57 protein-coding genes and 1 pseudogene (1 of these 58 running past the window's edge) are annotated in these 57671 nt (G+C 41.6%); 31 read left to right on the top strand and 27 right to left on the bottom strand.

Going from position 1 to position 57671, the window contains the following annotated elements; genetic code table 11:
* From putA to rpoS, 10 genes are all read left to right on the top strand, one after another.
* A protein-coding gene (gene putA, locus ACYVIL_RS07885; protein WP_460312112.1) for a bifunctional proline dehydrogenase/L-glutamate gamma-semialdehyde dehydrogenase PutA crosses the window boundary here: on the top strand, positions 1-96 show its 3' portion. The gene continues 3705 nt to the left of window position 1, outside the view; 96 of the gene's 3801 nt are visible here — the last part of the coding sequence; its start codon lies off the left edge, out of view; the stop codon is at positions 94-96.
* 216 nt (positions 97-312) lie between these two features.
* Positions 313-600, top strand: coding sequence for a cell division protein FtsB (ftsB, locus tag ACYVIL_RS07880; RefSeq protein WP_303471365.1), 288 nt, complete (start codon positions 313-315; stop codon positions 598-600).
* 108 nt (positions 601-708) lie between these two features.
* On the top strand, positions 709-1407 hold the full coding sequence (gene ispD / locus ACYVIL_RS07875; protein ID WP_303471367.1) for a 2-C-methyl-D-erythritol 4-phosphate cytidylyltransferase: 699 nt from the start codon (positions 709-711) through the stop codon (positions 1405-1407).
* A 2-nt stretch (positions 1408-1409) separates the two neighbouring features.
* Positions 1410-1889 carry a 2-C-methyl-D-erythritol 2,4-cyclodiphosphate synthase gene (gene ispF / locus ACYVIL_RS07870; RefSeq protein ID WP_460312111.1) on the top strand — a complete coding sequence of 160 codons (480 nt, stop codon included), beginning with the start codon at positions 1410-1412 and terminating at the stop codon, positions 1887-1889.
* Entirely contained in the window at positions 1886-2935 is a 1050-nt protein-coding gene (truD, locus tag ACYVIL_RS07865) for a tRNA pseudouridine(13) synthase TruD (protein WP_460312110.1), read from the top strand. Before ispF ends, truD begins: the two co-directional genes overlap by 4 nt.
* Positions 2913-3665, top strand: a complete 753-nt coding sequence (surE, locus tag ACYVIL_RS07860) for a 5'/3'-nucleotidase SurE (RefSeq protein WP_303471374.1) — start codon at positions 2913-2915, stop codon at positions 3663-3665. The genes truD and surE overlap by 23 nt, the downstream gene beginning before the upstream one ends.
* Before the next feature lie 26 nt (positions 3666-3691).
* Complete coding sequence (locus ACYVIL_RS07855) at positions 3692-4330, top strand: protein-L-isoaspartate(D-aspartate) O-methyltransferase (RefSeq protein ID WP_303471377.1); 639 nt, start codon at positions 3692-3694, stop codon at positions 4328-4330.
* A gap of 24 nt (positions 4331-4354) precedes the next feature.
* Positions 4355-5296 (top strand): polyprenyl-phosphate transporter, encoded by a 942-nt coding sequence (locus tag ACYVIL_RS07850; protein WP_460312109.1) that lies wholly within the window; start codon positions 4355-4357, stop codon positions 5294-5296.
* 74 nt (positions 5297-5370) lie between these two features.
* Positions 5371-6171 carry a peptidoglycan DD-metalloendopeptidase family protein gene (locus tag ACYVIL_RS07845; RefSeq protein ID WP_460312108.1) on the top strand — a complete coding sequence of 267 codons (801 nt, stop codon included), beginning with the start codon at positions 5371-5373 and terminating at the stop codon, positions 6169-6171.
* A 72-nt stretch (positions 6172-6243) separates the two neighbouring features.
* Complete coding sequence (rpoS, locus tag ACYVIL_RS07840; protein ID WP_460312107.1) at positions 6244-7230, top strand: RNA polymerase sigma factor RpoS; 987 nt, start codon at positions 6244-6246, stop codon at positions 7228-7230.
* A 45-nt stretch (positions 7231-7275) separates the two neighbouring features.
* Here the strand turns inward: rpoS and ACYVIL_RS07835 are convergent, their stop codons facing one another.
* Complete coding sequence (locus ACYVIL_RS07835; protein WP_303471419.1) at positions 7276-7761, bottom strand: gluconokinase; 486 nt, start codon at positions 7759-7761, stop codon at positions 7276-7278.
* Between the two features lie 191 nt (positions 7762-7952).
* On the bottom strand, positions 7953-8447 hold the full coding sequence (tpx, locus tag ACYVIL_RS07830) for a thiol peroxidase (protein ID WP_303471421.1): 495 nt from the start codon (positions 8445-8447) through the stop codon (positions 7953-7955).
* A gap of 201 nt (positions 8448-8648) precedes the next feature.
* Between tpx and ACYVIL_RS07825 the strand changes: the two genes are divergently transcribed.
* The gene (locus tag ACYVIL_RS07825; RefSeq protein WP_460312106.1) at positions 8649-9167 is read left to right on the top strand and encodes a hypothetical protein; all 519 of its coding nucleotides are present in this window, start codon (positions 8649-8651) and stop codon (positions 9165-9167) included.
* Positions 9168-9255: 88 nt separating this feature from the next.
* On the top strand, positions 9256-9831 hold the full coding sequence (locus tag ACYVIL_RS07820; RefSeq protein ID WP_303471424.1) for a TetR/AcrR family transcriptional regulator: 576 nt from the start codon (positions 9256-9258) through the stop codon (positions 9829-9831).
* Positions 9832-9873: 42 nt separating this feature from the next.
* On the opposite strand, the gene ACYVIL_RS07815 is transcribed toward ACYVIL_RS07820, so the two are convergent.
* The 6 genes from ACYVIL_RS07815 to rplU all read right to left on the bottom strand — a co-directional run bounded on the left by ACYVIL_RS07815 (position 9874) and on the right by rplU (position 14430).
* On the bottom strand, positions 9874-10974 hold the full coding sequence (locus tag ACYVIL_RS07815; protein WP_460312105.1) for a hypothetical protein: 1101 nt from the start codon (positions 10972-10974) through the stop codon (positions 9874-9876).
* Positions 10975-11046: 72 nt separating this feature from the next.
* A complete protein-coding gene (gene efpL / locus ACYVIL_RS07810; protein WP_303471426.1) occupies positions 11047-11613 on the bottom strand; it encodes an elongation factor P-like protein EfpL in 567 nt (188 codons plus the stop codon).
* A gap of 131 nt (positions 11614-11744) precedes the next feature.
* Positions 11745-12239, bottom strand: a complete 495-nt coding sequence (folA, locus tag ACYVIL_RS07805; RefSeq protein ID WP_460312104.1) for a type 3 dihydrofolate reductase — start codon at positions 12237-12239, stop codon at positions 11745-11747.
* A 317-nt stretch (positions 12240-12556) separates the two neighbouring features.
* Positions 12557-13726 carry an Obg family GTPase CgtA gene (gene cgtA, locus ACYVIL_RS07800; protein WP_303471428.1) on the bottom strand — a complete coding sequence of 390 codons (1170 nt, stop codon included), beginning with the start codon at positions 13724-13726 and terminating at the stop codon, positions 12557-12559.
* A gap of 119 nt (positions 13727-13845) precedes the next feature.
* Positions 13846-14103 (bottom strand): 50S ribosomal protein L27, encoded by a 258-nt coding sequence (gene rpmA, locus ACYVIL_RS07795; protein WP_216049065.1) that lies wholly within the window; start codon positions 14101-14103, stop codon positions 13846-13848.
* A 15-nt stretch (positions 14104-14118) separates the two neighbouring features.
* Positions 14119-14430 (bottom strand): 50S ribosomal protein L21, encoded by a 312-nt coding sequence (rplU, locus tag ACYVIL_RS07790; protein ID WP_303471432.1) that lies wholly within the window; start codon positions 14428-14430, stop codon positions 14119-14121.
* Between the two features lie 224 nt (positions 14431-14654).
* Here rplU and ispB point away from each other — a divergent pair, with 224 nt between their 5' ends.
* The gene (ispB, locus tag ACYVIL_RS07785; RefSeq protein WP_303471435.1) at positions 14655-15626 is read left to right on the top strand and encodes an octaprenyl diphosphate synthase; all 972 of its coding nucleotides are present in this window, start codon (positions 14655-14657) and stop codon (positions 15624-15626) included.
* A gap of 40 nt (positions 15627-15666) precedes the next feature.
* On the opposite strand, the gene pepQ is transcribed toward ispB, so the two are convergent.
* Entirely contained in the window at positions 15667-16986 is a 1320-nt protein-coding gene (gene pepQ, locus ACYVIL_RS07780) for a Xaa-Pro dipeptidase (RefSeq protein WP_303471436.1), read from the bottom strand.
* A gap of 119 nt (positions 16987-17105) precedes the next feature.
* On the bottom strand, positions 17106-19031 hold the full coding sequence (locus ACYVIL_RS07775; protein ID WP_460312103.1) for a lytic transglycosylase domain-containing protein: 1926 nt from the start codon (positions 19029-19031) through the stop codon (positions 17106-17108).
* Positions 19032-19380: 349 nt separating this feature from the next.
* On the opposite strand from ACYVIL_RS07775, the gene fadB reads away from it, so the two are divergent.
* Positions 19381-21540, top strand: coding sequence for a fatty acid oxidation complex subunit alpha FadB (gene fadB, locus ACYVIL_RS07770; protein ID WP_460312102.1), 2160 nt, complete (start codon positions 19381-19383; stop codon positions 21538-21540).
* Between the two features lie 21 nt (positions 21541-21561).
* Entirely contained in the window at positions 21562-22722 is a 1161-nt protein-coding gene (gene fadA / locus ACYVIL_RS07765) for an acetyl-CoA C-acyltransferase FadA (RefSeq protein ID WP_460312101.1), read from the top strand.
* A 116-nt stretch (positions 22723-22838) separates the two neighbouring features.
* Here the strand turns inward: fadA and ACYVIL_RS07760 are convergent, their stop codons facing one another.
* Positions 22839-23534: an esterase/lipase family protein gene (locus ACYVIL_RS07760; RefSeq protein WP_460312100.1), complete on the bottom strand. Its 696-nt coding sequence runs from the start codon at positions 23532-23534 to the stop codon at positions 22839-22841.
* Between the two features lie 288 nt (positions 23535-23822).
* Here ACYVIL_RS07760 and ACYVIL_RS07755 point away from each other — a divergent pair, with 288 nt between their 5' ends.
* The 4 genes from ACYVIL_RS07755 to ACYVIL_RS07740 all read left to right on the top strand — a co-directional run bounded on the left by ACYVIL_RS07755 (position 23823) and on the right by ACYVIL_RS07740 (position 25552).
* Positions 23823-23951 carry a hypothetical protein gene (locus tag ACYVIL_RS07755; protein WP_460312099.1) on the top strand — a complete coding sequence of 43 codons (129 nt, stop codon included), beginning with the start codon at positions 23823-23825 and terminating at the stop codon, positions 23949-23951.
* Positions 23952-24009: 58 nt separating this feature from the next.
* On the top strand, positions 24010-24234 hold the full coding sequence (locus ACYVIL_RS07750) for a hypothetical protein (RefSeq protein ID WP_460312098.1): 225 nt from the start codon (positions 24010-24012) through the stop codon (positions 24232-24234).
* Positions 24231-24431 (top strand): helix-turn-helix transcriptional regulator, encoded by a 201-nt coding sequence (locus ACYVIL_RS07745; protein ID WP_303471448.1) that lies wholly within the window; start codon positions 24231-24233, stop codon positions 24429-24431. The genes ACYVIL_RS07750 and ACYVIL_RS07745 overlap by 4 nt, the downstream gene beginning before the upstream one ends.
* A gap of 476 nt (positions 24432-24907) precedes the next feature.
* Entirely contained in the window at positions 24908-25552 is a 645-nt protein-coding gene (locus ACYVIL_RS07740) for a YitT family protein (protein ID WP_460312097.1), read from the top strand.
* 34 nt (positions 25553-25586) lie between these two features.
* Here the strand turns inward: ACYVIL_RS07740 and ACYVIL_RS07735 are convergent, their stop codons facing one another.
* The 12 genes from ACYVIL_RS07735 to rimK form a co-directional block, all read right to left on the bottom strand.
* Positions 25587-26549, bottom strand: coding sequence for a hypothetical protein (locus ACYVIL_RS07735; protein WP_460312096.1), 963 nt, complete (start codon positions 26547-26549; stop codon positions 25587-25589).
* A complete protein-coding gene (locus tag ACYVIL_RS07730; protein WP_303471455.1) occupies positions 26521-26949 on the bottom strand; it encodes a VOC family protein in 429 nt (142 codons plus the stop codon). Before ACYVIL_RS07730 ends, ACYVIL_RS07735 begins: the two co-directional genes overlap by 29 nt.
* On the bottom strand, positions 26949-28358 hold the full coding sequence (locus ACYVIL_RS07725) for an aldehyde dehydrogenase family protein (RefSeq protein WP_460312095.1): 1410 nt from the start codon (positions 28356-28358) through the stop codon (positions 26949-26951). The genes ACYVIL_RS07730 and ACYVIL_RS07725 overlap by 1 nt, the downstream gene beginning before the upstream one ends.
* Before the next feature lie 143 nt (positions 28359-28501).
* Positions 28502-29800, bottom strand: a complete 1299-nt coding sequence (locus tag ACYVIL_RS07720) for an adenylosuccinate synthase (RefSeq protein WP_460312094.1) — start codon at positions 29798-29800, stop codon at positions 28502-28504.
* 164 nt (positions 29801-29964) lie between these two features.
* Positions 29965-30156 (bottom strand): DUF2065 domain-containing protein, encoded by a 192-nt coding sequence (locus ACYVIL_RS07715; RefSeq protein WP_303471461.1) that lies wholly within the window; start codon positions 30154-30156, stop codon positions 29965-29967.
* 174 nt (positions 30157-30330) lie between these two features.
* Positions 30331-31068 carry a response regulator transcription factor gene (locus ACYVIL_RS07710; RefSeq protein ID WP_303471462.1) on the bottom strand — a complete coding sequence of 246 codons (738 nt, stop codon included), beginning with the start codon at positions 31066-31068 and terminating at the stop codon, positions 30331-30333.
* A 71-nt stretch (positions 31069-31139) separates the two neighbouring features.
* Positions 31140-31853 carry a spondin domain-containing protein gene (locus tag ACYVIL_RS07705; RefSeq protein WP_460312093.1) on the bottom strand — a complete coding sequence of 238 codons (714 nt, stop codon included), beginning with the start codon at positions 31851-31853 and terminating at the stop codon, positions 31140-31142.
* Positions 31854-31862: 9 nt separating this feature from the next.
* Positions 31863-32498 carry a spondin domain-containing protein gene (locus tag ACYVIL_RS07700; RefSeq protein ID WP_460312159.1) on the bottom strand — a complete coding sequence of 212 codons (636 nt, stop codon included), beginning with the start codon at positions 32496-32498 and terminating at the stop codon, positions 31863-31865.
* A 197-nt stretch (positions 32499-32695) separates the two neighbouring features.
* A complete protein-coding gene (locus ACYVIL_RS07695; RefSeq protein ID WP_460312092.1) occupies positions 32696-35020 on the bottom strand; it encodes an EAL domain-containing protein in 2325 nt (774 codons plus the stop codon).
* A 177-nt stretch (positions 35021-35197) separates the two neighbouring features.
* The gene (locus ACYVIL_RS07690) at positions 35198-35650 is read right to left on the bottom strand and encodes an ATP-dependent zinc protease family protein (RefSeq protein ID WP_460312091.1); all 453 of its coding nucleotides are present in this window, start codon (positions 35648-35650) and stop codon (positions 35198-35200) included.
* 15 nt (positions 35651-35665) lie between these two features.
* Entirely contained in the window at positions 35666-36694 is a 1029-nt protein-coding gene (locus ACYVIL_RS07685; RefSeq protein WP_303471475.1) for a succinylglutamate desuccinylase/aspartoacylase family protein, read from the bottom strand.
* Positions 36694-37599, bottom strand: a complete 906-nt coding sequence (gene rimK / locus ACYVIL_RS07680) for a 30S ribosomal protein S6--L-glutamate ligase (protein WP_303471478.1) — start codon at positions 37597-37599, stop codon at positions 36694-36696. Before rimK ends, ACYVIL_RS07685 begins: the two co-directional genes overlap by 1 nt.
* A 287-nt stretch (positions 37600-37886) precedes the next feature.
* Here rimK and ACYVIL_RS07675 point away from each other — a divergent pair, with 287 nt between their 5' ends.
* Complete coding sequence (locus ACYVIL_RS07675; protein ID WP_303471480.1) at positions 37887-38717, top strand: mechanosensitive ion channel family protein; 831 nt, start codon at positions 37887-37889, stop codon at positions 38715-38717.
* An 82-nt stretch (positions 38718-38799) separates the two neighbouring features.
* On the opposite strand, the gene ACYVIL_RS07670 is transcribed toward ACYVIL_RS07675, so the two are convergent.
* Positions 38800-39312, bottom strand: coding sequence for a hypothetical protein (locus ACYVIL_RS07670; protein WP_460312090.1), 513 nt, complete (start codon positions 39310-39312; stop codon positions 38800-38802).
* Positions 39313-39664: 352 nt separating this feature from the next.
* Here ACYVIL_RS07670 and ACYVIL_RS07665 point away from each other — a divergent pair, with 352 nt between their 5' ends.
* The 4 genes from ACYVIL_RS07665 (at position 39665) to tamB (ending at position 47633) form a co-directional block, all read left to right on the top strand.
* Positions 39665-40654 carry a zinc transporter ZntB gene (locus ACYVIL_RS07665; RefSeq protein WP_460312089.1) on the top strand — a complete coding sequence of 330 codons (990 nt, stop codon included), beginning with the start codon at positions 39665-39667 and terminating at the stop codon, positions 40652-40654.
* A 17-nt stretch (positions 40655-40671) separates the two neighbouring features.
* A complete protein-coding gene (locus ACYVIL_RS07660) occupies positions 40672-42009 on the top strand; it encodes a magnesium transporter (RefSeq protein ID WP_303471485.1) in 1338 nt (445 codons plus the stop codon).
* Between the two features lie 210 nt (positions 42010-42219).
* Positions 42220-43890: an autotransporter assembly complex protein TamA gene (locus ACYVIL_RS07655; protein ID WP_460312088.1), complete on the top strand. Its 1671-nt coding sequence runs from the start codon at positions 42220-42222 to the stop codon at positions 43888-43890.
* On the top strand, positions 43887-47633 hold the full coding sequence (gene tamB / locus ACYVIL_RS07650; RefSeq protein WP_460312087.1) for an autotransporter assembly complex protein TamB: 3747 nt from the start codon (positions 43887-43889) through the stop codon (positions 47631-47633). The genes ACYVIL_RS07655 and tamB overlap by 4 nt, the downstream gene beginning before the upstream one ends.
* Before the next feature lie 169 nt (positions 47634-47802).
* Here the strand turns inward: tamB and ACYVIL_RS07645 are convergent, their stop codons facing one another.
* Positions 47803-48279, bottom strand: coding sequence for a MarR family winged helix-turn-helix transcriptional regulator (locus tag ACYVIL_RS07645; RefSeq protein ID WP_303471493.1), 477 nt, complete (start codon positions 48277-48279; stop codon positions 47803-47805).
* Positions 48280-48606: 327 nt separating this feature from the next.
* Between ACYVIL_RS07645 and proB the strand changes: the two genes are divergently transcribed.
* On the top strand, positions 48607-49710 hold the full coding sequence (proB, locus tag ACYVIL_RS07640; protein ID WP_303471496.1) for a glutamate 5-kinase: 1104 nt from the start codon (positions 48607-48609) through the stop codon (positions 49708-49710).
* Complete coding sequence (locus ACYVIL_RS07635; RefSeq protein ID WP_303471498.1) at positions 49707-50954, top strand: glutamate-5-semialdehyde dehydrogenase; 1248 nt, start codon at positions 49707-49709, stop codon at positions 50952-50954. Before proB ends, ACYVIL_RS07635 begins: the two co-directional genes overlap by 4 nt.
* Positions 50955-51075: 121 nt before the next feature.
* On the opposite strand, the gene ACYVIL_RS07630 is transcribed toward ACYVIL_RS07635, so the two are convergent.
* Entirely contained in the window at positions 51076-51486 is a 411-nt protein-coding gene (locus ACYVIL_RS07630; RefSeq protein WP_303471500.1) for a DUF2177 family protein, read from the bottom strand.
* A gap of 250 nt (positions 51487-51736) precedes the next feature.
* Between ACYVIL_RS07630 and ACYVIL_RS07625 the strand changes: the two genes are divergently transcribed.
* The 5 genes from ACYVIL_RS07625 to ACYVIL_RS07605 all read left to right on the top strand — a co-directional run bounded on the left by ACYVIL_RS07625 (position 51737) and on the right by ACYVIL_RS07605 (position 57080).
* On the top strand, positions 51737-52171 hold the full coding sequence (locus tag ACYVIL_RS07625) for a hemerythrin domain-containing protein (RefSeq protein WP_303471502.1): 435 nt from the start codon (positions 51737-51739) through the stop codon (positions 52169-52171).
* Positions 52172-52489: 318 nt separating this feature from the next.
* Positions 52490-53458: a phospholipase A gene (locus ACYVIL_RS07620; protein WP_460312086.1), complete on the top strand. Its 969-nt coding sequence runs from the start codon at positions 52490-52492 to the stop codon at positions 53456-53458.
* A gap of 201 nt (positions 53459-53659) precedes the next feature.
* The gene (locus ACYVIL_RS07615; protein ID WP_460312085.1) at positions 53660-55282 is read left to right on the top strand and encodes a diacylglycerol kinase family protein; all 1623 of its coding nucleotides are present in this window, start codon (positions 53660-53662) and stop codon (positions 55280-55282) included.
* A 317-nt stretch (positions 55283-55599) separates the two neighbouring features.
* On the top strand, positions 55600-56082 hold the full coding sequence (locus ACYVIL_RS07610) for a hypothetical protein (RefSeq protein ID WP_460312084.1): 483 nt from the start codon (positions 55600-55602) through the stop codon (positions 56080-56082).
* A gap of 20 nt (positions 56083-56102) precedes the next feature.
* The gene (locus ACYVIL_RS07605; protein ID WP_460312083.1) at positions 56103-57080 is read left to right on the top strand and encodes a mechanosensitive ion channel family protein; all 978 of its coding nucleotides are present in this window, start codon (positions 56103-56105) and stop codon (positions 57078-57080) included.
* 501 nt (positions 57081-57581) lie between these two features.
* Here ACYVIL_RS07605 and ACYVIL_RS07600 read toward each other — a convergent pair.
* Positions 57582-57671 (bottom strand): annotated as a pseudogene (locus tag ACYVIL_RS07600) (IS5/IS1182 family transposase); the annotation flags it as partial.

Below are 57671 nucleotides of genomic sequence, written 5' to 3'. Positions count from 1 at the left end.
ATTCAACGCTTATTAACGGAAAAAACCATTAGTATTGATACCACAGCATCGGGTGGAAATACCAAGTTAATGACCTTAGAAGAGGCAGACGATTAGTTCCATGAGCTAACTCAATTATTCCATTTGTAACAGTACCGGAACCTGTGGGCATAGTCTTACAGGTTTCGAGTTTAAAAGTTTAGACAAATAGATTATTGGGTGAAGAAGAGCTTGCACGCAATCCGCGGCCATTGAGTTGTCGGTTAGTACTGGCTTTGACTGTGGATTCTCGGCATAATATTGTGATTGAAACCGTGGTGAGGGCAGACGAATATGAAATGGATCACATTAATTCTCGTGAGTTTATGCTTCTTGCTGCAATACCGTCTTTGGTTCGGCAAAAACAGTATTCCTGACTATATTGAAATTAAACACCTAGTTGAAGAACAAAAAGCGAGAAATGCGGATTTAATTCAACGCAATAATTTGCTTTTAGCCGATATTCACGACCTAAAAACAGGCGTGGAGGCTATGGAAGAGCGGGCGAGAAATGAGCTTGGATTAATTAAGCAAGGGGAAACCTTTTACCGCATACTGCCAGCACAAGATGAGCCACGTTAATCCGCTGCCCACGATAACAATTTATTGAATATAGACGTTGTTGATTTGAACGTTAAAGAATAGCCTTCAAATTCACGCCAAAAATAACAGCAAACGACCTAGGAATCCATGACTCAAGATACGCAAAGCTTTACCGTCATAGTACCTGCAGCAGGGGTTGGTAAGCGAATGAACGCTGATAGACCTAAGCAGTATCTGAAAATTGGTGATAAAACGGTGTTGGAACACACCGTTGAAAAGCTAATTACGCACCCCAAAATCTCCCATATTGTTATTGCACTTGATCCACAAGATCCATATTTTGAATCTCTGCCATTAAGTCAGGAGAAGTGGATAACCCGAGTAGATGGAGGCTCGCAAAGAGCAGATTCAGTGCTTGCCGGATTAGATACGGTCACCGATTCACATTGGGTTGCCGTCCATGATGCTGCCCGCCCCTGTGTCAACCATCACGATTTGGATCAGTTGTTTAGCTTATGCCATAAGAATAATGGTGGCGGCATACTAGCTATGACCGTTAAAGATACCATGAAGCGTGCTCAGCAAAACACATTGAACCGTGTTGCCAACACCGTTGATAGGGAAGGACTCTGGCATGCCTTAACCCCCCAACTTTTCCCCCTTGAACAGCTCAGAAGCGCACTGCACAAAGCGTTAGCGCAAGGGGTCACTATTACCGACGAAGCGTCGGCAATGGAATGGGCCGGGTGGCCGGTGAATTTAGTGGAAGGTAGTGAACGCAACATTAAGATTACCCGTCCCAATGATTTACCATTGGCGACCTTTTACTTATCTCAGGAAGAATAACAATGCGAATTGGTCATGGTTACGATGTACATAAGTTTGGTGGTGAAGGCCCCATAGTGATATGTGGTGCGCAGATAGAGTATGAATTGGGTTTAATTGCCCATTCAGATGGCGACGTTGCGTTACATGCCTTATGTGACGCATTGCTAGGAGCTTGTGCCTTAGGTGATATTGGTAAGCACTTTCCTGATACAGACTCTGCTTATGCAGGGGCAGATAGCCGACAGTTACTGAAACATGTATACCATTTAGTCCGTCAAAAAGGTTATCAATTAGCTAACTTAGATATGACCATTGTTGCCCAAGCGCCCAAAATGGCTCCGCATATTTCCATCATGAGGCAAAATATCTGTGACGATTTGCAAGTTGATATTGAGCAGGTGAATGTCAAAGCCACGACCACTGAAAAACTGGGCTTTGCCGGTCGAAAAGAAGGGATTGCATGCCATGCAGTCGTGTTACTTCAAGAAGCGAATTCATGATAGCGCTGAGCACCGAACATTGGCTTCACCAACAACCTGCACCCACCTCAACAGGTACGATTAAATCGAGTTATGCAGATTTCATCGTACGTGAAGAGTTAGGATACGAACTTACGGGTGAAGGCGAGCATATTCATTTGTGGATACAAAAAGAAGGGTTGAATACCGCTTTTGTGGCTGAACACTTAGCTAAGTTTTGTGGACTACCATTACGCGCGATTACCTATGCTGGTCGTAAAGATAAATACGCCTTAACTCAACAATGGTTTGGTGTGCATGCTCCGGGAAAACAAACCTTCGAATGGCAAAATTTACGCCTAGATGGCTTAAACATATTGGAATCTAAACGACACAATAAAAAACTGCGAGTAGGCGCTTTAAAAGGGAATCGCTTTGAGTTGGTTGTACGTGGCGTATCAGATACCTCGCAGTTAGAGCAAAGGCTAGAGTATATTCAACAAAATGGTGTGCCAAATTACTTTGGGGCTCAACGTTTTGGTGAGTCTCGTCATCATCAAAGTGGTGGAAATTTATTGCTGGCGCAAACTATGTTAAATGGTGAAACCATTCGAAACCGCAATAAACGCTCTATGGCAATTTCAGCGTTACGTTCCTGGTTATTTAACGAATTTATCCATCAACGCCTTCAGCAACAAAACTACTCAACACCTCTTTCTGGCGAAGCCTGTATCTTAACTGGCAGCAATAGTTTTTTCATTGCCTCGCAAATTGATGCTGAAACTCAGTTACGCTTAACAAAAAATGATATCGTATTGTCAGCGCCTATGTGGGGAGCCGGCGATTTGGCCACACAAGGCGAAGTTAAAGAGTTGGAACAACAAATCGCAAAACAACACCTTAATGTGTGTCAATTACTAGAATCTTTAGGCCTAAAACAGGAGCGTCGCGCTATTTGCTTGAAACCACAAAACTTACAGTGGCAAATAAGTTCTGATACGCTAAATATACAATTTTCGTTGCCTGCAGGATGCTTTGCAACGTCAGTATTAAGAGAGTTAATTAATGCAAATACTGCTGAGCAATGATGACGGTTTTTTTGCCGAAGGGCTAGCAACCTTGTACAGCCACTTATGTGAACTTTATGATGTGACCGTAATTGCCCCTGAAGAAAACTGCAGCGCATTTAGTAATGCACTGTCCATACGTAAACCCTTGCGAATAGAAAAACAGAACAACGGATTTTACGCCGTCAATGGTACGCCATCAGATTGCGTCCATTTAGGTATAAATCAATTTTTAGATAACGATCCAACACTAGTGGTTTCTGGGATTAATCACGGCCCCAATTTAGGTGACGATGTTATCTATTCAGGTACAGTTGCAGCAGCAACAGAAGGCCGTTTCATGGGGTTACCGGCTATTGCAGTGTCATTAGCAAGTCATGATGGTAAACATTTTGAAACAGCCGCTAAAGTCGTGGTAGAGATTCTTCAGCGCTTACATAAACACCCTTTACCTGCAGATCAAATTCTCAATATTAATGTACCCGATATTCCCTACCAAGATTTAAAAGGTATCGAAGTGACCCGTCAAGGCCGTCGCCATCGAGCGGAAAGCATGGTAAAAGATAAAGACCCTCAGGGTCAGGATGTGTATTGGTATGGCGCAATCGGCCAAGAGCAAGATGCGGGACCAGGAACAGATTTTTACGCTGTGGCTCAAAACCGCTGTTCCGTCACGCCATTAAGTGTTGATATGACGGCTTATAATAGCCTAAATGACATGAAAGAATGGTTAAATATAGAAATCACATAACAATAAGATGAAGTACAAGGAATCACATGAAACGCGCCACTAGAAAAGGTCAAACTTTAGCTCAATTGATACATGCTGAAGGTATACAGGAACAGCGAGTATTAGGGGCTGTGGCCGCTACTCCTCGAGAGTTGTTTCTGCCAGATGTATTGCATCATAAAGCTTACGAAAACACGGCACTACCTATTGGCCAAGGGCAAACCATTTCCCAACCCTATATTGTCGCTAAGATGACCGAACTTTTACTCAATTCTGATGCTCCAAACCACTCTGTTTTAGAAATTGGTACAGGATCTGGATATCAAACGGCGATTTTGGCTCAACTATTTGATAACGTATTTAGTGTTGAGCGTATTAAAGCGTTGCAGTTCCAAGCGAAACGCAGAATGAACCAACTTGATCTGCATAACGTATCCATGAAGCATGGTGATGGCTGGAAAGGTTGGGCGAATAAAGGGCCATTTGACGGTATTATAGTCACCGCGGCGGCCAGCCACATGCCCACAGATCTATATCAGCAACTGAATGACGGGGGTATGTTGGTCATTCCGGTGGGCACTGATGAGCAAAAGCTCCATGTCGTTGTGCGCAACCAAGACGAGTTTAATACCACAATAGTAGAAGCCGTGCGTTTTGTTCCTTTGGTGGCAGGCGATATCATTTAAAGGCTTTAATTACAGGAAGTAAAAGTGAAACCAATTAAAAGAAACACCAAGCAATTTGTTAGCCTAGGGATTAAAGGAGCCTTGATGGGGGCAGCAGATGCCATTCCTGGCGTATCTGGCGGGACTATTGCTTTTATGACAGGTATTTATGAAGAACTCATATATTCCCTTAAGCAATGTGGTCCTGAAACCTTAAGCGTACTATTTAAGCAAGGTATTTTAGCTGCATGGAAACATATCAATGGTGCTTTTCTGGCTTGCGTATTTGCAGGAATCCTAGTCAGCGTAATTAGTGTTTCTCACATTGTTATATTTTTGCTCGACAGCTACCCCAGTTTACTCTGGTCGTTTTTCTTTGGTTTAATATTGGCTGCAGTTTGGTCTGTGGTGCGGCATATCGAAAAATGGCATCCGAGTATAATAGCGGCCTTTCTGTTGGGCGCGCTTTCGGCTTTTTATATCACCACTATTACTCCCACACATGTTGAAGCCACAAATATCATGATCTTCGTGTCGGGTATGATCGCAATATGCGCGATGATCCTTCCGGGCATTTCAGGCAGCTTCATCTTACTATTATTAGGTATGTATATGCCGATATTAAGTGCCGTAAAATCATTTCAGTTAGCAACTTTAACCTTATTTGCTTCAGGCTGTGTAGTGGGGTTACTTTCATTTTCGCGCATATTGCACTGGATGTTCGAAAAACATAAAACCATGACGTTAGCCTTACTGGGTGGCTTTATGTTGGGATCTTTAAATAAAGTCTGGCCATGGAAACTGGTTGTGGAAAGCGTGGTAAACCGTCATGGAAAAGTCATTCCGTTAGTTGAAAATAATGTTTTACCGGCTACATACGAAGCAGCCAGCGGATTGTCAGCCCAACTCTTACCCGCCATCGCCTTGATGTTTATTGGCGTGATGATGGTGTTTCTTTTAGAAAAGTTAGGCACTACACCGGATTAAAACAGATGCAAACGCTGACGAGGTTATGGACTAATACGATAAAACACAGTTTAATCTCGAAGCGAGGCTTGATATTGCTGTTAGTTTTAACCAGTATTTTTGTGGCTGCCTGTTCCAGTCGCTCTACCCCAGCCCCAGTAATCGAACTATATCAAGGTAGAGACTACCGCGACTTTCCAAAAGACCAATTCAAAGGCGATAAGTACATCGTCCAAAAAGGTGATACCTTATTTTCAATTGCTTGGTTTTCTGGCAATGATTATCGCGACATTGCCTCCATTAACAAAATCAAAAAGCCTTATTCCATATATCCAGGGCAAGAATTAGTCTTGAAATCAGCATCTAAACAGGTTAAAAACAGGATAAATAACCCACCTGGTCAGACCAGAAAAACAAAAACAAACAGGACAGTTGACCCGCCGCAAAAGCAAGCGTATGGTGAAAGTAACAAAGATGTTAACAAGCCTTACAAGCGGTCAGAAACCATTGAATTCCCTAGTAGAATAGAAAAATGGATATGGCCTGCAAAAGGACAATTAGCAACTAAGTTTTCTCTTTCAGAGCAAGGTAGCCGAGGTATTGAAATCAGTGGCTCGAGAGGCGACAAAGTCGTTGCTGCCGCTGGTGGTAAGGTTGTTTATACAGGCAATGCTTTGAGAGGTTATGGTCAGTTGATCATAATTAAGCACTCTGAATCGTTTTTGAGTGCTTATGCGCATAACGATACTGTGTTTGTTAAAGAGCAGCAGTGGGTTGCAGCGGGGCAAAAAATAGCCTCGATGGGTAGTACAGGTACCGACAAAATTAAGCTTCGTTTTGAAGTTAGGTACAGGGGTAAATCAGTTGATCCTTTAAAGTATCTACCTAGCAAATAATAACAATAAATAATAATTAGAAAGGCCTACAGGAGAAAAGTGGACTAAATAAAAATCTTTTAGGAGAATTATATGGGTGACAAAAATACCATCGTTGTAAATTTGGCTGAGCCGGTTGTAAACGAAAAAGAAATCGACTCTGAGTTAGCAAAAATTGAAGCCGATGATGAGAAAGATCCCATGGAAGAAATACTAGCAGGCCAAGATGAAATTCAAAAAAACTTGGATGCTACGCAGTTGTATTTAGGTGAAATAGGTTTTTCACCTTTGTTGTCTGCAGAAGAAGAAGTATATTTTGCAAGACGCGCTTTAAAGGGGGACGAAGCATCCCGCAAACGGATGATCGTTAGTAACTTGCGTTTGGTGGTCAAAATAGCACGACGTTACAATAATCGTGGATTGGCTTTATTAGACTTGATAGAGGAAGGAAATTTAGGCTTAATTCGAGCCGTTGAAAAGTATGACCCTGAGCGGGGATTTCGCTTCTCAACATACGCTACTTGGTGGATAAGACAAACCATCGAAAGAGCAATAATGAATCAAACCCGTACTATTCGATTACCAATCCACGTGGTGAAAGAATTGAACGTGTACCTTAGGGCTTCTCGTGAACTCGCCCAAAAACTAGACCACGAGCCTACCGCAGAAGAGATTGCAGGTTCCCTCGACAGACCCGTAGAAGACGTCACTAAGATGTTGCGATTAAACGAGAGGATAACATCTGTAGATACCCCCATCGGAAGTGAAAATGATAAGGCACTGTTGGATATCATCGCGGACGAAAAAGGTTATGGCCCAGAAGAAGATCTACAGGATAAAGATATAAAATGTAGCATCGTTCGCTGGTTAGAAGAACTCAACCCAAAACAACGGGAAGTGTTGGCTCGCCGCTTTGGCTTAATGGGTTACGAACCATCTACCCTCGAAGATGTTGGATCTGAAATTGGCCTCACCAGAGAAAGAGTTAGACAGATCCAAGTAGAAGCCTTGCGGCGGTTACGAGATATGTTAGGTCATCAAGGGTTAAACCTAGAAGCGCTGTTTAATAAAGAAGACTGACCGCTTAATAGGATCATCAAGAAGACGTCAATTGTGACGTCTTTTTTATTTTTGCAAACGTTGCGAAAGGCTAGCGACGATTTCATCCGGTCTTTGCGTTATATCAACCCAATAACCGTAGTCAGGTAATTCAAAGGTTTCTAGTTGTGAGTCGAGTAGATTGGGGTCGAAAAAATGCCCGCGCCTATCCTTAAGTCGCTCAAGGAGCAGTGCTCGTGGACCATTAAGTACTATCCACTTGACCTCTCCACTACATTTCCCTTGTAAGGTTTGCCGATACGACTCTTTCAAGCCGGAACAGGCTAGTACTGCGCCACCTTTGTTTTCCCAATTTGCTAGATTTAACGATAGATTTTCGAGCCAAGGCTGGCGATCACTATCATTAAGTGGGCTTCCATTTTTCATCTTCTGAAGATTAGATTGGGGATGAAAATCATCTGCATCGAAAAAAGGCAGATCTAACTCCAGGGCCAATTGATTGCCAATCGTTGACTTCCCTGTTCCACACACTCCGCACACAATCACTATCATTGCTTACTCCAAGTTAAATCAGTCAAGGCAAGTACAGCAGTGAATAACATGCCATTTGGCACGCTATGAATAACCAAAACACAAAAACTCACGTTAATCTCGCACCTAAAGTGAAAAAATCCCTTCCTTTGCAGGAAGAGATTTAATAGCTCATAAGCTCACTTGTTGTATTCTTAAATGGTAACCACTGCTCACAACGCAGAGAGGACAGCGTCGTAATCCGGTTCGTTAGTGGTTTCAGCCACTTGTTGAGTAAACATTACTGTGCCATCCGTATCTATGACCACGACCGCCCTTGATAGTAAACCAGACAAGGGCCCAGTTTTGAAAGTAACACCATAATCTTCACCAAAAGAACTGCGAAAACTCGATCCGTTTATGACATTGTCAATTCCTTCAGCACCACAAAATCTAGCGGCTGCGAAAGGCAGATCTTTTGACACACAAATAACCTTGGTATTTTCCAAACTTGCCGCTTTTTCATTAAACTTGCGGACTGAAGTAGCACAAGTAGCAGTATCAACGGACGGAAAGATATTCAGAATAAGGCGCGTTCCCGCATAATCAGACAGGCTAGCAGGTGACAAGTCAACTTTAACTAAGTTGAAGTCAGGCGCTTTACTTCCTACTGCAGGTAACTCTCCCACAGTTTCAAAAGAATTACCTTGTAATGTAACAGTTGCCATCTAACACTCCATTTATTAAGGATTAATTTCACAATAGACTACAGTATAGTTATCAAATGATGCAAAGGATCATTGTTATGAAATGGAAGTCGAAGATTAAAGGTCTAGTGAGGTAGTCAACTGAATTTCAGTTTGTTAATTACCTTTAATTTTAGCCTAGAACACAGGTTATTCATTAGTTTCACCCAAGCAAGGACAACTATGTCATCTAGATTACGTTTAGTGCTATCCGCTCTTATTTCCTTTGTATTTTATTTTGCTTGGACATATTGGGCAAACAATATGGTTTCAACGGATTCCGCCTTGGTGTTACGCTCAGCTATGGTTCAGGGCACGTTAAGTGCAACCATTACCTTAATGTTCACTTTTGCATTGGAAAAGTCCGTACAGAAATTTGGTCAAAGTAGTTTTTCCTTAATCTTTGTCGTACCCATTATCTACACAGTACATTCAAAAACTACTCAAAATATCGCCATTTTCAAGACCTTTAATGCGGCATTAAATTTGTCGGCGCAAAAAGCCAGTGGCGCTGCTGTACCTGGAACACTTCTGGCTCCCCTTCTCCCTTTGCTGGTTCAAGCCAGTATTGCGATAACGGTGAATTGGTTAAATCACACCCCTAATCTATGGTTGACCGTTGCACCCAGTATCTTTTTTACCGGTGTGTATGGATACATTTATACATTCACATTACTCAAAGAAAGAAAAGATAGTTGGTAATTTCAACTTCAACAAAGAAGGTTCTGCATGCCTATATTTACTTTTAAGAAATGTTGAACCCTTTCAAAACCTATCGTAAGGTAGGGAAATGAATAGCGTAAATCCCACTAAAACTGCACTTTTGAATCTGGCGCAAGAATTGTTGCAAACCAAATCATTTTCAAGTGTTTCCTTCCAAACACTCGCGTCAGGTATTGGCATTAAAAAAGGCAGTGTTTATTATCATTTCAAAACTAAGGAAGATTTAGGCGAAGCCATCGTTGAGCGATTAACCACGATGCTGCAGCAGAGTTTGCTGGATATTCAACATGAACCCTCACAAATTCAATTAAAGATTTATCTAAGTTGGTTTGAAAAACATATTGAAGCTGCGCAAAAGCTGTGTCCTGCCGCTAGCTTTGCAGCCACTTGGGATGCAGTACCCGAGGGGACAAAATTAAAAGTACAAAAGTTATATAATCTGCATCAGAATTCATTAATCAGGATCATTCAAAACGGCAGAGACTCAGGAGAATTTGCACTTAGTAGTCAATCTCCCAAAGAACTCGCTGTGCTAGTGTTTGCTTTGCTGCAAGGAGGCTTAGTGTCTTCCCGAGTGTCGCAAACTAAATATGAGTTCGAGGCTTGCAAGGCACAAGCCTCACAGATGATTGTAAAAGGCTAGTACCAAGTTCACAGTTAATTTTCCAATAAAGCTAAAGACCCCTTAAGAACAAGGTTTATAGTAACGGTTTTTCGACAGTTCGATGGCTTCTTCAACCAATAAATTAGCTGCTGCTTGTTCACCTAAATTACTAAGGTTATCTAACCAACTGCGAAATAAGCGCTGATCAAATAACGCCAGATTCGTTGCCTTATTAAAAAGAACAATTGAATTTTCAAAGTGTTGTTCTCTTCTTAGCGCCAGTTCATCCAAAGCCAAATCATTCCCTTCAAGCTCATAAACTACCTCTTGATAAGCCATACCAATATTTTGCGTAATATTGGTTTTACCTTGAAGTTCCATGGTTTCCCCTAAAGATAAACAAAGCTGCAAGAACTCTTCGTCCTGTTTGGGCTTTTCCGTGCACAACCTAGAGATAATATTATAAAAGCTGGGCTGTGAAGCTGCAGCAGCAAAAGCAGAAAGGGCATTTTGGGTAAAGTTCTCATTTGGACGGCCTTGTAAACTGTCAGTATAGAGTCGAATATACTCAGCAAAGCTCTCTTTAAATAGTGGCGATGTATTGACTTGACGAAGGGAATTTTTAACCAAATCTGTGGCATTTCTACTGGCATAAAAGTTGGCTATGGCAAACCACATCCCACCATTATCGCCGCCAGCAGATATCGCCTGATCGACTAATTGTTGGTTGCAGCCCTGATGACTTTTCACTTCTGTACACAATCCTAACAGCTGCTCCAAGGCCAATGGGTTGCCGGGGAAAGTCTGGTTAAAGGATAATAACTTGTCTAATCGTGTGTTTTGTTCAGATACATCAGAGAAAAATGCATAAGCCAACTGTTTGTCCATCGAGGGGGAGGTCTCAAAGGTGGCAAAGACTTCTGAGTTGCTCAATTCTGCATAGTCAGTAATTTGACCTAAATCACATTCTACGATGTAGTCTTGTATTGCCTCAGGTTCTGATCCATTTGAGTCTGCATCATTTTCACCCTCGCCGTCAAAACTTGGAGTTTGATTAAATAGCACAGATGGTGTTTTCGGGGGTGTCGCTGTATCAGACAATTTAGGTGTAGGGGATTGAGTCGAATCGTCCTTGTGCTTTCCTTGATTAAATAGTGAAAGTTGAATTAAATACACAGACAAAATAACCCCACATATGAGTAAGGTTATTTTGCTAAAGGTATTCATCTAATTAAAACGATTACCAAACCAAAGTTAGGCACGACTAGTGAATTTTTGCTCGGCGGTATTGATCTTAATTTTCTCACCTGAGGCAATGTATTCTGGCACCTGAACGACGAGACCGGTTGAGAGCGTTGCAGGCTTGGTTCTAGCACTGGCTGACGCGCCTTTAATTGAAGGATCAGTTTCAGTAATAACAAGCTCCACAGACGGGGGTAACTCTATACCTACGGGCTTACCGTCAACAATTAGTATCTGTAAACCTTCGGTTTCTTCGGTGAAAAACAGTAATTCATCAGCAATAGTCTCTTTATCCAACGAAAACGGGGTGTAATCTTCATTGTCCATAAAGACGTATTCGGTACCGTCAACGTAAGAGAACATCACTTTACGACGGAAAAACTCAGCAGTATTGATGATCTCATCTGCTTTAAAACTTTCGTCCGCCTTTGCCCCTGTCGAGACCTCATACAAACGCATTCGGTAAAGACTCGCACCCGCACGGCCACTGGGAGTGAGTTTGTTGATATCTTTTACAAGGTAAACTTTACCATTGTGTTCAATGGCTGCGTTCTTTTTTACTTCACTAGCTTTTGGCATTGTTTTGCTCAACTTAAAAATTGCGTGTTAATAAAGTACCACGAAGCGTAAAAACACAGAAGCAATTAGCGCGCTAAATTCCCTAGTTTTGACGTTACTGAGGTTTATTTTGCACGCCCATAATGTTTTATTTAACCTTCAATACGATTCAAAGTGAGAAATTGATAATTATACTTATTTTTCTCATCTGCAAGATGTGATTCAGTATCAACCAACTCCCATTTAGCAGACTTGTTGTAGTCTGGGAAATAGGTGTCGCCCTCTACTTCTAACGCTATTTCAGTTAGATACAAGCGCTGACATAAAGGTAAAAAATAATTGTAGATAGTGCCGCCACCAATCACCATAAGTTCATCTACCTCACCTGCAGCACTAACGGCCTGCTCACAACTAGCCACAACCTTAGCATCACCCAGCTGATAATCAGGGTCACGACTAATAACGATGTTTAATCTACCCGGGAGCGCTTTTCCGATAGACTCGTAGGTTTTCCTTCCCATTACAACGGGCTTACCCAAAGTCGTGCGTTTGAAGTGACCTAAGTCTGCGGGGAGATGCCAAGGCATAGCGTTATCCGCCCCTATTACTCGATTTTTTGCCATGGCGGCGATCATTGATATCAACATATAAGCATTCAGCCTTAAAATAGGATTAATTTTAGAAAATGAATTAGAGCAATTGACCGAAAATTTAAAGGTTTTTTAAAATATCGACTTTCAAATACACAGTGGTAACGGTTATTTTGGATTATTCAGCATATTAACACTTTTAATCGTGAAAATGTCTGCCACAAAGCACTACTCAGGTTGCCGAGTTTAAATAGTGATACGCATGTTCTGGTCTATCAGGGGATCACCATTTTAAGACAGTATATTATGATACAAAAACGCCTGAAACTTGTTCAGGCGTAAGATGTAGGCTCGCTAGCGTTAACGATTAAACACTACTCTCGGGTATAAACCACTTCCACATCGTAATCATCGTCGTCGTCATCAAAGTCATCATCATCGTCTTCAAGGTGGTCATCTTGTTGCGTCTGACTATGATAAGCATCCCATTTGAAGTCAACTTCTTCCTTAGATTCTTCCAAGGCGTCCATTTCATTTGGTAATGTATCTAAGTAATTCATCACTTCACGACACAGTTCATCGGTATTTTTCTTCTGGAAGGCAGAAATTTGGAAACTTGGACCGTCCCATTCTAAGGCTTCAATGATGTTATCGCAGATTTCTTTAGCTTCATCTTCAAGTAGCAAATCAATCTTATTGAAAACCAACCAGCGCGGTTTCTCGGCTAATTTGGGACTGTATTTTTCAAGCTCACCAATAATCGCTTTAGCATTCTCCACAGGATCCGATTGATCCGCAGGCATTAAATCGATCAAATGCAATAGAATGCGGCAGCGCTCGAGATGTTTCAAAAAGCGTATGCCTAATCCAGCGCCATCAGCGGCACCTTCAATTAAACCAGGTATATCAGCGATCACAAAACTACGTTGGGCGTCTTGTCTTACTACGCCTAAGTTAGGTACTAGGGTAGTAAAGGGATAGTCGGCAACTTTGGGTTTTGCAGAAGATACTGAACGAATAAATGTGGATTTACCTGCATTAGGTAACCCCAATAAGCCCACATCAGCAAGCAACATTAATTCTAAACTTAACCACCGAATCTCACCTGGAGAGCCGTTGGACTTCTGTCTTGGAGCACGGTTGGTACTACTTTTAAATCGCGCATTACCAAGGCCATGGAATCCACCTTGAGCCACCTTCAAGCGCATACCATGCTTGGTGAGATCCCCAAGGGCCTCACCCGTATCTTTATCAGTTGCTCGGGTACCAACGGGCACTTTGAGCTCTAAATCTGCTCCTGCACGGCCGGTACAATCACTGCCTTGACCGTTCTTACCGCGCTCAGCGCGGTGAAACCGTTCAAAGCGAAAATCGATCAAGGTGTTAAGATTTTCATCTGCGACCAGATAAACGCTGCCGCCATCACCGCCATCACCACCATCGGGGCCTCCCCTAGGAACGTATTTTTCGCGGCGAAAACCGATAACGCCATTGCCGCCGTCTCCAGCTTCAACACGTATTTCAGCTTCATCTACAAATTTCATCTCACACCTCAATTAAGCATTCACAGGCTAAGTAATATATTACTCCGCCTCTACTTTTTTCTCTAGCAATAAAAAACCCCGCAAGAGCGGGGTTTTTTTGATTTATGTGTTAGCTCGTCTTACTCAGCAACGATGCTTACATATTTACGGTTCTTAGGACCTTTAACACCAAACTCCACTTTGCCATCAGACAATGCGAAAAGAGTGTGGTCTTTGCCGATACCCATATTATCTCCAGGGTGGAAACGTGTTCCACGCTGACGAACAATGATATTACCAGCTAATACAGACTCGCCACCGAAACGCTTAACACCTAAACGTTTACTTTCTGAGTCACGACCGTTATTAGTACTACCACCCGCCTTTTTATGTGCCATTAGTTCGTACTCCTATTAAGCGTTTATGCCAGTGATTTTCACTTCTGTGAACCACTGACGATGACCTTGGGTCTTACGAGAATGCTTACGACGACGGAATTTGACAATTTTAATTTTGTCACCACGGCCATGAGAAACTACTTCTGCAGTTACTTTGCCGCCATCAACATAAGGCATACCAATTTTTACATCTTCACCATTACTAACCATCAAGACATTATCGAACTCAACCGCTTCACCCGGTGCAACTTCGATCTTCTCTAGACGAACGGTTTGGCCTTCGGCCACACGGTGTTGTTTACCACCACTTTGGAAAACCGCGTACATATTTAACTCCGCTCTGCGCCCACGGCGCTACAATTCAAAAACAGGGCGCGAATTGTACGTGAACTGAGCTATCGTAGCAAGCCTAATTCTTAATTATTTTGGGAAAAGATCGCCTTTTTCTGTGAACCCCCATAATATTCGGTTACTTGACTAGATAGATTTGTGTATTTATGTAGAATTGCACGCATATTAACAGACCAAAAAAATGAGCCAATTGACTTACAATGGACTTAAATAACATACACCGTCTTGCCGATCCTGACATGCAAGCTGTTAACGCCTTAATCCAGGCTCAAGTGAATTCAGATGTAGCCCTGATCAATCAGCTGGGATTCTACATTGTTAATAGCGGCGGGAAAAGAATACGCCCACTATTAACTGTGCTTGCAGCCCGCGCTTTAGGAATTGAAAACCAACAACATCATACACTAGCAGCCATTATTGAATTTATACATACTGCCACTTTATTACATGACGACGTTGTCGATGAGTCGACCATGCGTCGTGGAAAAGAGACTGCCAACGCGGTTTTTGGCAATCAAGCCAGTGTTTTAGTGGGTGATTTTTTGTATACGCGATCATTTCAAATGATGGTCGACTTAAAACGGATGAGAGTAATGGAAATTCTTTCATCGGCAACCAACGTCATCGCTGAAGGCGAAGTTATGCAATTAATGAATTGCAATGATCCCGAGACATCAGAAGAAAATTATATGGAGGTAATTTACAGCAAAACCGCACGGCTGTTTGAAGCTGCTACTTTATTAGCCGCAGTGATCACTGACCAAAGTCCCGAGATAGAGCAAGCAATGCAAGATTATGGACGCTATCTAGGAACCGCATTTCAGTTGGTTGATGATATTCTTGATTATGCTGCAGACAGTGATGAAATGGGTAAAAATGTTGGCGATGATCTGGCTGAAGGCAAACCCACATTGCCACTGCTATATGCCATGTGGAATGGAAATGAAGCACAATCAGCGCTGATCAAAGAAGCCATTGAGCTCAATAACGGTATGGAAAGCTTAGACGAAATATTAGCGGCAATGGAACAAACGGGTTCATTGGTCTACACCAAACAAAAAGCACAGGAAGCGTCGAAACAAGCCATTGACGCTCTTGCACCTTTACCTGACTCAGATTACAAGCAAGCACTGATTGGGCTGGCCCATATCTCTGTGGAACGCGCCGCTTAAACAGCGGCGACTGTTCTAGCAGTCGCTGAATCGTTAGCGACTAATTCAAGCCCATTTCTCTGGTCATATTTTCATTGCGATCGCGATGCACAATAATATTGTCTTCAATACGGATGCCGCCATAAGGTCTAAAAGCATCAATCACATCCCAGTTTAGGTATTTTGACTGTTCAGTGGCTCGCAAGTCCGCTAATAAACTATCAATAAAATATAACCCAGGCTCTATTGTAAACACTTGTCTCGATTCAATAATGCGCGTAGTACGCAAGAACGGATGCTCTTTCGGTGGCGGATTAGGTGTACCCCGATCATCTGCCACATGTCCGGCAACATCATGTACTTGTAGTCCTAAAAAGTGACCAATACCATGGGGGAAAAATGTTTTTGTTATGCCATTTAGCACTATATCTTGTGCCGACAAGTTAACAATATTAAAGCGATTCAACAGCTCAGCAATATACCTATGTGCAGCTAAATGCACTTCAGTATAAGCCACGCCAGGCTTCAGTAGGTCGACCAGTTTGAGAGTGACCTCATCCATTGCTGTCACTAATTCAGCGAAACGACCGTCTTGATGGCTATAGGTACGTGTAATATCCGCAGCATAACCGTGAAAACTTGCACCCGCATCAATTAAAAAAGAGCGAAATTTAGTAGGCGCACTGGTGTCTTGCTCCATGTAATGCAATATTGCCGCATTTTCATTAAGTGCAACTATATTGTTATAAGGAACTTGATTGTCACTTTGTTTCACCGCCTTTAAATAGGCTTGATTAATATTAAACTCAGACATGCCACTGCGAAAAGCCTGTTCAGCAGCCAAATGTCCTTTAATCGCCAGTTGATTTGCTTCGCGCATACATAACAATTCATAGTCGGTTTTATACGCGCGATAGTAATGTAAATAATGCAACACTCTGTCAGGGTTGACCATTTCGAAACCAAGAGCAGTAGCAACCTCCAAGTATTCACCAATGTAGGCATAGTTTTTCTTGTCGTAGGGAAGGTGTTTTTCCACCGCATCGGCTTGAGTCAAAAATACAATATCAAATTCAGTCGCCCAAAAATCAGTCGGCTCTGGTGGAACTGTATGCCAAAAATCTTTAGGCCTATAAAATATTAACTTGGGTTTATCGATGCCATTTACAACCAACCAACAATTGGGATTATCAATGATCGGCAACCAGGCTTTAAATTGTGGGTTTACATGAAATGGGTAGTGATTATCATCCAAAAACATCCGTTTGCTTTGACCGGAATGGATAATCAAGCCATCAATGCCCTCACGCAGCAAGGCTTCTTTAGTGCGCTTTTGCATTTCAATTATGTGGCTTGGATATAAATCAGAAAATGTTTGCATAGTAATTATATGACTTCATTTGGATTAAACAGAATGGCGCTAGATTAACATATACCAATGGGAAGGGGTCAATAAAGGCACTGAAAGTTAATCCTTTTGCTGTAAATCAATTGAGCCATTTATAAGGTTTCTCCGCCCAACTGCATAGTTGCTAACTCATTAAAAAGTGGAGAATCTTTACCCAATTGCATGGCATATATTTGCTGGTAGGCAAGTACTGCTTTTACATAATTACGGGTTTCTTTATAAGGTATGGTTTCAATCCAAACATCTATTGGCAAACTGCGATCTTTGGGTATCCATTTTTGCACCCGACGCCAACCAGCGTTGTATGATGCTGTTGCCAACACGGGATTATTGTCCATTTTATCCATTAGATAGCGCAAATACTGAGTACCGTATCCAGCATTAATATTCGGATCAAAAAGCACATTTGTTTTGATCTGTTTTTTCGCCAAATAACGAGCCGTCCCCGGCAACAATTGCATTAATCCTTTGGCACCTGCACTAGAATTGGCATCCGACATAAACGAACTCTCTCTGCGGGCAACAGCGAAAGCCCAAGCAGGATCAACTTGATTCGCCTCAGATTGGTTCACTAACTCTTCGCGATAGGCCATTGGAAAGCGCCGTTTGATATCATCTAGATAGCCCGTGTTGGAAAAGCCATAAATTGCGCGATCGTGCCACCCCCAGCTATCAGCCAAAACCGCTGACACTAATTTTTGCTGCTGATTAAGTTGTGATTGTAAATGAAACCACTCTCGCCTTGCCGAGGTAAACCGCTGTAACTGAAGAAACTCGTAAGCTCGCTTGGCTGCATCCATATTGGCAACAGTATTGAGGGTTTGTTGATCAAACTCCAGCGGGCGGTCGATGATGTGCGGCGTTTTGGCCAGCTTACCACTGGCCAAAAAGCCATAGTAATGTCGTTGTTTCGCCAACCACTGGTAATTTTGATTAGCACTATCAATGGCCTGCATTTGCTCCAAGGCACGGGCCTGCCAATATCGAGCGCTCAATTCCGCGCGGTTTTTTTCAGGCATCTGTTCAATCACTTCCAATGCATGTTGCCAGTTACCACTTTTTAGTACATGGGCTAAATGCCAGCGAAATAATTGCTCTTCAGCATTTTCATGGCTGGCTTTCTCCAGCCATTCATCGGCTTTATCATGTTCAGAAATAGCTAATGCCACTGCAAACTTGCCAGCAACATCATATTGCCGACGTTGCTCAACATTGAACTTGCTCAATACGGATTGCCAGGTTTTAATCGCCAATTCTTCATCACGCCATATCAGACGTCCTAGGCCATACTGAATAATGTCCAACTCTAATGTTGGATTCTTGTTTGGAAATTTAGATAGATTACTCACGTAATTCGGTGAACGACGCACCCGCAACCATAAGTCAGCTAAATATTGTTGCTCCCTCGGCAATAAGGTTTTTAAATAAGGGATAAGGGTGTGGCTACCACCATTACCAGCCAAAGCAACCCGTTTTAAGACTTTATCGTTAGTTCTGAAGCCCGCCTGTGTCCATGCTTCAAATACCTTATCGCATTCGTTTGGCTGCGACTTACCTACTACCCAAAGTTGCGATACTTTCTCGAATACACTTTCTCGATTTAGAGGGTCTTGCAGCCGATAAGTTAAGTATTGGCAGGTGAGCTCAACGTTGGAAGTCGGCCGAAAATACTCCATGAATAAATCAGCATAATCTTTCTTTTTTAAATAAGTTAGCCATGCATAGCGAAGAGAACGTCCTAACGGCGAGCCTTCATGCTGAGCTAAAAAAGATTTTATTTTTTGTTGATTGGCAAGATAAGGGTGAGCCTTGAGGGTTTTCTGCTCAATGTAAGGCTCTAGCGGATAACCTTTCAACTGCTCTCTTAAACGTCGATATTCCGGTGAATTGGGCTTAGCAACCATATTTTCTAGCGCTTTGTAGACATTCCGTTGATGGGCTAAAGCATCTTCACGGGCTATTTCTAAGGGTTGCCCGTGTAAGCGGGTGCTGAAGCTGCACAAAATTGTCAGCACCACAAAAGCGTTCCGGAAAAAATAGTTCATAAAAGCTGTCATAACTCCGAATAATAAAATATCTGAATAGCGTATCCACTAAGTCATTTCGTTCAGAAAATATTAATACATAAATAAATTGAATAATGGACATCCGACCACATGTTATTATAAGCCGTCTAAAGCTGAGAGTAATTATACTCTCGACAACAATTTACTGCTTTAGTGCAAAAAATTACACCTTTATATGTGAATAACCAATAATTAAAACCAGATTAAAATAAATAACCCTACAACATGGCTCAGAGTATTTTAGATTTTTAGTTTACTTGATGAATGCCATTTATTCTGCCTTAAACTGAAGGAGATAACGATGATTTTTGAAGGCAAAAGCCTTTGTGCGAAATTACTGGACAACGGTCTCGCTGAACTCGTGTTTGATGCACAAGGTTCCGTGAATAAATTTGACCAGCAAACCGTCAGTGAATTAGACCAAGCAACCCAAGCACTAGCCAGCAATGGTAACATTCAAGGTCTGCTAGTTCGTTCTGCCAAGTCTACTTTTATTGTTGGCGCAGACATCACCGAATTTACAGGTCTTTTTGATATGCCCCAAGAAAAAATCCTCGATTGGGTCGCTCAAACTTCACAAGTGTTCGATCGATTCGAAGACTTACCTTTTCCCACAGTAGCAGCAATAAACGGCTTCGCTTTAGGTGGTGGCTGTGAAATGACGTTGGTTTGTGACCTACGTGTTGCCGACACGACTGCAAGCATAGGCTTACCAGAGGTGAAATTAGGTTTGATGCCTGGTTTTGGTGGCACAGTTCGTCTTCCAAGGCTGATTGGCTCAGATAATGCCCTTGAATGGATGACAACAGGACGTAACAGAAAAGCAGCGAAAGCTTTAGCAGAAGGGGCTGTTGATAGTGTAGTTGCCCCAGAACACTTAATTGAAGCCGGTAAAAGTATCTTATTAGACGCAATTGCTGGAAAATTTGACTGGCAAGCTCGTCGGGCGCAAAAGAAAGCTCCCCTGACCCTGGGTAAGAATGAAGCCATGATGAGTTTCTCAACCGCCAAAGCCATGGTCGCAGCTCAAGCAGGAAAGCATTACCCAGCACCACACTTGATGGTTGATACCGTTGCTAAAGCGGCAGGCCTTGACCGTGAAGGTGCATTGAAACTTGAAAATGAAGGTTTTACTCAGCTAGCAAAATCTGACGAAGCAAAAGCTCAAGTGGGGATTTTCCTCGCAGATCAGCTGGTCAAAAGCAAAGGCAAAAAGCAGGCGAAAGCTTCTAGCAAAGAAATCAAGCAAACAGCTGTTTTAGGCGCAGGTATTATGGGTGGTGGCATTGCTTACCAGTCAGCAGTAAAAGGCACACCTGTTGTTATGAAAGACATTGCCCAACCAGCTCTTGATCTGGGTTTAAATGAAGCAGCCAAGATCTTAGGTAAAGGCATGCAACGTGGCAAAGTGGATGCTGCAAAAATGGCTTCTACATTAAACAATATCGTCCCCACTCTGGAATACTCTGCGATTAAAGACGCTGATTTAGTCATAGAGGCGGTAGTGGAGAACCCGAAAGTCAAAGGCATTGTGTTGAAAGAAACAGAGCAAGCGGTAGCGGATGACGCGATCATCTGTTCTAACACTTCAACTATTTCCATCAATCAATTGGCTAAAAGCTTAGACAAGCCAGAGCGCTTCTGTGGCATGCATTTCTTTAATCCTGTGCATAAGATGCCGTTGGTGGAAATTATTCGTGGTGAAAAAACCTCTGAAGAAACCATTAATACAGTGGTGGCTGCTACCTTAAAAATGGGAAAAACCCCCATAGTGGTTAATGACTGCCCGGGCTTCTTAGTCAATCGTGTTTTATTCCCTTACTTTGCTGGCTTCAGCAAAATCGTGCTAGATGGCGCAGATTTTGTTGCAGTAGATAAAGTGATGGAAAAAATCTTCGGTTGGCCCATGGGTCCAGCATACTTGTTAGATGTTGTTGGTATGGATACCGCAGACCACGCTTCAAGTGTGATGTCCGACGGCATTCCAGAGCGCATGCAAAAAATTGGCGATGATCCGGTTACTGTTATGTACAAAGCCGAACGACTTGGCCAGAAAAACGGTAAAGGTTTCTATAATTTTGGTGTGGATAAACGCGGTCGTCCAAGCAAAACACCTGCACCGGAAGCCTATGAGTTAATCAAGCCTATTTGTGCAGACACTAAAGAGTTTGATAAAGACGAAATCATTGCACGCTTAATGATCCCTATGGCAAATGAAATGATTCGTTGTTTAGAGGAAGGTATTGTAGGCAGTGCAGCTGAAGTGGATATGGCATTACTATACGGCTTGGGCTTCCCACCGTTTAGAGGGGGTGTGTTCCGCTACATTGAAACAATGGGATTGAGTAATTTTGTAGCCTTGGCGGATAAATATGCGCATTTAGGACCGATTTACCAAATTACAGATGGCGTCCGCGAAATGGCCGCTTCTGGTAAATCTTATTTTCAACTTTCAGCCTAAACAGACCCAAGGAGACTTAACATGAAAGACGTAGTTGTTATTGATTGCATTCGTACCCCTATGGGTCGTTCGAAAGGCGGTATTTTCCGTAACGTAAGAGCAGAAACCTTATCTGCTCATTTGATGACTAAATTGTTGGAACGCAACCCTGGTGTTGATCCAAGCGAAATTGAAGACATCATTTGGGGATGCGTTCAGCAAACCAAAGAACAGGGTTTTAACATTGCTCGTAATGCCCAACTGCTAACTCAGATCCCCCGCTCCACAGCCGCTGTGACAGTTAACCGTTTATGCGGTTCATCTATGCAAGCCCTGCATGATGCTGCCAAAGGTATTATGACCGGTATGGGTGATGTGTATATGATTGGCGGAGTTGAGCACATGGGCCACGTGCCAATGACCTTCAACCTCGATTTTCACCCAGGATTAGCGAAATACACAGCGAAAGCATCAGGCAATATGGGAATGACCGCTGAGCTACTAGGTAGACAGAACGGTATTACCCGTGAAATGCAAGATGCCTTTGGCGCGCGTTCACACCAATTAGCCCATAAAGCTCACTTGGAAGGTCGCTGGAACGAGATTGTGCCTATTGAAGGCCATGATGCTAACGGCGTATTGAAGCTGATTGATGCAGATGAGGTGATTCGCCCTGATTCTACCATTGAAACCATGGCGGCGCTTCGTCCTGTATTTGATCCAGTAAATGGAACAGTCACTGCGGGTACTTCTTCAGCCATATCCGATGGTGCTTCTGCCATGCTATTAATGTCTGCTGAGCGCGCTAAGGCTCTTGGTTTAACCCCTCGAGCCAAAATTCGTTCTATGGCAGTTGCAGGCTGTGATGCCGCGATCATGGGCTTCGGTCCAGTTCCGGCAACTAAAAAGGCCCTTCAACGTGCCGGTATGACCATGGACGATATTGAGTTAGCAGAATTCAATGAAGCGTTTGCAGCTCAAGCATTGTCATGTATCAAACAGTTAGGCTGGCTCGATACATACGAAGACAAAGTAAACCTGAATGGCGGTGCAATCGCGCTAGGACACCCTCTAGGTTGTTCCGGTTCTCGAATTTCCACAACCTTGCTCAATCTAATGGAAGCTAACGACAAATCAGTTGGTCTAGCCACTATGTGTATTGGTCTTGGTCAAGGGATAGCAACCGTATTTGAACGAGTTTAAACTCACAATTATCAAAGCTAAGCTTTGATTTAAAAACACCTAATGAACTTTGGTTCATTAGGTGTTTTTTTTCAGGTCCTTTAAATCATCTGTTTTGTAATAGTTTATAAACTCGATTACTGAATCAAGTTGACTTGCTGAGTCGCGGTGTCAGTTTGCAAACCAAAATGCCCTAAAACATAGGTGTAGCTAGCATCTTCATTCCAAATTCGACTACTATGCACGCCGCCAACGGAACAAACCCCTGTGCTGCATACAATCTGATCAATATTGCTTTTGATAGAATACACCTTGTCCCCTAAAGGCGTGCCGTAGAGACTATCCAGAAAAGGGCTTTGCACTGATAATCCATAATAACCGCAAGTCGAATTCCACACATTGTATGGGTACACACCACATGACCAAAGACCACGTAATGCACCAGCAATACCAACAAAAGTATCAACACTACTAGATACCGCTAATTTAGAAATCTGTTGGGCCGCCAATGTGACGCCCATGGAATGTCCAATAACATCAATTTTACCGGTACAGGAACTTGCAATGGCATTGGTGATAGCTTGATTAACGGGCGTCTCTTCGCTACCGGAGTGATTATTACAAACTGCACAGGACTTAGATCCCCAATCAGGCCGAAAAATCTCTGAAGGAGAATATCCCTCATCGATTAAAAGATCATAGGTGTTATCCCAGCTATTTGGTGATGCGGTATTGCCATGCACTAACACGACCGCATCTTTGCAGCTGTTTGCAAATGCATTAAAACTGACAGACGAAATTAACATAACCAACAAACTATAAATAATTTTCATAATGATAACTCTTGCTTTAGTAGAGACACTATTTTTAGTTAATGAAATGTTAATTGGCTATAGTACTTTAGTGCAGCACCTAAAAACTCCGATAAATGATAAGGCGACGGAGGGTTAGAACTTTGCTTCAAATCTCCACTTCTGAGCATCCTCCAGCCATAGAAATATCTATAAAACCAAACATTTTGTAAACTACACTTGACTTCAACCTAAAAGACACCTAACCTTGATATAAAGTAAAGTGTTATTTACTTTATATCAACCAAAGCAGACAAATGAGGAAAATCTATGAACGCAATTAATAACGATTCTCAAAACAAGAAGGGACGAGGGAAAACAGCTAGCCGTTTGGACGTTTACTTGGGTATTCAGCTTAGCGTTATTCGCATTTGGCCCCAAGCTTTTATGGGATTATGATCCAACTTTCACAGTTATTGCTCTTTGCATCAACTTTGGATTTGGTTTCAAAATGATTATGGCCAACAAACACCATCTGAGCCGTATGGACGAAATGCAACGAAAAATACAATTAGAAGCGATGGCAATGTCTTTAGGTGTAAGTATGGTCTTTGGCGCAGCTTATGGATTGATAGAGGCAACCCGTTTGTTATCCCATTCTCCAAATCCATCTAATATTTTGTTTGTTATGGGGATCAGTTATGGCGTTTCAGTGGCCATTGGTTCTAGGAGATACATGTGAAAAATCGACTAAAAGTGTTGCGGGCTGAACGTGACTGGACCCAAGCTGATTTAGCCGAAGCGCTAGAGGTATCTAGACAAACCATAAACGCAATTGAAAAAGGTAAATTTGATCCCAGTTTACCTTTGGCGTTTAAAGCAGCGAGGCTATTTCATATGCCCATTGAAGAAATATTTGATGATGAATATACAGATTAATACGACTAAGAGCTGTCAGCTCACATTCGGGTTATTATACTTTAATGACCCAATTCTAATAACCCGCAATTATCCCTTCAATAAGACACTTAATAAAGTGAGTGCTTACATACTCTAATTAACCTATAAAATAGGGAATGAAGTTTCTTAACACTTATCCTTGATGAGTATTTGTTCACTCCCTTAATTAAAGGGAACGTTTAGATTTGGGACATAAACTTGTAATCTTGGGACAATAAAAAGCATAAAAATGGGACTTAAAATTGTAATTCTGGGACATTTTGTTTCTTTCCAAACATTAGTTACATCTTATCAACAGTCCGTTTACCAGAGTGTAAAGAGTCGTAAAGAAAGCGATACTTTAGCGTTCAATATTTCACCAGCACATACCGGCTACAACCTTTTAAGCTGAGCGAATTGCGGTACACTTGCGGCAAATTCTTGAACCACCATTGCGAAGAGGAAAACAACGAGTTATGCCATTCCCTACTCACCGATTCTACGAAGATGTGTTAGCACTTTTCAGTGCTGGTATATTCGTATCTCTAGGCGTCGTATTTTTCGGAACCGAGGGGATTTTAACCGGTGGTAGTGCAGGAATCGCTATTATAGGTACGCATTTTCTGCCGTACAGTTTTGGTACCGTATTTTTTGTTGTTAACATTCCATTTTATTTTTTGGCATGGACAAAACTGAGTAAACGTTTCACCATTAATACCTTCATCTCGGTCACTTTGGTTTCACTAATGACTGAGTATATGGATCGATTTATTGTCATTTCTGATCTTGACCCTATGTTTGCTGCAACTGTGGGTGGCATGCTCATCGGTATTGGTATGCTGATCATGTTTAGACATAAATCAAGTCTCGGTGGACTGGGTATTTTAGCCCTGTATTTACAGAACAAATATAATCTTAGAGCGGGTAATATTGGGTTATTAGCAGATTGTACTATTCTAACCTCATCGTTATTAATGTTTGAGTTAGACATTGTACTATTGTCGGTATTAGGCGCAGTGACCCTGAATATTTTAATTGCAGTAAACCACATTCCGGGTCGCTACACTGCTACCAAGAAAGGCAAGAAAAACAGTCACAACAGCATAGTGACCAGCTCTTAGGGTTTCACTAAGGGTACTAGCCAAAGAATTTGCGTTATAAGCTAAACCCGTATTTAAGCCCAAATTGAACGCGAGTATTACTCTCATACGCTTCGAACTTTGTAAACCATTCTATTGGCCATTCGTCATTAAACCGCGATTTAAGTTCGAAGGCGACCCCGTGTCCAGTGGCCAGAAAATCCTCAATTAAAGCGGTGCGTTGACCAAATTCATCATTGACGTAGGCGTAATAACTAAACACTTCAGCAGTTTGATTAAATAGATTAAATTCTGTTTCAACACTCAACACTATTTTCTTGGCTGAAGTATCTAAGCGGTTAATCAATTCGAATGCATAAGTGGTTTGCCTATTTCCCTCGTAGCGCAGTTCTCCTCGTACAAAATTTTGCTGTAACACCCTATCAGCACTGATCTCATAATTCAGTGGCCCATCAAAGGAGCTGGAATATTCTACCTCAGCGTAATTAAGTTCATTGATGTCTGCAAATGCCTCTTCAGCTTGGGTAGTATCTAAATCACCCACAACTACCTCAAATCGACCATTTTGCACCCCTACAACTTGACGAATACCCGCAATAAAACCATCTTTAGACAAACCAGTAGAAGACACTCGGCCTTTATAAGTGGGGATCACACCAAATTCAGTTTTATTTTGTCCCTTCTCATACCGCAAGTACAAACGTCTCAAATAGAAGTGATCCCCAGTGCCATCATCTAAAGTATTATGGCTAGAAGAGAACTCCTCACCAGTAACCGCAAACGCGTTAACACTCCAATATTGGTCCTCATCCAACATAACGTGAGGATAGACGCGAACACGATATTGATACCTTTGTGGTTTTTGCGAACGATCATCAAATCTGATTTCACTCTCTACCTTCGCGCCTAACTGGGTTGCCTGAGCGTAAAAACTCAACAAGCATAAAGGTATACAAGCGGCTATTCTGAGCATAATTTGGCCGATGTTTTTAAACAGCGAACAATTGTTGTAAGTCATTAAATGCCTTAAATTCTAATGCATTCCCACTAGGATCTAGAAAGAACATGGTTGCCTGTTCTCCAGCTTGGCCAGCGAATCGAACATAAGGCTCTATAACAAATTCTGTATTATGCTGCTGCATTCGCTCAGCCAAAATGCGCCAATCAGGCATGCTTAAAACCACGCCAAAATGGGGCACAGGAACATATTTAGCGTCGACCTGATTTGGCGTCGGTGTTAACGGCATTTTATCAACTAAGTGAGTGACGAGTTGGTGACCATAAAAGTTCCAGTCAATCCATTGTTCACTTTGCCGACCTTTGGAGCAGCCAAGCACCTCACCATAAAACCATTCTGCTTTTGGTAAATTATCTACTGGAATAGCCAAGTGAAATGGGCGAATCTCACAATTTTCCATTACAGAATCCTCTTTAGTAGAGACAATTTTAATTTGTTAAACGGGGGGTAACGCAAACTCACATCAAACTTGAAACTACGTTCCATTACCGTTTTTAAATGGCTTAGTCCATCGAAGCCAGCACGACCGTGATAGCTGCCCATACCACTATTGCCCACACCGCCAAAAGGTAGGTTAGGGTTCGTCATGAACATAAAGCCATCATTAATACATACGTTACCTGCCGAGGTTTGGAGTAAAACTTTTTTCTTATATTCGTCATTATTAGAGTAGAGATACAAAGCCAAAGGTTTTGAGCGCTCATTGATGAAGGGTATAGCTTGATGCATAGAATCTAAGGTGATGATGGGTAAGATTGGTCCAAATATTTCTTGTTGCATCAGATCGCTATCTAGTGGCGGATTTAAAACCAAGGTGGGCTCAAAATAACCCGTTTGAATATTTTGCTTGCCGCCAAAAACTACTTTTTGATCTTCTAAATAATTCGCTAACCGTTGAAAATGTCGTTGGTTTATAACTTTGCCATAGTCTTTACTCGCTTCAGCTGACTCGCCATAAAAAGCAGTTATTTTATTCTCAATCGCCACCAGCAATTGGTCAGCAATGCTCTTATCAACCAGAACATAGTCGGGTGCTACGCAGGTTTGGCCGGCATTCATCCATTTACTCCACACAATTCGAGCTGCAGTGACATCAATACTTGCAGTGCTATCTACAATACACGGGCTTTTGCCACCCAACTCGAGTGTAACTGGTGTGAGATGTTTAGCTGCAGCTGCCATCACGATTTTACCAACGGCTTCACCGCCAGTATAAAAAATGTGGTCAAATCGCTGGGCTAATAACTCTGTGGTTTCATCAACAGCCCCTTCCACCACCGCAAAAGCGTTATTATCTAAATACTCTGGAATAACCTCAGATAGCAATTTAGACATGTTCTCGGCTAATTCCGATGGTTTTAATACTGCACAATTACCCGCGGCTATTGCTGCCACTAAAGGTGCAAGTAGTAACTGAAACGGGTAATTCCATGCCCCAATAATTAACACCGTACCCAAGGGTTCTGGAAGAACATAGCTTTTGCCTGGCTGTGCGCCCATAGGCGTGGAGGTCTTACGGGGTTTCATCCATTTTTTTAAATGCTTTAGGGTGTGTTTTATATCACTTAACACAAAACCCAACTCAGATATCCATGCTTCGGTTTTACACTTTCCTAAATCTGCAGCTAGGGCTTCTAGTAACACGCCTTGTTTTTCATGGATCAGCAATTCCAATTGTTTAAGTTGCTCTACGCGCCAGGCATATTCTTTAGTGTATCCACTGGCAAATACTTCGCGTATGGCCATGACCTTATCCCCAATTGGAGATAATTGCTCTTTTGCAGCCGCGTTTGGATTGACAGCATTCATAAACACCCCTTAAAAAGTTTTACATCCCTACTAGTACACATATAGTTATAACCTAAATATACAATGCTTTGTGTGAAATATTGCTCGGATTTAACCCATAAAAAAAGCCGCTAATAAGCGGCTTCCATGGATAACAACAGAGGTTAGGCAGAAAATGGATGATTCAAAACAATAGTTTCATTTCTGTCAGGACCCGTTGAAATAATATCAATGGGGACACCCGTTAGCTCTTCTAGACGTTTGATGTAATTTTTAGCCGCTTGAGGCAACCCATCATAACTAGTTACACCGTAAGAGTTTTCGCTCCATCCGGGCATAGTCTCGTAAACAGGCTTGATTAGGTCGTAGTCGTCAGCTGCCATAGGTGGAAAATCTTTTATGCTGCCATCTGCATGCTGATACCCAGTACAAATGTTCAACTCTTCCAAGCCATCTAGCACGTCAAGTTTGGTTAGACAGAACCCCGTAATGGAGTTGATTTGGACTGCGCGTTTCATTGCAACGGCATCAAACCATCCTGTGCGGCGCTTACGACCGGTAGTCGCACCAAATTCGTGTCCTTTCACGCCTAAATGTTGGCCTACTTCACAATCTAATTCAGTAGGAAAAGGACCAGAACCCACTCGAGTGGTATAGGCTTTTACAATACCGAGCACATAATCTAAGTTAAGAGGACCAAAACCAGCGCCAGTAGCAACACCACCTACAGTCGTATTTGAAGAGGTAACATAAGGGTAAGTACCGTGGTCGATATCTAACAAAGTACCCTGGGCACCTTCAAACATAATGGCATCACCACGTAATCGGGCTTTATCCAATACGTCGGTCACATCCACCACCATGGCTTTCAAGATGTCAGCCACCGCAAGAGCATCTTTCAATACGGTTTCATAATCTACAGGGTCTACTTTGTAATAATTAGTCAATACAAAGTTGTGGTACTCAAGAATTTCTTTCAATTTAACCGCAAAATCTTCTGCGTTAAATAAGTCACCGACTCGCAGTCCACGTCGAGAAACCTTGTCTTCGTATGCGGGACCAATACCACGACCAGTCGTACCTATTGCTTTAGCACCACGCGCTTCTTCCCGTGCCATATCTAAGGCAATATGATAGGGAAGTATTAAAGGACAAGCTTCACTAATAACCAAACGCTCTTTGACCGGTATACCGCGATCTTGGAGCATTTTCATTTCTTTTAATAAAGCCTCTGGGCTTAACACCACACCATTACCTATGACGCAGGTAACGTTGTCACGCAAAACACCTGAAGGAATTAAATGCAGGACGGTTTTTTCGCCATCGATTACCAGTGTATGACCCGCATTGTGTCCGCCTTGATAACGGACCACATAGGTCGCTTGATCTGTGAGTAAATCTACTACTTTACCTTTACCCTCGTCACCCCATTGGGTACCGAGCACTACAACATTTTTAGCCATTGAAGAAAACTGTCAGGAAATTAGGCGTGGATTCTACCAAAATTTGTGCTGATAAATCATCCGTTTTTTCAATTTCTGAGGGGTTTATTGCGAACTTATGACAATTTTTTATTAAAAACCGAGTTGAAAGGGGTAAATCAATAGATTTGTGCATTATTAGGGGATTATTTTCCGACTAAAAAGAATAAGCTAATTGCACCTACAATTACCATCACACCGCCAATAGTGCGAAGCTGTTCACTTGGTTGAGTGGCGATTTGATATATGTAACTTTTCCACCGCTTGGGGAACAACATAGGCCCAAGCCCCTCAATTACGAGTACAATGGAAAAAGCGATAAGTAGAGTACTGCCCAAAGTCACTTCCCAATATATAGTTGATATTTAAAAACTGAGAGTATTTGCTTTTTTAACCCTCAGAGAATAATAGTGTCAATAATTTGCGACACTAAGTATGCCTTATATTGGTAAGAATAGGACAAAGTCATTATATTAAATTGGAATTAAAACTGCTCACCTTATACATATACATCAACTATTTGCGGTGAGTTTGTGTACCCCTTCAGGGTTAAATTTGTAGCCCACTCCCCAAACGGTCTGCACAATCAGTGGTGAAGTTGCATCTTGTTCTATCTTTGCGCGAAGACGATTTATGTGGGAATTAACCGTATGTTCATAACCACTATGATGATATCCCCATACAGATTCAAGTAATTGGCTGCGACTGAATACTTGATTCGGATGACTGGCTAAATGCAGCAACAACTCAAATTCAGTCGCCGTGAGATCCAAAGGGCTGTTGTCAAACAGCACTAAGTGATTTTTTTGATTGATCACTAAACTACCAATAGACAGTGGTTTTTCATTTTCAGATTCGGTTTTACGACCAGCATCCGCCAAAAGAGCAACTTTTCTGAGCTGTGAACGCACCCTAGCTTGTAATTCCCTGACACTAAAAGGTTTGGTCATGTAATCGTCGGCACCTAGCTCAAGACCCAGCACCCGATCAGTTTCAGAATTCTTTGCAGTCAACATGATTATGGCTTGTTGAGGCTTCTTATCCCTAACCTGACGACAAATATCTAAGCCACTAATCTGAGGCAACATAACATCCAAAATCATCAATGAATAATCATCATTTAATGCTGATTCTAAAGCAGCCTTGCCGTTATCAATATGGGTGGTTTCAATACCTAATTCAGATAAATTGAGTCGAATTAAGTTTGCGATATCTTTATCGTCTTCTACCAAAAGCACATTATCTGTCATCGTAAATTACCTAAAAAGTCAGTTAACTTTAGCGAGGCTCGATTAACTAAAGTTAACTGATTATCGCTTTACTATTCGATCCGAGTCACACTAATGGTTATAACCGGGTTGTCGAATTTATGTTGTGAGTCCAACACTGAAGAAGCTAAGTTGTCTGAAGACGTTACTACACCTGGGTGAGCGGCGACATAATCTACGTCATCGCGGGCATCTTCAAAACCAACACCGCCATCAGCCGGGCCAGGAATTGTTCCAGCCGCTTCCGAGTTCCCCTCAGTTCCCGCATCATAAGCAGACATTGAGCGTTTCCACGAATCTCCGACCGCTAATTCAGACAAGTCCCAAGCATTAAGACCGGTAAAAGCATCATTTGTATTCACTAACATTGTAGCAACAGTTAACTTGGCATCCGTTATATCTTCAATCGTCACCTCAAAGGTTTCACTTCCACCAGGGCCAATGGGTGCTTCTCCAGAAGCAGAGGCTAAAACCATAGGTAATCCGAGCAAGCCTGAATTGTCTCCAGATTCAGCCATGGTTTCCAGCTCAACGGATGCTGACTCACCAATCATCCAGAAATTGTCATCAGCGTGCAACATGACTGCCACTGGTGATAATGGCTGTCCATTGGTTAGGTTAGTTACGGTAACTTGATATGTCACATCCACAACCTCAGGTACAACTAGCGTTTCCGGATCATCGTCGTCATTACAAGCGGCGAGTCCTAAAGTCAGAGACGCAACAATTGCTAATCGTAGTGGCTTATTTTTAAATAATTCCAACATTACAGCCTCCTAGTTTACGGTTACTGTTACTTTGGCAACTGGGTTCAACCAACGGTGAATACTATTCACCATGTCACTGGTTCCACCGCTAGCTTCATCATCCCCTATATTCCCGCGATGAATATGAACTGTCGCATTCGATTCTTCACTGGTAACCCCGGAGCCGTCGCTACCTAATAGCGGATCAAGTGGAGGAGGGACAGGCATACTAGTACGCAATTCATCATTTGCTTCAGTGCCTGCATCGTATGCGTTCAAATAGAAAGTATAGGTTCCTGCTTCACTTGGAATTGACCAATTGTCCAGTCCAACAAAACCATCATTTGAAGGTAATATCATCGCTGTGATAGATAACACGGTATTAGAATCATCTGTCATAAGCGCAGTGCTAGTCGACATTGATGGGGCAAGTAAGCCACCGGCAGGGTCTGCAACCATATCAGCATTTACAGATGTGCCAATGGTCATTAATCCATCCAAACTGCCCATTTCGGCCATAGCTTCTATTTCCGCAGAGGCAGTTTCACCTAATTCAAACAAGCTCGCATCTGGAGTGTGTGCAGCCACAAGTATGGGAGTGAAGTATATGCCTTGGGTAAGGTTTTGGATTTCCACGCTAAGATCAGCAGACCATGCTGGTTGCATAGCGACAGTAAGTAGACTAGCAGTCAATATTTTAGTACTTGATTTCATAAATTTTCCTCGACAATTGGATTAGTTGACGAGAAGAATTGTGGACTCAAGTTATCCCAAAATTATCACGAAATAGTGACGAAACCTTAAAATAGACTGCAAATATGAGAAATTTCCAATGAATTTGCGAGCTTTATACTAACCCGGTTTTATTCAAACCAATTAGTTCGTTTATTTTGCAAACACCAGTCAATCATATCTTCAACGGCTATTGGACGGCAGACATGATATCCCTGAACCCAATCACACCCCCATTCTTTTAGTAATTCAAGACTCTGTTGATTTTCTACCCCTTCAGCAATTACCCCCAATTGAAAATTATGGGCTAACTCCAAAATGGTCTGCACAATTTGCTGGTCGCTGCTTTGGTCCACTAAGTTGAGTACAAAGCTTTTATCTATCTTTAATTCAGAAACCGGTAATTGTTTTAAATAGGCTAAAGATGAGTAACCTGTTCCGAAGTCGTCGATGGCGAGAGAAAAACCGACGTCTCTAAATTTATTTAATTCCACCACCGCTTTTTGCGGATCGGCGACTAAATCACTTTCTGTAATTTCAAAGGATAAACAACTCGCACTCACTCCGTAATTCTTTAAATGTTGTTCGATAGTCTCTAACAAACTAGGGTTAAGAATGTCTTTTGCCGATAAGTTAATCGCGATACAAATATGTAAACCACTGTCTATTACTTTTTTGGCGTCGACAATGGCTGAGCGAATAACGAAGTCGGTTACTTGGCCAATTAGACCCGCTTGCTCCGCTATCCCAATAAACTCATCAGGAGGCACAAACCCCAGAGCCGCACTATTCCAACGAATCAATGCCTCTGCATGAGTAATTTGACCTGAACTTAAATCTAATTTCGGTTGATACACCATTTTCAGTTCAGAGTGATTTGATATTAATGCATGTTTAAGCTCAGAGATTATGGCTAGTCTGCGGGTATAACGGTTTTCAAAATCTTGGTGATAACTGACTATCAAACTAGGCGAAGTACGAGCTTCATCCAGTAAGATATTCAAGCGCTTAAAAACACTTTCTGCATCTTCACAATTTTCGGGACAAGAGATAATACCTAGGGCCAACCTGATGTTCATAACCACATCATCGATCATAATGGGCGATTCAATCTCTTTTTGGATATCGGTTAAATTTTCCATGGAAATAGGTGATTCAGGGATCCATAAAAACTCACCGCCATTTAATCTTGCGCTCTGTCCTCCTAGTTGCCTGATTCTGCTCGCAACCGCTTGCAGACAGCTATCCCCATTTAGGAATCCAAAGGTATCATTAACACCACGAAAACCAAGAATATTAGCGCCAACCACCTGGAAATGTTGCTTCTTTGCAAACAACTCCGATATGACTTCTCGAATTTGATATCTGTTTTGCAAATCGGTCAACATATCATGACTTGCTTGATAACTAATTTGCTTTTGACGTTCGTGCACATTAGCCTGCATGGTCTTAAATGAACTGGTTAACGCATCTATTTCAAGGGTATTGCTCTTAATATCTATTGGCTGTTCATAATTCCCTGCCGCAATCTTGCGGGCTACAAAGGATAATTGACCTAAGGGCTTGGATAATCTTCGAGCGACTATTGCCCCAAAAAATAGCGCTAACAGCACACTTAACAAGGCAATTAGCGTAACTTTAATTTGTAATTGATTAAATTCGCCAAACAAGCGTTCAGAGTCTTCCGTCATCATTGCCCATATTTGACCGTTTTCTCGTTCTTTCAATAAAAAAGACTTAGAGATAAATTGCAGCTCTGGCGTAAAAGATAATTTAAACCAAGAAAGATCTTGGTTTTCGAGCATAACATTAGTGTCAAAATGTGCTTCGTTTAACGTTGATACCTGAAACACTTTTTGTTGGTTTTTCAAAACTCTAATGGTGGTATCTAACTGGGTAATAATCTTCATGGATTCAAGTAGGCTTCTATCTATTTCGAAACCCACCAGCGCTAAAGTTGGAACGCCTGGCACCCTAGCGTCCATTAATATCGCTTGATATAGCTTGTCGTTTATCAACAATATTTCACTGATAAAAAGCTCGTATTTAATTTGTTCAACCAATTGCGGAAAGGGGAAGCTACTGCCTAAAGCTAAGCGGTCTGATGTGCTGTTAGTGATTATTCCCTCTGGCGATATAAGCGCCATTAAATCAGCCGATATACGATTGCCGTGATTAACCAACACACTACCAATAGTGCGACTATCTTGTTCGCCGATAGCTTCCTTAAACCCATAATCTGAGATAAGCACTTTGGTTGAGCTAATTAACTGAGCCTCTCTGGCATCAAGCACTTGGGTAAATACTGATTCGGCCACTTTAAGATTATTAGCTAATTGCAACTTTGCTTGATCAATAGATGATATCCAGACATTCGCCAAAATGGCGATGGCACAGGGCAAAACCAATACACTCGATAACCTAAAAATATGTTGCTTTAGTGACTTAGCCGACATCAATTAACCATTTTTCCAAAAAACTCGTGGTTGAGCCTCAAAACTTCAAATATTCCCTCAGTTTACACAATAAATACAAAGCAACAATAAGCAACTTGGTCGCAGAATGTTTTGTTTAGACTAAAGATTAATATTACAACAGAATGGCAAGTACCAAGACGTTAGGTCAATTGACATCTAATCAGTCTTACCATTTTTCCCTAACAAATATTCCTCACCAGGGTTGACAACTAAACGCCCACTCATGGCTTCACGCCCTAACAGCATTAAATAGGTCATTTCCGAACGATCAGTAAGAGTTAAATGAATTTTCCAAGATGCGCCCGCCATTTCAATGCGTGTTTCAATTAAGTAGCGGCGTTCACGGGTCGCAGTAGAGCTTTTTACTTTGCGTACGGCCGTCACTTTCGCTTCACGCCGAACCGTTTCATTGACATCATGTATATCTGGATGAATATTGAAACTTACCCAGATTTCGCCATCTTTTGCAAACTCTTCAATGTCATCAACATGCAAAGATGATGTAGTCGCTCCGGTATCAACTCGAACATTCAAGTTCTGAATGGTTAATTCAGGTAAGTTACATAACTCTAAGGCACCTATCACTGGCATATTTTGGTATGTTTGCATCTTATATTTTTCCAACTAATAAACCATCGGCACTTCACCGAGTACCAAATTATCTTGCAGCATTTCTACATTTTCAGCCACCGTATCTGGCTTTTTAAAATAGGCGATGTGATACATGGCTTCACCTTCTTGAGCCAGCGGAATATTTTGTTTTCCAATCACAATACCTTCTGCTGGACACACAAGCATACCCAATTCATTGCCAAAGGGGTCGGCGATTCGAGCTAAGGGATCGCCTTTTTCCACATGATCACCTAATTGCGCAATATGCTGAACAAAACCACTTTCATGGGCTCTCACCCACCCACTTTGGCGTGCGATAAATTGCTCAATGGCATGTTCTTTTTTGGAGCTGCTTTTGTTCAACATGCCAATGTCTCGCATGATGTTAATGATACCTTTGACCCCAGCACGAATGGAAAACTCATCGTAACGAAGGGCTTGTCCGGCCTCATACAACACAACTTTCACGCCCAAATCAGCAGCAGCCTGACGTAAAGAGCCATCCCGGATGTCTGCATTGAGCATTACTGGCAAACCAAATGCTTTGGCCATTTTTAGCGTCTCCTGGTCATCCAGGTTTGCTCTGACTTGCGGCAAGTTACTGCGATGTATAGCGCCAGTATGGAGATCAATTCCCACATCACATTTACTAACAATCTCTTTTAAAAAAGTGTGTGCGATACGCCCAGCCAATGAGCCTTTTTTACTGCCGGGAAAACTGCGGTTCAAGTCACGTCTATCGGGTAAATAACGGCTTTGATTCAGTACCCCATACACATTTACCATGGGCACAGCAATCAATGTACCTCGTAAATTTTTAATTGAACGGTTTCTGATTAAACGCCCAACAATTTCAATCCCATTTAACTCATCACCATGAATTGCGGCGCTTACAAAGATAGTAGGCCCTGGCCTTCTACCCCGTTGCACGTAGACAGGAATCGACATATTAGTATCGGTATAAAGCGGAGGCATTTCGATATGCACATGCTTTTTCTCTCCAGCTCGTATAGCAACACCACCAATTATCAGCTCTTCCATCAGCCTTTACCTTTGGTTTTAGTACGATTGGGCTTTGCATTGTTTTCCAAAAAGGTAATTATCATACCCGCAACATCTTTATTGGTAGCCTTCTCAATACCTTCTAACCCAGGAGATGAGTTAACCTCCATTACCACCGGCCCATTGTTGGAACGCAATAAATCTACGCCGCACATGTTCAAGCCCATGGTTTTTGCTGCATCTACCGCCGTTTTGCGCTCTTCTGGTGAGAGTCTAACAATGGTTGCAGTGCCTCCTCTGTGCAGGTTTGAACGAAATTCACCATCTGCTGCCTGGCGTTTCATGGCTGCGATAACCTTTCCACCAACCACTAAACAGCGAATATCTGAACCACCGGCTTCTTTTATAAATTCTTGAACTAAAATACTGGCGTTAAGCCCCATAAAAGCTTCAATAATAGATTCCGCTGCTTTTTGTGTTTCAGCCAACACCACCCCGATACCTTGAGTTCCTTCTAATAATTTAATCACCACGGGGGCACCACCCACGTTTTTAATCAAATCATCAATTCGGTCAGGATGATTAGCGAAACCAGTGCGTGGCATGCCAATACCTTTACGGGACAACAATTGTAGGGAGCGCAACTTATCTCTAGAACGACTAATAGCAACGGATTCATTTATGGAAAACGTCCCCATCATTTCGAATTGCCTTACAACAGAAGTGCCATAAAACGTAACTGAAGCACCAATTCGTGGTATCACGGCATCATACTTTGGCAATGCGCGACCTTTGTAGCGCACTGATGGCCGACTACTGGTGACGTCCATATAACAATGCATGGTATCGACAATATCGACAGTATGTCCCCGCGACTCCCCGGCTTCCTTTAGCCTTTTGGTCGAATAGAGGTTAGGATTTCGCGATAATATTGCGATGCGCATTGTAAAACTCCGTATAATAAAGTGTGCCTATAGTACTTAGCTTTATCTAAACTACAAAGCACTATTAATGGGCTTATGATGTGATTTAAATGTGATGTTGCCGTTGTAAAAGAATAGTCGCTAAAAGACCTAAATACATCCTAAATTTGAATGTCTATTTGTCCACGTCAAAAATGCCACCAATAAACGCTTTGTACTAGCCTCCAGTGTCATGTAGCCTAGCAATCAAAACATCGTTAGGCTTGCAATCTGTAAATTGTATTAACCAAGGACAATCCACTCTTAACATGATCGAATTGATTTACCAGTATCGTTTAATTTCCACTTTGGCGGTTGCCATTGTGATGATTTCGTTCAAATATTTGCTCGTCAGCTTAGTGCGTAAAAGAGCAAAGAAAAAAGGCCAAGATAAGCGCTATCTAGTCAGCAATATTAAAAACTTACTGAATTTTATTTTAATTGTTTTGTTACTTAGTTTTTGGATAAATGAAATTCAAAATTTTGCCCTTTCAATCGCGGCATTTGCGGTGGCGATTGTGATTGCCACCAGAGAGTTTATTCAATGCATTATCGGGTTCTTTTACGTGATGTCTACTCGCCCCTTTAGAATTGGCGATTGGATTCAAGTTGACGGTTTCGCTGGTGAGGTATCGGCCATCGACTGGGTGAAAACGACCATGTTAGAAGTAGATATTGACCGCTATCAATACTCAGGTAAAACTCTTTATGTACCGAATAACAAATTAATTAGTAGCCCAATTAAAAACTTAAACTTTTTAAAGCGCTATGTAACCCATCACTTCACGATTACTCGCGATGAAGATATTAATCCGTACCTAATCATTGATAATTTGCGGGAAAAAGCCAAACACCAATGCGCAGATTTTTATGATGTCGCCACCCGTTACAATCAAATCATTGAACGACGCTTGGATGTATCAATACCAGGTCCAGAGCCTGTGATTGAAGTGTCTACAAATAACGTGGGGCATACTGAAATTCGCTGTACTATTTTTTGTCCGACCGAGAGAGCCATAGAAATAGAGCAAAAGATTATGCAGGAATTCATGGAGCTGTGGTTTATTGAATTTAATAAACTTCAACCATCAAGTCGTTAGCCTGATGGCGCAAATTCGCGGCGGGCGATATAACTATATAACCAACAATCTGAATCAATTAATGCTGATTTCTACTTGTTGGTTAAAAACTTATAGCCAACCCTTGTGGCGTAATATCAACATCTTTTGGCGCAATGTCACCAATCCCCATTTTAAGCTGATTGAAATCCACCAGCATAATCTCCGGTAAATTGCGGCCAATGGTTTGTTTAATCGTTCGGACTGCATGTTTACTGTCTTCCAGTTGATTTTCGAGCATAATGAAATCTTTGAGAATGGTTTTTTCAATTCTAAGCAATCGATTCAAAGGGTCATAATCAAATTTTCCCTCAATAGTGCCACGGGCAATAACCAATTTACCATCTTGTAAGGCCCTTATGCTTGTTGTGATATCGACGGTTTTATCCAACGCATCTAATTTAACCTTAGGGTCGTAAAACGTTGTTTCTATGCCCTGATATTCGCGAATAATTGGGAAACTAAGCAACAACACGGCATTTAGTTGCTTTTCTGACACAGTAAAAACAAAGGCATGACTTTTCAGCGAGGCAATAACCGCCATTACACCTAATATCATCATCAATCTTACTTTCACGGCCCTTCCTTTAAACTTATTTTAATCTGTTTTTTGTTAAGTGTTTTGCTCATTTGTAATGCTTATGCAGGAGGGTTTACGCAACCTTGATAATGTATTGTCAAATAGTCTCTTAAGATCGCAACTAAAGCCACAATATATATTGTTATTATATTCGTAATAGATGATGATCCCGCGACTATAATCAAGTGATGGATCCCTAGTCATTGTCATAAAGACTAAAACAGGGTGCCATTTGATATCCACTAATATTGATTCAATATAGGCAAGAAAACACCCAACTAACATATGCTCCATTAAATAAGCTGTATTGCGACGCAAAAGCTAACAAGGGCGAAAAGGAAACCGAAAAATGTCTAACGACAATTTACTTGATTCATCACAAACTAGTCTTATCTGGTCACTCTTTGTTGATGAAAAAGGGGGGAGTGGTGAAGGAAAAATTGCGGACATTTTCAATCCAGGTATCACCTCAGGCTATAACTGGGTTCATTTACAAGCAGATACCGAGGATGCTTGGGACACCATGAAAAAGCTGGGTTTGTCGGATGTAATTTGTGACTCATTATCGGCCTTAGAAACTCGTCCTAGAGCATTGCTGCAAAACGATGGCGTGTTAATTTATCTACGTGGAATAAATTACAATCCAGACTCAGATTTAGAGGACATGGTGTCGTTACGGATTTGGTTTAATGAACACCATGTCATCACCGCCCGTCGCAAGGACCGCAAGTTATTTTCTGTCCAAGATACCAGAAATATGATTGAAAGCGGTGATGCACCAACCGACACCGCCGATTTCATATTATTGCTCATTGGCAAAATTGCCAGCCGAATTAGTGAGGTAGTAGAGGCACTAGATGACGAACTTTCAACTTTTGAGTCTGAAGGCGGTCTGGAAAGTAGTGACCGATATACGTTGAGTTTAATACGCAGAAAGTCAGCTGCCGTTAGACGATATCTTGCGCCGCAACGAGATGCCCTAGATAGCTTATTTAGAATGGCTAAATTCTTTAGTCAAGAGCAGGCTTTCGAATTAAGGGATTTAACCGATCGAATGGCGCGTTATGTTGAAGATCTCGATCTAGCTAAAGAGCGCGCAATGGTTTTGCAAGATGAGCTCCGTAACCGTATTGCTGAGCAACAAGGAATGCGCATGTATGTATTGTCTCTAGTGACCGCAATTTTCCTACCCTTGTCATTTTTAACGGGTATATTTGGAATGAATGTTGCTGGTTTACCCGGTACAGAGGATCCAGAAGCATTCAACTATTTGGCAACTTCAATGCTAGTCCTAGCAATCATTATGCTGGCAGCCATGCTGTGGAAAAAATGGTTATAAATTAAGGTAGAAGTAAAATGGCAGAACAAATTTCCGATTTAATCCACGAAGCCGTCAATTTAGATGATGACGCTGATAGTGAGTTACTGCACAGTAAAATAGCCGTTCAAGACGAAGCTGATATTGCACTGCTATTAGAATCCTTACCTTTAGAACAGCGCCTTAGTGCCTGGCATGCTTTACCTCGACATAAACAAATTGATGTATTGGTAGAGATGCGCGGTGATCCCAGAGAGACTTTGCTAGAGGCCACTCCTTATGAGGAATTAGAGGACCTGTTTACCGATGTTGACGCAGAAAGCCTACTTGAATTATCTGACTCTTTGCATAGCCGTTTATTAGACCTTGCCCTAGAGGCCATGGATAAGAAACAACGGCAACTGTACGAGGGGGCGAATCAATATCCAGAAGAACAAATTGGTCATTGGCGTAATTCAGAGAATTTAATTTTACCTTTATCCGCCAAAGTCAGCGATGCCAAACGCTTTCTGCGCAGGGAAGTACCGGATTATGCAGACTGTATTTACTTGGTCAACAGAGCCGGACAATATTCCGAGGCCGTAAAACTTTTCAAAATTTACTCGACACCAGAGCACACCCCTTTAGCAGATATTGCAGAGGACGATATCACCATTGTTAAAGCCAATGATGATTGTAATAGCGCTGCGTTAAGTGTGCAGCGTTCGGGCTATACCAGCTTGCCACTAGTTGATGAAAACTTTAAGTTTTTAGGGCGTGTAGATATTGGTGCCGCCTGCGAATTGCTCAACGAGTCTTATGAACGCCAATTAATGGCCAGTGCCGGTATGGATGAAGATGAAGATCTTTTTTCTTCCGTACAAAAAAGTGCTAAAAATCGTGCATTGTGGCTAGGGATTAATTTACTGACTGCCTTTTTAGCATCATGGTTTATTGGTTTATTTGAAGCAACCTTGCAACAGGTTGTAGCCCTAGCGGTTTTGATGCCAGTAGTAGCAAGTATGGGAGGCATAGCGGGAAGCCAAACCTTAACTCTGATTATTCGAGGCTTGGCATTAAAACAAGTCAATGCTGCGAACTTAAAAGCACTATTAATAAAAGAGCTAAAAGTGGGTGGTTTAAATGGCGTAATTTGGGCTATCGTCATCGCCTCAGTTGCTTCTTATTGGTTTAGCAGTGCAATGTTAGGATTGGTTATCGGCTGTGCAATTCTAGTCAACATATGCGTGGCTGCATTGGCGGGTGTTGGAGTCCCGGTACTCTTAGATAAATTAAAACTAGACCCCGCATTATCTGGCTCAGTGATTTTAACAACTGTCACGGATATAGTCGGGTTTGTGTCTTTTCTTGGTTTAGGCGCACTCTTTTTACTGTGATAATTTGAATTTGAAGTGAGTTGTTAGCTTAATTGCTGATGAAATTGTCACGAATTTTGCTTAACCATAGCTTTGAAAATGACTAAATTATTTTTTCAGTCATGAAGTCTTATCAATTGGATTATTTATTTAGTGTTTAAAAAATTTAAAAATGCCTGGTTTTTGAGCTTATGTTTGACTTTCAGCAGTGGACAAGCTTTAGGAATTGACGTGAATTTAAAGGGAGCAGAAGATGGCGATTTGGAAACTAACATCGCCGCTCACCTAAGCACGCTCTCGGCTCCAGGCGATTGTAGTTTATCCATAGACGAAAAAATCACCATTGAAAATAAAGTGACCGAAGCTGGCAGAGCCTTTGGTTATTATAACCTGTCAATTGAATCTATAGATTTAAATTCGACAGAGAAGTGCAGCTCACTTGAACTCTCCATCAAATCGGGCCCGCAGGTAAAAATTACCCAAGTCGATGTCATAGTTACCGGTGAAGGTAAAGACGACGAGGTTTTCAAATCAATTATTAATAAGTTTCCAATTAAAAAAGGAGACAAGTTAATTCATAGCAAATATAAAGCGGCTAAATCCAAATTCGACTCGGCAGCTTTGAATCGCGGCTTTTTTGATAGCAAGTTTATCACCAGTGAAATAAAGGTGGATGTGGAAACCAATAGTGCACAAATCCGTATCGAATACCAGACAGGTCCGCGCTATCAGTTTGGTAAATTAAAAATACCAGACGATGAAAGAGCGTCTGAACTCATTACCCAAGTTTTACCCTTTAAAGAAGGTGATCCCTACCTAGCTTCAACCTTAGGCGAATTTAATCAAAGTTTGGGGCAAACTGACTATTTCAAGCAAGTGGTCGCCCGCCCTTTATTAGACGAAGCGGAACAATATAAAGTGCCTATTGAGGTGGTTGCAGTAAGCCGTCCAAGAGACATTTTTGATGTGGGCTTGGGGGGTGCGACAGATACAGGGCCTAGAGTTACTCTAGGCTGGCAACGACCATGGGTGAATAGCCGCGGTCATAGTATGAGCGCCAATATATACGTGTCTGAACCGAAACAAACCGCGACCGTTAAATATAAGATCCCCGTTGAAGATCCGTTGAACAACTATGTATCCGCTCAATTCGGTGTACAGTCCATATATGATAATGATACCAACAGTGACACCATTTCATTGGCACTACAACGACATTGGACAGGTGAAGATAACGAGTGGAATAAAATTGCCTTTGTTCGTCTGGAACAATCGCGCTTCCAACAAGCTGAAACGCCTCAACAAACCACGACTTTATTAATTCCAGGTTTTACTCTTTCACGCCATCGTAGTAGAGGCGGATTAGATGTGAATTGGGGAGACATGCAGCAATTGACCATAGAAACGGCGAGTGATGCTGTTATCTCAGATATTAATTTAGCCAGAGTCACCTTTCAAACCAAGTGGTTAAGAAGTTTTGGTGAACATCGATTTTTACTGCGCGCAGAAGTGGGTGCCCTATCAACCAACGACTTTGAACAAGTACCATCAGATCTACGCTATTTTACCGGTGGCGATCAGAGTGTAAGAGGCTTTGCATATCAATCTTTAGCGCCAAGACAAATCGATGAAGATGGAGAAGAGGGAGAACTCCTGGGGGCAAAATACTTAAATGTTGCCAGTTTGGAATACAGTTACCCGGTTGCCGATGATTGGCGAGCAGCGATTTTCACTGATGTGGGTGGTGCCAGCAATGATCCCTTAGAGGAGTTGGCTTATAGTATAGGTGTTGGCGCAAGTTGGATGTCACCCGTTGGCCCCATACGCGTTTATCTCGCCAGTGGCCATGGCGATTACGGCAATTCAGTACGGTTGCATTTAGCTATGGGGCCTGCTTTATGATGTGGTTAAAACGAACTGGAAAGTGGATAACATTTATACTGTTGTTTTTGATTGTCTTAATGGTTTTTCTATTCACGCCTTGGGGAGCCTCAACCATCATTGCCATTGCTAATGGTACAGTTGATGGTTTGTCCATTAAGCATAAATCCGGTGGTTTATTAGGTACCCTTGAACTGCAAAAAATCGAGTACCAGTCAGCCACAATTAATATTGAAGCGACCAATTTCAAAACCAATATCGATTGGTCTTGCAGTATGTTGCTGCAAGCTTGTTTGAGCGAGTTGTATTTAGACAATGCCACTATTACTCTAGCCCAATCTGAGCCTTCTGACAGTCAAGACCCCGTTGAGAAAATCACCCTGCCTATGGCCGTATTCGCGCCAAACATCCAGCTCAACAATGTATCAATTGAATTAGAAAACGTCGCCGATATATCCTGGCAGTCATTAATTGCCAATTTGAATATGCACGATGTTTTAAATATAGAAACCTTGGAAATTCGTCAGCCTAAGGTTCATTTAGTCAGTAATCAAACACCTGAGCAACCAATTGACAACCAATCAACTCCAATTGATATTGCCAAAATTTCTAACTGGCAGTATCAACCCATTGAGTTACCGCCATTGATGATCCCCATTGATCTGGATGCTAAAAACATAGAGATCAGCTCTGCCCGCCTCCTGCAAAATGATGATTTGCTATTTGAATTCAATAATCTAACTACTGGCGTTACCATCGACGATAGCAATCTTTCGGTGAATAAGTTTGAATTGCAACATCCATTGCTCCATCTACAAATGGAGCTATCTTTAACCGAAGATTATGTTTTAGGATTTTCCGGGGCGGCACAAACAAGCGCCGATAACCCGGAACAATTTAGACTTCAGGCCTCCGCCAATGGAGACTTAAGTGCATTGGAGTTTGAAACTCAGGTGACTGGCGATATTGAAGGAACAGCTAAAGGTTCAGTAACCCTGGGCTCGCCTAAATTACCATTAGATGTCGCAATCAACTGGCAACCTTTTAGCCTTCCACTGGAGCAAGCAATGCATGTCTCTTCAGGCAGCCTTCGTTTGTCTGGTGATTTAGAAAATTATCAATTGGAGCTGGGGACTAGCCTATCGGCGAGTAATATTCCTGACACTCAAGTGCATGTCAAAGCACAGGGTAATAATCAAAAAATACAGCTTAGTAAAGGACAACTTAACACCCTTGGTGGCAGTATTAGTAGCACTGCTGAAATTATCTTAAGGGAACAAGCACGCTGGCAAAGTACCACCCAGGTCAGTCAGATTCAACCCGCTTTATTCTGGCCGGATTTAGAAGGGAATATTAACGCAACCTTACAACACAATGGCGTATATGGCCCCGAAACCCTGCAAGCAAGATTAGAAAAACTGACCGCAGATGGTAATTGGTTAGGTTACCCCCTTAATGCAAACGGCCAGGCTTCTTTCGATAAAAATACAGGCCTTGAGGTGCCACAACTACTCTTGTCCAGTGGAGATAATACCCTCACTATTAAAGGAAAGTTAGATAATCAGAAGACCTTGGAAGCGGCGATTAACCTTGACGGAAAAGCATTAACCCAACTCTATCCTGATCTACTCGGAAACGCGGGGTTAGACGCCACTATTTCAGGCACCTTAACTGAACCGACTATTGATTACGAGTTATCTGCCTCGCAAATTGAATTTCAAACCATGTCATTACAACGCTTAGCATCGACAGGCCAGATAGAATGGAATAAAGACAAACAGTTTACTATCCAAACAGATCTTGAACAGCTCATCGTCAATCAGCAAACAATTAATAGCATTCAATTCGAACTCATTGGGGATGCCGAGCAACATGCGCTCATCACCCAAGTCGATAGCCAAGCCTTTCAAATCGACTCTAAGATTGAAGGACACCTTGAAGAGTCTAAATGGACAGGACGTTGGACAAAAGGAAATTTCTCCAGTCAATGGGGCAAATATTCATTAGAACAACAAAAACCTCAGCTTGTTGTAGATTGGCAAAACCAACATTATCAAATAGACCCTCACTGCTGGAATGATCAGGAAGCTGAACTATGCGTTAATCAAGCAAGGTTTAAAGATCAAATTGCAACCTTCGATGTTCACGGTAATCAACTAGAATTATTGCAAGTAGTGGGGCAATTTGTGCCACAACTACGGGACATATCCACAGATACCCAATTCTATTTCACCGCTAAAGGAAAATGGTTGGCTGACGCTTTACCCGTAGCCAATATTGCAGGACACTTTTCCCCTAGCAGCTTAAGTATAAAGGGCTTAAAAAAACCAGTTCAGATGCAAGCTTTGTCATTTGATATGTCTGTTGATGGTCAACAACTGAAATCTCATTTTAACTTCCAAACTGAAAGCTCCGGCGCCATTGATTTAGACCTAACTATTAATGAACTCGAACAACAACGCAGCTTACAAGGGCAATTAACGTTAACCGAAATTCTGGTTAAACCTTACCAAGAATTAGTTCCCCAATTAACTGAGTTATCAGGCTCAGTGAATGGCAATTTGGCGTTAACAGGGGATTTAAAAACGCCACTTTTAGACGGTAAATTACAACTCAAAAACTTCAACTTTGCTGGTGAATCAATTCCTGGGCGCGTTTCAGATTGGAACCAAGAAATGGAATTTGGTGGCCAAAGTGCCAAATTAAAAGGCGACTTTAAATTTGGCAACGGCAAAGGAAGTAGTTCCGGAACGCTAGACTGGACGGATCAACTTATTGGTGACTTTAACCTCAAAGGGGATACCTTTGAGTTAGAGTATCGGGACATTGTGAGAACTCGTTTCTCGCCAAATCTACAAATAAATATGACACAGAATGCCATTAATGTAAGCGGTAATGCAGATGTTTTATATGCACGAATTAAAGTAAAAGATTTACCAGAAAGTGCGCAATCTCCCTCAGAAGACACAATTATTATCAATCAACCAGTTGAGGAAAAAACCGCGACACGAGACCTCAACATGGTGTTTAGCGTCAACATAGATCCGCAGAAAACGGATGACGTAAAACTCGAAGCCTTTGGTCTAAAAACCGATCTTCGCGGTACATTAGAATTGAAACAAACAAACCAAAAACTAACCGGTAACGGTAGCCTCAGTTTAATCAATGGTACATATAAGGCCTACGGGCAAGACTTAGTGATTCAAAAAGGTAATATTTTATTTTCAGGCCCTATGGACAATCCTCGTATAGACATAAAAGCCATACGTGATGAAACCCAAACTGAGGATAACGTTATTGCAGGTGTTAAAGTAACAGGCGCTGCCGAGCAACCTTCAGTGGAGATATTTTCTGAACCGACAATGGTACAAAGTGAAGCCTTATCTTATTTATTACTAGGTCGAAGCTTAAGTAGTGAAAGTCAGGCGTCTAATGATCAGGCGCTGGCTGCAGCCCTGCTAAGTCAGGGGCTTAAGAGCAGCGAAAACAAAGTAGATCAATTAGGTCGAAAACTCGGTATCGAAGACTTAGCCTTAGGTGCAAATAGCGACGATGACGGTACCCAGATTTCACTATCAGGCAATATAGCACCTGGCGTGCAGTTAAGTTACGGTGTGAATGTGTTCGATTCGTCTACAGAAGTTGCTTTGCGTTATCAGATATTACCTAAACTCTTTTTGAAGGCGACCAGCGGAGTGGAGCAAGCTCTGGATGTGTACTACCAGTTTAGTTTAGGTTCTCAATCTAGTTCCGATGACGACTAAGTATATTGCGATAATCGGACTAGATTTTTTAGGCAGTTGTTAGAGTATTTGAGCTAAGTTCGTTAGCGTTAAATTTATTGATTTGGTAGTCTGAAGTAATTTTGTGCAAATCAATTAGAATACTAAACAATTTATAAAACGATGATTTTAACCAGGATGTGGGAGCGAGCTATTCTGGGGCTTGAATTCCACCAACTTGAAGTAAGGGGGCGGCATCAATATCCTCAGCATTCATCATTAAAGCCATTCGTTCCATAGTTGCAAGCATTTGCGATTGTTCCCATTCCTCCATGGCTTCAAAACGTGCGATAAAATGCTGCTGTAATAAGGTGGGAGAGCCTTTAATTGCCTCTTTTCCTTCCGCTGTGAGATGAATTTCCACTTTACGCTTGTCAATTGCAGAGCGCTCACGGATCACAAACCCTCGACTTTCCAGTCGATCAAGAATACTGGTGACAGTGGCTGAGCTTAAATTAATACTGTTTGCTATATCCTTTACCATCACCCCATCGCTGAAAGAAATATGCTGTAAGACAATAAGTTGCGGAGCCGTTAAGCCTGTTTCTTTACTCAATTTTTTTGAATATAAGTCAATTGCGCGGATAACTTTACGCAGAGAAACTAAAAGGGATTCGTATTTTTTCATAATGCTATTTACCTAATTATTTGCATTGAACTCTACCAAATAAAGCAGATAGCGCAATAAAAAAGCGTTTTAATATAATAATTTACAATTAATTATATCGTCTCGAGTGAATAAATATTCACTTCATATAAATATAAATTCACATACTGATGATTAGGGTAAATAGCTATCCATCAAGATCATTATATTAACATTTCCCATGGCTTGCCCAGATACCCCACCGTTGCTTATTTGAGCAAAAAAAGGGATAATATAGTTCGTACACTAATTAATTCAATACGATTAATTGGTTTGAATAATATTATTAATAGTAACTAAGCAGGAAAAATGAATACGTTTAATTGGAAACGAATCGTAATTAAAGTGGGAAGCGCACTTATTGCTCCTAAAAATCAAGGATGCAGTTCACACTTTCTATTGGGAATCGCACAATTTATTGTTAAATGTCGCGCTAAAGGAATCGAAGTAGTTTTGGTTTCTTCTGGTTCAGTGGCTGCAGGTCGTCACCTTTTTAAAGGTGAAACCGAGAACATTGCAATTAAAAAAGCAATGGCTGCAGCAGGACAAACTGAAATGATGGCGACATGGGACCGTTTGTTCGACTTTCCATCTGCACAAATTTTACTGACCCACGGCGACCTTCGGGATAGAGAGCGCTATGTGAGCATTCGAGAAACTATTTTTTCCTTACTCGAAAATGGCATCATTCCTATCATCAACGAAAACGATACAGTAACTACCGATAACTTGCGTGTAGGTGACAATGATAACCTCGCTGCAATGGTAGCAGGCGCTGCCGATGCTGATTCATTAATTATCTGTTCTGACATCGATGGTTTATATGACAAAAATCCACACACTCATGATGATGCGAAGCTTTTATCTTGGGTTTCTGTGATCGATGAAGATATTTACAACATGGCTGGAGGCGCTACCAGTGCCACGGGCACAGGCGGAATGCGCACCAAAATTGAAGCAGCGGAAAAAGCCGTTTCCCATGGAATAGACACATTCATCGTCAACGGCTTTACCGAAATAACCTTTAATATGCTGTTAGAAGGCAAAAATCCAGGTACTCACTTCCAACCTCATGAAACACCGATGAAAGAACACGAACATTGGATGAAACATACTTCCAAAGAACAAGGTGTTGTAGTGGTTGACAACGATGTTGATATTTCTTCTCTTGACGATGATGAAGCCTTAACCAGTGATGAAATCCTCGAAATTAAAGGTAGCTTTTCAGTTGGTGACACAGTACTTGTGCGCAAAGATGACGGCACTCGTTTAGCAAAAGCACGGTCAAACTACAGTAGCTGTCTGTTGACATTTATTACTGAGCAGACTGATCAAGATTTTGCCAACGAATTTCAGCGTCAGACGGGCCCAATAATATCTGACAAAAATATTGCACTACTGGAGAAACAATGAGTTTAATTAGAGACCTATCTCTACAGGCTGCAAAGGCAGCCAGAACATTAGCGGTATTAGATACCGAAAAGAAAAACCATGTATTACGAGACATGGCTAAAGCCTTGAGAAATGGCGAACAACATATATTGAAAGCGAACCAAGTGGATTTAGATAATGCGAAACAAGCTGAATTATCTGATGCCATGATGGACCGACTCACTTTGAATACTCAACGAATAGAAGATATGGCAGTGGGAATTGAAACCATTGTTGATTTGGCTGACCCTGTGGGTATCCAACGTGAATTAGGACAACGTCCAAACGGATTAGAAATTAGTAAAATGCGCGTCCCTCTTGGGGTTGTTTGCATGATTTACGAAGCTCGTCCAAATGTAACTGCTGACGCTGGGGCATTATGCTTTAAATCGGGCAATGCAGTTATATTGAGAGGTGGTAAAGAAGCCTTAGCCTCAAGTAAGGCAATTTCAGAAATACTGCAAAATGTACTGGTTGAGCATGGTTTACCCCCTGAACTCATTACGGTAGTTCCTAACCCTGATCGGAAATTGATGCAGGAATTGTTAGAGCAACGTGACTTTATTGACGTGGTCATCCCTCGTGGTGGTGAAGGTCTGATCAATTACGTAACTGAAAACAGTAAAATCCCGGTTATTCAGCATTTCAAAGGCGTTTGTCATTTGTACTTTGACGCTGACGCAGACTTTGAAACTGCAATTCAGTTATTGATAAACGGTAAAACTCAACGTACTGGCGTATGTAACGCAATAGAAGGTTTGATCATTCACCAAGACATTGCAGAGCAAATCCTGCCCATCGTAAGTGATGTTCTGCTGCGTCACTCGGTGACCATTAATGCCTGCGAGCGCTCTGCAAAGTATATCGATCGCTGCAATGTCATTGCAGATGAAGACTTTGGTGAGGAATACTTAGATCTGGAAATTGCGATAAAAACAGTAGATAGCATGGATGATGCTATGGATCACATTGCTAGATTCGGCAGCAACCATACTGAAGTTATTTGTACCCAAAACGAAGTTTCAGCAAAACGCTTCCAGCGCAGTGTTGATGCCTCTGTCGTCATGGTTAACGCATCTTCACGTTTCTCCGATGGCAGTCAATTAGGCTTAGGTGCTGAGATTGGCATCGCAACAACTAAATTGCATGCTTATGGTCCCATGGGGTTAGAGTCATTAACTACAGAAAAATACTTAGTTAATGGCAGTGGCCAAGTACGGGCTTAACAAAGTCTGGGTTAGTATCCCGCCTATATACCAACACTTAAACATAAATGCGAAAGCTGCAGTCAGCTTTCGCATTTTTTTGGATGGCTATTTGTGTCCTTCCCCCTCCGGAGAAATGAGATTACAGGCTTTCGTGACTAAAATAAGTTAGCACACACCAACCTGACAAACAGCTCGCTGCAGTAACAAAAGTCCCCCAAGCCCAATCTTTTAGTGTTATTCCTAGGGGCCAGCCCTCTAATATTGCGTAATTAGTGAGATTATAAGCACCGTAAGCCGCCATCCCTAAAATAGCGCCGTCTAAACAGGCCTGCCACCATTGTGCATCTTGGTTTTTTAGCACCACTAAATAGACAGCCGCAGCGCAATACAATAAATAAAAGGTTACCCAAGGTGCAACTGGATAAGACTCTCGCAACATCCCTTGCATCGCTTCCAGATAACTATTCTTAGCGATTAACCCCAACCAAATACCATCCAATATCAGATAACATACTGCAACCCCCAAATACGCAACTAGAAATGACTTCATATTTAACTCCCTGTGTTTGCTGATTATGTACTTTAAGTATTTATACCCTTGAAGTCTGAAAAAGATACATTTGTGCTGTAATTATTTCCGTAACATGGGGGGCAGCAACAACTCCAGATTAATTCACAAAGTAAAATTACCTATACAATTCAGATCCTTACCTCATTCTTGGCGATGTGGCATTAAGTTCGCAACATGACGTTTAGTTGAGTCCAATTTAATCAAATTACATGTTAGTAAGGAGAAAACGATGGAAATTTTTGAAGCTATCCGTAAAGACCACGAGAAGCAAAGACTATTAATGAAAATACTAGTGGAAACCTCTGGCGATTCGGAGAGTCGTCGCGATTTTTATGAGGAGCTTAAGCAAGCATTAGTAGATCATGCTATCGCAGAGGAACGCTATTTTTACTCTCCGTTGATGAAGTCTGACCAAACGATTGAACAATCCAGACACGCCATAGCGGAACACCATGAGATTGATGAGCTACTTGAAAAATTAGATGACACTGACATGTCATCTCCTGGATGGTTAGCAACCATGAAAAAGCTGAAACATTTAGTTGAACATCATTTGCAAGAAGAAGAGCAGGAGTTCTTCCAACAAGCGGGAAAAGTATTGTCAGCGTCTCAGAAAGACAACCTTGCTGACAAGTACCAAAGTGAAATGAAGGCTCCTCACTAAATATTGATTCCTCTCCCCTTACAAAGGGTTCTGTTGCTCTGACTAAACCTAGAGCAAACCGCCGTCCTCATCACTACTGGGGCCGGTGGTTTTTTTTGGTGTATTCTTTGACTTTGGTTATTAGTAGAAGCTGATTAAGTGCAAATGAAGATAATCGAAACTGAGATAACAAACCTAGACTTTACTGACAATAAAGAGTGAAAACCGACTTATTGTTTACCAACACAGCCCCCCTCTGGCTAAAATAACCTAAGTTCGAAGAAAAACAGGATTAATTAAGAAAAAATTACCTTTTGTGCTTTTAAAAAGGAATGAATAATGGAAAGATCGCTGCACTTACTTCATCAGAGCAACAACTTCATGGCATTTTTAAAACAAAGGATAGTGAATTTTGTCTGTCTAATTAGCCTATTTAGCTGTCAATTTACTATGGCCCAAGCCATTAGTGATGCGGAATTAGAAGCAAAACCAGAGGAGAACGAGAAAACCTTAACGGATAAACGCGATGCCTCTGATGAATTGGCATTAAAAATTCCCTTCGCCATAACCCAGTATAAAACCAATTATATTTTGCCGGTATCTTACATAAAAGATCCAAACACCATAGGTGTCACAGAACTGGATTCAGAAAACGTTGATAACCTAGAAGCTAAATACCAAATTAGTGTAAAACTGCCTATCCACATAAATGACGACGCCTTATCCGGCGTATACGCAGGCTTTAGCGTCACTTCATTTTGGCAAGTATATAACGATGAAGCTTCGAAGCCCTTTAGAGAAACGAACTACGAACCAGAGATTTTCTATTTTTGGAAAACTCAGTATCGTTTTCTGGGAATTAAATTCGATCAAATTCACTTAGGCCTGAATCATAACTCCAATGGCCAAAGTGGTCTAAAATCAAGAAGCTGGAACCGCTTGTACGCTTCAGCTTTGTTTAGCGATGTAGATTCGATTTACTATTTAAAAGCTTGGTATCGCATCCCTGAAGATGAAAAGGAAACGGTAAATAGTCCCGATGGTGATGATAATCCTGACATTACCGATTATTTAGGTCATTTTGAGATTGGCTATGGCAAAAAAGTGGGGAATTTCAATTTTCTCACTTTCGTGAGAAACAATTTGAAGTCAGATAATAAAGGCAGTATTGAACTCAATATTACCTACCCCCTGAATGATAGGTACGACGTCGTTTTTCAGTATTTCAATGGTTATGGCGACTCGTTGATTGACTACAATCGTCATCAACAACGTTACGGAATAGGTATTCAGCTCAAGTATTTGTAAGGCTTAATTCTGCTGGTTATACGAATGCAGACAGAGCAATGTAAAAACTACTAAATCACCTGTAGTTATTGCGATCAAAATTGCTCGCATAAAGGTTTTATTTTATTTTTATATGCAAATCAAGACGTTAAAAAACAATAAGGTTGGCACGTAGTTCGCTTTACTTTGTCGAGTAGATTCAGTTTTCGAAATAGGTGAAGTATGTTTATTATAAAATACTATGGGCTGGGTGGATTATTTTCTTTAGCACTGGCGTTGCTGGTAGAGAGTTTTCTGCTCAAAGTGTTATTTATCTGGATTGGCTTTTCTCTTGTCATTGTTACCTTTGCCTACGCCCTTCAGTCACCATCAATTTTCCGTAAAAAAATTGATGGTTCTATCCCTTTTTACGTAAAGTGGTTATTTATTCCCTTCTTTTTTGGTGTGCAGTTATACAATGCCTGGGCACGCAAGAACGATAGCGTACCGCCCATTCAAAAAATTCGAGAAAACCTATTTCTAGCTTGTCGACTGTTTCCTTCAGACATGCCAGAGCTTAATCATTTGAACGTTAAAGCCGTTTTGGATGTAACTGCGGAATTTGACGGCCTTGATGTATCGGCACAAGGTGAAAATATGGATTATTTAAATGTCCCAGTGTTAGATCACCAGAGCCCTTCTAAAGAGGATCTTTTACAAGCCATTAATTGGTTAGATAACCATATAAAGGATGGCAAAGCCGCGGTAGTGCATTGTGCCCTGGGTAGAGGACGTTCAGTGTTAGTGATGGCGGCCTACTTATTACGCAAAAGTCCAGAATTGACGGTTGAAGAGGCTATCCAAGAAATTAACCAAACACGCTCTACCGCTCGATTGAATAAACATCAACTTAAAAAGTTGAAAGATTTGCACAAACAAGGGGTGTTGACTCAGAAAAACCGCCTAGCCATAGTTGCAAACCCTGTAGCTGGCGGAGGTAAATGGCAGGATAGCAAAGAAGAAATCATTCAACGCTTATCACCCCACTATGACCTTGAAATATACCAAACAACACCAGAACTTGATGGCAAAGAAATGGCCCAGAAAGCCATTCAACAAGGCGCTAAATATATAGTTGCTTGTGGTGGAGATGGCACTTTAACGGAAGTCGCTTCGCAAATCGTCAATACGGACTTAACCTTGGGTATTATGCCCATGGGTACAGCCAATGCCCTTGGCCATGCCTTGTATGGCCCTGCGTCTAAGGTGTCCCCGGTAACCGTTGCTTGTAACGCTATTGTAGAGGGTAACGAAAAATTAATTGATACAGCCATATGCAATGATGAACTTGTTCTCCTTGTTGTCGGAATTGGCTTTGAACAAAAAATGATTGAAAAAGCGGATCGCGATGAAAAGAATAACAGTGGTCAGTTAGCCTATATCGGAGCCTTGTACGACGCAATAGAAGTTAATAATAGCGCGAATTTAACGATTCAAATTGACGATAACGAACCCCAAACCATTCGGACAGGCAGTCTAGTGATCGCTAATGCCGCTCCCGCTACCACAGTGCTAGCACAAGGAGGCGGACTACCAGATTTTACTGATGGCTTATTAGATATAACTTGGCTTACCAGAACATCAACAGCAAGTGAAAATTACCTCAAACTTGCCCAGTTAGCATTGCGCACTTTATTTGAAAGTGATGACGATGACACCATTCAACACGTCACAGCCAAACGCATAACAGTAAAAGCAGAAGGCAAGTTAAAGTACGTTGTGGATGGAGAAAATCGAGAAGCAGATAGTATTCAGGTAATGCAAAAACCACAGTCCCTAAAAGTTTTCACCCAATTAGATCATTAGCTTTAGCAGAAAAGTAGCACCTCAAAATAGCAAATTTCCACTCAAACAATCATCTTCGAATGTTTGAGTGGAGTTGTTAAACCTACAAGTTGGTCTAACATTATTATGTAATATTTACTCACCACAAATGCACTTCACGTTCGAAAAGTTAAAAAATCATTATTATTCAATATGTTAACCAATGGCATGAATACTGAATAAGGTAATACTGGTAAGGTTGGTAAGACCGGTAAGATTGATAAGCTTTAAAAATAGATATTTAAGGTGAGAAATCCCAAGCACCTAATAACCTATATAAGCGCTTTAAGGAGTTGGAAATGTCAGAGACTAACAATGGCAACGGGGAACAACGAGAAGCAAATCGAGCACTTCTCAAAGCGGTCATCCAAATGTGTCGGTTAGGAGGCGATTTTTATAACCTCATAGGGCAAAGTATCAAGCATTATGCCGTCAAACAAGTGTGCTTTGATATGGCAAAGAGTTATTTCAATCAGATCCCTGCGCTGGTTGAAATTGGTAAAGAGCACTACAACTTACCTGAGCAGGAAACTATGACCTCCACTTCCATAGAAGATTATTATCAAAATATATTAAGTAAACAGATCACTCTAAGCCCACCAGACCTTGTACATCATTTAATTGAAGTTGAAGAGCAACACCTGGGCCAATTAAATGATGCGGTTAATGCCACCAGCGAACTTGAAGTCAAAGCTGCAATTGCCAACTTAGTCGCTCAAATTGTTGTCACTTATCAAAAATTGACAGAACTCACTTCGACGATCTCAGATAAAGAAGCGTAGTAAAGATGCAGGTATTCAACATGGAACTCATTGAAATAGACAAATTTTGGAACTTAATTCACGACAAATTAGAAGGCTGGTTGGAATCGGGCGTCAAACATTTACCTAATTTTGTTGTCGCCATTCTCCTTGCCATCTTGTTCGGTATTATCGCTAAATTTGTGGGCAGAGGCGTTCGGAATGTATTACGAAGAACCCTAGAATCAAAGCAAATTGCTGACTTGTTGGCGTCAATTATAAAAGCTTTAGTGCTTGTAGCAGGGTTATTTATAGCCTTAGATTTCCTTGGATTGACTGGCACGGTAACCTCTTTACTAGCGGGTGCGGGAATTGTCGGCTTGGCCCTAGGTTTTGCTTTCCAAGATATGGCTGAAAATCTCATAGCAGGGATTGCCATGGGTATCCGAAAACCTTTTCAGATTGGTGATGTAATAGAGGCAGACAAAGTGTTTGGCACGGTACAGACTATCAACCTGCGAAATACCTTAGTAGAAACCTTCTTTGGCCAGATTGAAGTAATACCGAACAAAATCCTATTTAGAAATATTCTAACCAACTATTCATCCACCGGTCGGCGGCGGATTGAGGTGCCTGTCGGAATCTCTTATGGGGACGATCCTGAACAAGCCGCTGAAAAGCTAGTAGAGGTGATTAATCAATGTGATTTCGTGATCAATAAGGAAGACACTGCTGTTTTTGCTGAAGGTTTTGGCGCCAGCAGTGTGGATTTATTGGTATGGTTCTGGATTAAATATCCTGGCCAGAAAGGGTTTATGCAGGCAAGGCACGAAGCCGTAGTAAAAATTAAAAAAGCGTTAGAAGACGCAGATATTTTGATCCCTTTCCCAATCAGAACACTCGATTTTGGTGCCAAAGGCGGTGAAAAATTAAATACCATGTTAAGCAGTGAACGTAGTAACAAGCTAAGTCATAACGCTAATAGCGACGCAGAGGCGAATTCTCAATCCACAAGCAATTCTAATCTAGAACCGGACTAATGTTTGATTCATTACCCGTTCCAATGGAGTAGGGATAATTAGGAAATATTACTATAGCCTAAAGACTTCCAGCTAATGAGAATTAGCTGGATTCGCCTTTCTCTCCAAACTTCGTGAAAAATGTTCCACCAACAGTTTTAATACATACAGCATAAAACCCTAAATACCCGGATGTTCATCCTTGAGGCGATTCACATAGGAAATAAACACTCTATCTCCTTGAATCAAGCCCGTAACGTCGTTAACCAAACCAAGATTCCTATTGGATAGTCTTTGATTTAGACTAATATTCAATATCGATTTATCAATTTTAAACGGATAATAGACAGATATTTGTACTTCACCTTTAAGATTCTCTATGCTGTTAACACTTCATAGGCAGTGAGCAATAGATGAAGGGAATTGAGAATACTAACTCATGAATAGGATTGACTTCCCCATGACGGTTAAAATGAAAGAACGCTCACTAAGGCCTGTTGATCTTTGCTGTACATATTTCACTCAGCAATACATCGGCAACCACATCATCGAAAATGCCAGTGAAACCATACTGGCATAATTCCTTGCTAACTTTTCATACCTCGTTGATAT

The organism is Aliiglaciecola aliphaticivorans (assembly GCF_054782055.1).
Note: the sequence above shows the minus strand (reverse complement) of the source record. Positions and strands in the feature narration are given on the sequence as shown.

Coding starts and splice junctions, on each gene's coding strand:
- ACYVIL_RS07720 (WP_460312094.1), bottom strand. CDS start 29,800: ATGGCTAAAAATGTTGTAGTGCTCGGTACCCAATGGGGTGACGAGGGT.
- folA (WP_460312104.1), bottom strand. CDS start 12,239: ATGTTGATATCAATGATCGCCGCCATGGCAAAAAATCGAGTAATAGGG.
- ACYVIL_RS07835 (WP_303471419.1), bottom strand. CDS start 7,761: ATGATAGTGATTGTGTGCGGAGTGTGTGGAACAGGGAAGTCAACGATT.
- ACYVIL_RS07695 (WP_460312092.1), bottom strand. CDS start 35,020: ATGTCGGCTAAGTCACTAAAGCAACATATTTTTAGGTTATCGAGTGTA.
- tamB (WP_460312087.1), top strand. CDS start 43,887: ATGATGTGGTTAAAACGAACTGGAAAGTGGATAACATTTATACTGTTG.
- ACYVIL_RS07685 (WP_303471475.1), bottom strand. CDS start 36,694: ATGGAAGAGCTGATAATTGGTGGTGTTGCTATACGAGCTGGAGAGAAA.
- ACYVIL_RS07625 (WP_303471502.1), top strand. CDS start 51,737: ATGGAAATTTTTGAAGCTATCCGTAAAGACCACGAGAAGCAAAGACTA.
- proB (WP_303471496.1), top strand. CDS start 48,607: ATGAATACGTTTAATTGGAAACGAATCGTAATTAAAGTGGGAAGCGCA.
- ispD (WP_303471367.1), top strand. CDS start 709: ATGACTCAAGATACGCAAAGCTTTACCGTCATAGTACCTGCAGCAGGG.
- efpL (WP_303471426.1), bottom strand. CDS start 11,613: ATGCCAAAAGCTAGTGAAGTAAAAAAGAACGCAGCCATTGAACACAAT.
- ACYVIL_RS07665 (WP_460312089.1), top strand. CDS start 39,665: ATGTCTAACGACAATTTACTTGATTCATCACAAACTAGTCTTATCTGG.
- ACYVIL_RS07735 (WP_460312096.1), bottom strand. CDS start 26,549: ATGACTTACAACAATTGTTCGCTGTTTAAAAACATCGGCCAAATTATG.
- ACYVIL_RS07645 (WP_303471493.1), bottom strand. CDS start 48,279: ATGAAAAAATACGAATCCCTTTTAGTTTCTCTGCGTAAAGTTATCCGC.
- ftsB (WP_303471365.1), top strand. CDS start 313: ATGAAATGGATCACATTAATTCTCGTGAGTTTATGCTTCTTGCTGCAA.
- truD (WP_460312110.1), top strand. CDS start 1,886: ATGATAGCGCTGAGCACCGAACATTGGCTTCACCAACAACCTGCACCC.
- ACYVIL_RS07690 (WP_460312091.1), bottom strand. CDS start 35,650: ATGCAAACATACCAAAATATGCCAGTGATAGGTGCCTTAGAGTTATGT.
- tpx (WP_303471421.1), bottom strand. CDS start 8,447: ATGGCAACTGTTACATTACAAGGTAATTCTTTTGAAACTGTGGGAGAG.
- ACYVIL_RS07825 (WP_460312106.1), top strand. CDS start 8,649: ATGTCATCTAGATTACGTTTAGTGCTATCCGCTCTTATTTCCTTTGTA.
- rpoS (WP_460312107.1), top strand. CDS start 6,244: ATGGGTGACAAAAATACCATCGTTGTAAATTTGGCTGAGCCGGTTGTA.
- rimK (WP_303471478.1), bottom strand. CDS start 37,599: ATGCGCATCGCAATATTATCGCGAAATCCTAACCTCTATTCGACCAAA.
- ACYVIL_RS07705 (WP_460312093.1), bottom strand. CDS start 31,853: ATGTTGGAATTATTTAAAAATAAGCCACTACGATTAGCAATTGTTGCG.
- ACYVIL_RS07710 (WP_303471462.1), bottom strand. CDS start 31,068: ATGACAGATAATGTGCTTTTGGTAGAAGACGATAAAGATATCGCAAAC.
- cgtA (WP_303471428.1), bottom strand. CDS start 13,726: ATGAAATTTGTAGATGAAGCTGAAATACGTGTTGAAGCTGGAGACGGC.
- rpmA (WP_216049065.1), bottom strand. CDS start 14,103: ATGGCACATAAAAAGGCGGGTGGTAGTACTAATAACGGTCGTGACTCA.
- ACYVIL_RS07610 (WP_460312084.1), top strand. CDS start 55,600: ATGTCAGAGACTAACAATGGCAACGGGGAACAACGAGAAGCAAATCGA.
- ACYVIL_RS07615 (WP_460312085.1), top strand. CDS start 53,660: ATGTTTATTATAAAATACTATGGGCTGGGTGGATTATTTTCTTTAGCA.
- ACYVIL_RS07660 (WP_303471485.1), top strand. CDS start 40,672: ATGGCAGAACAAATTTCCGATTTAATCCACGAAGCCGTCAATTTAGAT.
- ACYVIL_RS07605 (WP_460312083.1), top strand. CDS start 56,103: ATGGAACTCATTGAAATAGACAAATTTTGGAACTTAATTCACGACAAA.
- ACYVIL_RS07675 (WP_303471480.1), top strand. CDS start 37,887: ATGATCGAATTGATTTACCAGTATCGTTTAATTTCCACTTTGGCGGTT.
- pepQ (WP_303471436.1), bottom strand. CDS start 16,986: ATGCAAACATTTTCTGATTTATATCCAAGCCACATAATTGAAATGCAA.
- ACYVIL_RS07635 (WP_303471498.1), top strand. CDS start 49,707: ATGAGTTTAATTAGAGACCTATCTCTACAGGCTGCAAAGGCAGCCAGA.
- surE (WP_303471374.1), top strand. CDS start 2,913: ATGCAAATACTGCTGAGCAATGATGACGGTTTTTTTGCCGAAGGGCTA.
- ACYVIL_RS07725 (WP_460312095.1), bottom strand. CDS start 28,358: ATGAATGCTGTCAATCCAAACGCGGCTGCAAAAGAGCAATTATCTCCA.
- rplU (WP_303471432.1), bottom strand. CDS start 14,430: ATGTACGCGGTTTTCCAAAGTGGTGGTAAACAACACCGTGTGGCCGAA.
- fadB (WP_460312102.1), top strand. CDS start 19,381: ATGATTTTTGAAGGCAAAAGCCTTTGTGCGAAATTACTGGACAACGGT.
- ACYVIL_RS07820 (WP_303471424.1), top strand. CDS start 9,256: ATGAATAGCGTAAATCCCACTAAAACTGCACTTTTGAATCTGGCGCAA.
- ACYVIL_RS07740 (WP_460312097.1), top strand. CDS start 24,908: ATGCCATTCCCTACTCACCGATTCTACGAAGATGTGTTAGCACTTTTC.
- fadA (WP_460312101.1), top strand. CDS start 21,562: ATGAAAGACGTAGTTGTTATTGATTGCATTCGTACCCCTATGGGTCGT.
- ACYVIL_RS07630 (WP_303471500.1), bottom strand. CDS start 51,486: ATGAAGTCATTTCTAGTTGCGTATTTGGGGGTTGCAGTATGTTATCTG.
- ACYVIL_RS07760 (WP_460312100.1), bottom strand. CDS start 23,534: ATGAAAATTATTTATAGTTTGTTGGTTATGTTAATTTCGTCTGTCAGT.
- ACYVIL_RS07755 (WP_460312099.1), top strand. CDS start 23,823: ATGAACGCAATTAATAACGATTCTCAAAACAAGAAGGGACGAGGGAAA.
- ACYVIL_RS07855 (WP_303471377.1), top strand. CDS start 3,692: ATGAAACGCGCCACTAGAAAAGGTCAAACTTTAGCTCAATTGATACAT.
- ispB (WP_303471435.1), top strand. CDS start 14,655: ATGGACTTAAATAACATACACCGTCTTGCCGATCCTGACATGCAAGCT.
- ACYVIL_RS07620 (WP_460312086.1), top strand. CDS start 52,490: ATGGAAAGATCGCTGCACTTACTTCATCAGAGCAACAACTTCATGGCA.
- ACYVIL_RS07730 (WP_303471455.1), bottom strand. CDS start 26,949: ATGGAAAATTGTGAGATTCGCCCATTTCACTTGGCTATTCCAGTAGAT.
- ACYVIL_RS07700 (WP_460312159.1), bottom strand. CDS start 32,498: ATGCAACCAGCATGGTCTGCTGATCTTAGCGTGGAAATCCAAAACCTT.
- ACYVIL_RS07750 (WP_460312098.1), top strand. CDS start 24,010: ATGGCCAACAAACACCATCTGAGCCGTATGGACGAAATGCAACGAAAA.
- ispF (WP_460312111.1), top strand. CDS start 1,410: ATGCGAATTGGTCATGGTTACGATGTACATAAGTTTGGTGGTGAAGGC.